Origin of the sequence: Halomonas sp. DP5N14-9 (genome assembly GCF_019802175.1) — a bacterium.
GTDB lineage: Bacteria > Pseudomonadota > Gammaproteobacteria > Pseudomonadales > Halomonadaceae > Halomonas > Halomonas litopenaei.
In genome coordinates this window covers 57,672-115,342 of sequence record NZ_JAHVHR010000031.1, presented here as the reverse complement: position 1 = coordinate 115,342, position 57,671 = coordinate 57,672, and the positions used below count along the sequence as shown (strand labels likewise).

The window sequence follows — 57,671 nt, the reverse complement described above, 5'->3', positions numbered from 1 at the left end:
CTTCATCTCTACCGCATGCTGATACCGCTGACGCTGAAGCACCCCGAAGGCGAACACGCCATCCACGGCGTCGATCCCCGTGTACCGGCACTGCTGGAACTTGACGACAAGGTCGCTACCGAAGGCCTTCAGGCCGACCTGTCACAGGACCTCGCCCGCGCCCTCCATCGCCTGCTGCATAGCCAGTACCACCGCATCGTGGAACTGCTGCCGCAGGACGCCTCCCTGCCTGCCTCGCAACGGACATCATCGGGCCACGACTTTACTCCCGCCCAGCTTGGCAAGCTGCTGGATCGGGCCGAAGCCTATCTCGAGCGCCATGGCGTGGCGTCGACGTCCAATGACGACAGACAGCGGCTTCACAACAATGTTCGCGTCAGCCGCCGCCTGCTGGCCAGTTACCATCGGCTCGATGACGTCACCCCAAAGGCCCCGTCTGACGCCGTTGTCTGAGGTACGCAGACAGTCTCTCGTCCCGCCTCTCGTCTTTAGTCTCTCGCCCCGCCTCTCGTCTTTCGTCTCTCGCCTCTCGCCACCCGGTCCCCGCCCGAGAGGATGACCGATCAGGCTGTGCCGGTTCGCTCCATCCTGTTCGCCGACGTCGGCCCTCAAACTCGGCGTCCCTGGCCCTCGTCTACGCTGAGATGGCGGTACATCACCGCAGTGTCACATCCATCTTCGCGATCGGCGGGAGGCCCCATGGCAGAGTCACTTACACAACAACAGGACGTTGACAGCGACAGCGGCGGACGCTCGCCTCGGCTGATCTGGTCGTTGCGGGCCTTCGGGCTGGCCGGTGCGGCCATGGTCTGGGTGGCCCTTGGGGGTGCCGAGTCGATGTCGCCAGATGCCCGCTGGGTGGCCGCCATCGGCACCCTGATGGCGATCTGGTGGATGACCGAGGCGATTCCGCTGTCGGTCACCTCGCTGCTGCCCATCGTGTTGATTCCCATGCTGACCGAACGCTCGGTGTCCGAGGCCACCGCTCCCTACGCCAGCTCCATCGTGTTTCTGTTTCTCGGTGGCTTTCTGATCGCCATCGCCATGGAAAAGTGGCAACTGCACCGGCGTATCGCCCTGACCACCCTGCATCGCGTCGGGGTCGAACCTCGTCGTATCGTGCTCGGCATGATGCTGGCCACCGGTTTTCTGTCCATGTGGGTGTCCAACACCGCCACCACCCTGATGATGCTGCCGATTGCGCTGTCGGTGCTGACCCTGGTGGTGGAACGCTCGAGCTCACAGGACAGTGACGCGGTCGGAGAAGACCTGCACAAGGGCGGCCGCGTCTCGGACATCATCAAGGATGACAACATCCGCAGCTTCGGTGTCTGCCTGGTACTGGCCATCGCCTGGTCGGCGTCCATGGGCGGGCTCGGCACGCTGCTGGGTTCTCCCCCCAACGCCATCGTCGCCGGCTACGCCGCCGATGAACTGGGCCGGGACATCGGGTTCCTGCAGTGGATGATGGTCGGTCTGCCCCTGGCGCTGACCTTTATCCTGATCGGCTGGGTACTCATGACCCGGGTGCTCTATCGCTTCAAGCTCGATGAGATTCCCGGCGGCAAGGCGATGATCGAAGACCAGCTCGATCACCTGGGACCGATTGGCCAGGGCGAGCGCATGGTGATGTTCGTGTTCGCTGGCGCGGCCTTTCTGTGGGTGGTGCCGGGGCTGATCGCCAGCCTGCCGCTGATCGGCGACTGGTTTTCGTTCCTCGATGCCCTCAATGACACCGCCATCGCCATCACTGCCGGTATCGTGCTGTTTTTCCTGCCGGGCAACGCAAAGGGCGACATGGTGCTGGACTGGCAGGACGCCGAGGATGGCCTGCCCTGGGGCGTACTGCTGCTGTTCGGCGGCGGTCTGTCGCTGGCCAGCGCGGTGGCGGCGTCAGGGCTCGACGGCTGGTTCGGCGAACAGGTCAGCGCGCTGGGAGCGCTGCCGATGGTGGCGCTGGTGGTGGCGGTGACGACGATCGTGCTGTTTCTTACCGAGATCACCTCCAACACTGCCACCGCCGCGACCTTCATCCCGGTGCTGGGCGGGGTCGCCGTCGGCATTGGCGCCGACGCCATGACGCTGCTGATACCTGCCGCCTTCGCCGCGACCTGCGCCTTCATGCTGCCGGTCGGCACGCCGCCCAACGCCATCGTGTTCGGCTCCGGCGCCGTCACCATCTCGCAGATGGCCCGTGGCGGGATCGTGCTCAACGTGATCGGCGTCGCCCTGATCACCCTGTTCTGCTACGTACTCGGGGGGCTGGCCCTGGGTCTGCAATTCTAGAGCGTCCGCGCTATTGGCTGATCGCTCCCAGGAGCCTCACCTGCCGGTGGGGCTCTCCCCCTGTTGTCGGCGCTGTCGAAGACGGGCCTCGGCCTGCTCAAGCACCTCCCAGGCCAAGCGACGAAGGCCGACCTCCCCCTCGGTCATGGCCTCGAGCAGGGCTCGCTTTTCCTTCAGATAGAGGCGTGCAAATCCCGGGTCATGCTCGACGATAGAGCCGGTGTTGTGGATCAGGTCGGCGTACTTGATGGTCTGAGCGCGGGCACCGGCTTGTGCCAGACGCTCCAGCGCCAAGCGCTTGCGCACGGCGCGGTTGCCCACCTCAGGCCCTTCGAGATCGCTTAGCGCCAACACCAGCGCGGCCACCTCTTCCCCGAAGTTGTCGCCCAGTGTCTGGGCCGTCACCTGGGTGTCCTCCAGTACATCGTGCAACCAGGCGGCGGCAACCATGGCGGGGTCGCCGGGGCAGTGGCGGCTGACCAGCGCGGCCACAGCGGCGGGATGCTCGATGTAGGGGGTGTCCAGGTACTTGCGCCGCTGACCGATGGCGCCGTGAGCCGCCGTGGCGAAGAGCCGCGCCGCCTCAACGGTGTCGATGCCCGAGATCTCGCTTGCGTCGCTGGAGGGTGTGTCCACGCTGTCGCTCCCGTGTCGTTTCTTTATCGTGCGCCCCGGTCAGGCCCATTGCCGGTCCAGCACCTTTTGCTGATTGAGACCTCGGCCGCCGCGGCTTAGGCTGTCAGACCCGACCCCAAGACGCCACCAGGCGCTCCCCTGGCCGACCAGGAACCGCCATCAAAGGAACTGCCATGAAACGCGAAACCCTCGCCCTGCACCACGGCTACGCCCCTGACGACCAGCACTCTGTCGCGGTCCCGATCCACCAGACCACCTCGTTTTCCTTCGATGATGCCCAGCATGCCGCCGACTTGTTCGATCTCAAGGTCGAGGGCAACATCTATTCGCGCATCATGAACCCCACCTGCGCGGTGCTGGAAAATCGCGTGGCCGCCCTGGAAGGTGGTATCGCCGGCCTGGCGGTGGCCTCCGGCATGGCCGCCATTACCTATACCATCCAGACGCTTGCCGAAAGCGGCGACAATATCGTCTCGATCAGCGAACTCTACGGCGGTACCTACAACCTCTTTGCCCACACCCTGCCGCGCCAGGGCATCGAGGTCCGCTTCGCCGACAAGGACGACCTCGCCGGCATCGCCGAGCGCATCGATGAGCGTACCAAGGCGGTGTTCTGCGAAAGTATCGGCAACCCTTCGGGCAGTGTGGTGGACATCGCCGCACTCGCCCAGGTGGCCCACGACAACGGTGTCCCGCTGATCGTCGACAACACCGTGGCCACGCCCTTCCTGTGGCGACCGATCGAACACGGCGCCGATATCGTGGTGCACTCCGCGACCAAGTATATCGGTGGCCACGGCACCACCGTGGGTGGCGTGATCGTCGATTCCGGTCGCTTCCCCTGGGCCAGCCATGCCGAACGCTTTGCGCTGCTCAACGAGCCCGACCCCTCCTATCACGGCATCAGCTATACCCGAGACGTCGGCGACGCGGCCTTTATCGCCCGCGCCCGGGTCGTGCCACTGCGCAACATGGGGGCGGCCCTCAGCGCCCAGGCCGCCTGGAATCTGCTGCAGGGTCTCGAGACACTGGCGCTGCGTATCGAGCGCATCTGTGCCAACACCCAGACTATCGCCGAGTACCTCGAGGGCCACGAGGCGGTGTCCTGGGTCAAGTACGCTGGCCTTTCACATCACAAGGACCACGAGCTGGCCAAGCGCTACATGAACGGCCAGGCCTCCGGCATCTTGAGCTTCGGCATCAAGGGCGGACGAGACGCCGGGGTGCGCTTCTACGACGCGCTCGGGCTGATCCTTCGACTGGTCAATATCGGTGACGCCAAGACCTGCTCGGCGATTCCGGCGGTGACCACCCATCGCCAGCTCAATGACGAGGAACTGGCCGCCGCCGGGGTCACCGCGGACATGGTGCGCCTGTCTGTCGGCATCGAGCATGTCGACGATCTGATGGCGGACCTGGACCAGGCGCTCAAGGCGTCTCAGGGCTAGCCCGGGCGGTAGAAGCGCAGCAGGTGTAGGTGACAGCGTCCATCCACAGGGATGGACGTTCCTCTTTTTGTATCCAGCCCGAGCTTTATATCTAGCCGGAGCCCGGCACTGGTAGCCCCACCGGGGTCGGCGACGGTGGCAGCCAATCGCCCTTGATCAGGGCTTCGGCCGGGCGGTAGAAGCGTAAGGTATACGTCCATCCCGGGGCGATCGCCAGGTGGTTGGGTGCCTGGGGGTCGCCGCCAAAGTGGAGGGTTACCGAACCATCCTCGTTGGCGTCGGCCTCGACACTGGTCAGGGAGTGCGCCCCTTCGGCGCCCTCGATCAGACGCCCTCTGGCGTCATAGACGGTCACCGACCAGAACCCGGTGACCGGCACGTCCACCGGCAGAATCAGCACCTGAGGCGTCTCGCCATCATTGTGAAGCGGGCTGACGGTGACGTAGTAGGCGTCCTCGATGGGCTGGCCCAACCAACCCGCGGCCGTCCCCCACAGATGCCGCACCGGGTCGACGCTGTCTTCGGCGCCAAACATGCCGTGGCTGCCGGAGATAAAGGGCGACAGACCAAGCACCGCCTCTCTTACCTCGCTCAGTCGCTCCATATCCCACTCGGGCAATGACAGCTCTCCCGCGTCATCCTGGGACCACTCGATGGCATCCTGCAGCGCGTTGGCTTCGGCGATGTCCGCGCTCGAGTCGGCGTCCACCTGGGTACGGAACATGACCAGGGCATAGCGCGAACCGACGCTCTCTTCATCCAGCACGATCTCGCGTCCGCCGTAGGACATCATCGGGGTGTAGTGGTCCTGGTTGACCACCTGCATGGACTGCAGTCGGGTGGCGCTGGCCGGGGCGGTGAAGGTCACCGGTGAGGCCAGATCAAAGACGCCGACGCTGTGCAGGATATCCCGATTGACCCGAACCACCTCGGCGTCCACCGCCAACGGCGCGCGGTCATGGCGCAGGCTGCCAAAATAGCCATCATCGGCATAGTTCTGGAAGTGGGTGTCGGTCTGCGCCCGCACATAGGTATCCAGATTGACCGCACCGTCCGAGCTGGATGGCTCGGTGGCCTCTGCGGTCGCTGCCACTGCGTTCGAGACCAGGCCGCTTGCCATTGCCAGCAGCAGCCAGGAAAACCGCTTCATTGTCATCCCCGCACCCCGATTGTCGGTCGCGAGCCCTGGCGGCCAGAGCCCTGCCTCTGGCTCAGCATAGCGTCTTCGCGGCACGAAGGACTCAACGGCATGAAAACGGCGGCCCCGAGGGCCGCCGCAGGTCTCACTACTCAGTAAGCAGTGAATTGACGTTTTCAGAGACTGTCAGCTACCGGCGATGGTCATCTCGTCGATCAACCAGCTACCGCTGTGGATGCTGCCACGGGTATCGATATCATCCCCCAGTCCCACCAGACCCTGGAACATGCCTGCCAGGTTGCCGGCGATGGTGAACTCCTCGACGGGATGCTGAATCTGGCCGTTCTCGACCCAGAAACCGGCCGCACCGCGGGAATAGTCACCGGTGACGCCATTGACGCCCTGCCCCATCAGCTCCGTGACCAGTACGCCCCGATCCATCTTCGAGAGCAGCGCCTCGCGGCTTTCCAGCGGCGCCTCGAGGCGCAGGTTGCGTGCCCCGCCGGCGTTGGCGGTGGTCTGCATGCCGAGCCGACGCGCGCTGTAGGCCGACAGCATGTAGCTGGCCAGACGCCCCTGCTCGATAAAGCGATTGTTGCGGGTCTGGACGCCGTCGCCGTCGAACGGACTGCTGGCCATGCCACCCACCAGCATCGGCTGCTCGGCGAGGCTGAACCACTCGGGAAAAAGAGTCTCACCCAGGCGGCCACACAGGAAGGAGGCGTCGCGGTAGATGGCGCCGCCGGCCAGGGCCGACATCAGGTGGCCGATCAGGCCGCTTGCCAGGGTCGGGTCGAACATCACAGGAAAACGCCCGGTCTGGGGGCGCTGCCCCCCGAGGCGCTGTAGCGTACGCTCGGCGGCGCTGCGGCCGACCTCCGCCGGGTCACGCAGCGCCCGTGGATCCCGGGCGCTGGTGTAGTCGTAGTCCCGCTGCATGCCGGATGCGTCCTCGGCGATCAGCAGGCAGGAAAGCGAGTGACGGCTGCCGCGCTGGCTGCCGAGAAAACCATGGCTGTTGGCGTAGACGCGAACGCCCTCGCCGCTCGACAGGCTGGCGCCGTCGGAGCTGCGGATACCCGGCTCGGCCAGGCCCGCCGCCTCGCAGGCAAGCGCCAGCTCTATCGCCTTGTCCGTGTCCAGCGCCCAGGGGTGATGGACGTCGAGATCCGGCAACTCGGTCGCCATCAGCTCGGCGTCGGCAAGCCCGGAGGCAGGATCCTCGCCGGTGTAGCGGGCGATGGCGATGGCCTTCTCGACCACGCTCTTGATCGAGGCGTCGCTGGCATCGGTGGACGAGGCGCTGCCCTTGCGCTTGCCCAGATAGACGGTGACGGCGATGCCCTGATCGCGGGACAGCTCCACCGACTCCACATCGCCCTCGCGCACGCTTACACCGGTGCCCTGATCGACGCTGGCGCCGACCTCGCAGGCATCCGCACCCAGTCGCCGAGCAAGCTCGAGCGCGGTCTCGGCACGACTTTCCAGCACCGCCTGCTGGGCTCTGGCATCAAACGCCTGTGTCATCTTGTTACTCCTTGTCCGACCATAGGGGTCGGCTGAGACTGTCATCCTGCGGCGCCTCGGGCGTCACAGGCTGGTATACTTTCGCGGACGTCGCGCCCGGCGCGACCACCGCCTTTTCGATTTTCCCCGATGCCTTCACCAGGGACCCGGTATGACCCAGGATGACCTTTCCCCCGACGACCGCCCCAGCAAGTCCCAGCTCAAGCGGGAGATGCACGAGCTGCAGGCGCTGGGCGAGCGCTTCATCGCGATGAAGCCCGAGGAGCGCGCCCGCTTCCCGCTGTCGGACGATCTGCTTCGCGCCATCGACGAGACCGACCGCATTCGTGCCCGCGAGGCCAGACGCCGCCATATGCAGTACGTCGGCAAGCTGATGCGCAAGGAAGACCTGGAGGCCATCCAGGCGGTCTTCGACGACATCGAGAAGGCTCAGGTCCAGCGCGACCATGCCTTCCTGCGCCTGGAAAAGTGGCGTGATCGCCTGATCGAAGAAGGTGATGACGCCGTCGAACCCTTCCTCGAAGACTATCCCCAGGCCGATCGCCAGGCGCTGCGTCAGCTGATCCGCAACGCCCGCAAGGAGCGCGAGCAGAACAAGCCCCCCACCAACGCCAAGCGGCTTTACAAGCTATTGCGTGATACCGCAGGGATCTAACCGCCGGGCTCGAGGGCCAGTCTGACGAGTGACTGCGCTCGACGGCGTTACCGCCACCGCCCTAGGGCTTGTCTGAAAAGTGCCTAGGTCCTGCATGCTCCGCCTTGGCGCCGACACCTCCGTCGGCGCCGCCTTGTCGCTCAGCCAGCTTGCCTCGGCTGTATCAGGATTGGGTGCCACCCACGGTCAACTCGTCGAGCTTGAGGGTCGGCTGACCGACGCCCACCGGCACCCCCTGTCCTTCCTTGCCGCACACCCCGATACCGGTGTCCAGTTCCATGTCGTGGCCGATCATCGAGACCTGGCCCATCGCTTCGGGGCCATTGCCGATCAGCGTCGCCCCCTTGACCGGCGCGGTGATCCGACCGTCCTCGATCAGGTAGGCTTCGCTGGCCGAGAACACGAACTTGCCCGAGGTGATGTCCACCTGACCGCCGCCGAAGCTGACCGCGTAAAGCCCGCGCGAGACGCTCTTGATGATGTCCTGGGGGTCGTCCATGCCGGCGCGCATGTAGGTATTGGTCATGCGCGGCATCGGCATATGGGCGAAGGATTCGCGACGGGCGTTACCGGTGGGCGCCATGCCCATCAGGCGGGCGTTCAGCTTGTCCTGCATGTAGCCGGTAAGGATGCCGTCCTCGATCAGGGTGGTGCATTGGCTGGGGGTGCCCTCGTCGTCCACCGACATCGAACCACGGCGATCCATCAGGGTGCCGTCGTCGACCACGGTAACGCCGGGCGACGCCACTCGCTCGCCGATACGGCCGGCGAAGGCCGAGCTGCCCTTGCGATTGAAGTCACCCTCGAGGCCATGGCCCACCGCCTCGTGCAGCAGGATGCCGGGCCAGCCGGCCCCCAGCACCACCGGCATCTGTCCGGCGGGGGCATCGGTCGCCTCCAGGTTGACCAGCGCCTGACGCACCGCTTCCTTGGCGTAGGTCTCGGCGACGCCTTCGTCGCGCAGCCTCGCCATGGGGTAGCGGCCGCCACCACCGGCACTGCCGCGTTCACGCCGACCGTTCTTGACCGCAATGACACTGACATTGAGCCTCACCAGCGGGCGCACGTCGGCGGCGACGGTGCCGTCACTGGCGCTGACCAGTACCACTTCGTAGACGCCGGACAGCGAGGCGCTGACCTGGGACACGCTGGGATCGGCAGCCCGGGCCACCCGGTCGGCCAGCTTGAGCATGGCGACCTTGTCTTCGGCCGACAGCCCTGACAGCGGGTCGATGCCCGCGTAGCGCGGCTCGGCACTGACCTGGATGCGTGGCGCCTGGGTCAGGGTGGCGCCGCTGCGCACGATGCCCGAAGCGGTGCGGCCCGTCTCGGCCAGGGCATCGGCGTTGATCTGGTTGGAGTAGGCGAAGCCGGTCTTCTCGCCGGCCATGGCGCGCACCCCGACGCCACCGTCGATGTTGTAGCTGGCTTCCTTGACCTCGCCGTCCTCCAGCACCCAGCCCTCTTGCCAGGTCCGCTGAAAGTACAGATCGGCGTAGTCGATGCCAGGGCCCAGAGCGTGCCGGAGACCCGTGTCGAGACCGCCGAGATCGAGGCCTCCCGGGGTCAACAGGGTGGCCACGGCCTCATCGAAGGATGCAGCTTGAGATGTCATTGAGCACTTTCCAGAGTGATCCGGGGCGAGGTCCAGGGACCCTGCACCAGATAGTGAATTCGCGTCACCCGGTCGATGACGTCGCCGAACAGCTTGTCGGCCACAAACAGGGCACCGCCCACGACGGGCGCCCCTACGGCCACGGCTGCCAGCGGCAGGTTGTTGCTGACCGGCACGGTCACGCCGAGCATCAGGTCGAGCTGACGTCGCGCCAGGTCGGCGGAGCCGTCCAGGGTAAAGTCGGTGGCGGGGCCATCGATACGAATCGGCCCTTCGGTTTCCAACACTCCACCATACAGGGTCGCGGCACCACTGACACGGTCGAAGGCGGTACCCTCACCGGTGACGTCCGAGAAATCCAGACGCAGGCGCCGCAGCAGGTTGTCGACGTTGAGCAGTCCCACCACCTTGGCCGAGGGCGAGCTGATATTGGCAAAGGTCCCGTCGACCATATCGACGTTCAGGCTACCGCGTGATCGGGCCAGCGCAAACTGCCAGGGGGCCCCCGGCCAGGCCAGCTGACTGTCCACATCGAGTCTTTCGGCGCGTACCGCCACGTCCTGCCCGAGCGCCGCCAGCGCGGTCCCGGGATCGCCCCCGGTGAGCGCCAGTCGCGAGCGCGTCAGGCTGGCCTGACTACCGGAGGCCTCCCATACCAGCGACCCCTCTGCCGTGACCTCGCCCAGGGTGAGGGATACCGGCTCGACCGACAGCCGATCACTGCTGGAACGCCATGCGCCGTTGAAGGGCCCGACCCGATTGCCCTGGTACACGATATCGTCGATGGTGAGACGCCCGTCGGGCAGCTCGCGCACTCGCTGCGGGAAGGCCGCAGGCGCGCTGGCGACCTCAAGCTCACCGAACAGCGAGCCGGACTCGGCACCCTGAACCGCCGTTTGCCCGCTCTCGGGAATCAAGTTGTCCAGCACCAATCGATCGAGATCGAGCACCAATGGCTGGGTAGTACCCGGGCGGTAGGTCACCTGGCCGTCGACCAGGCTTCCGCCGAGCGCCGCCTGCCACTGCCTGGCGCCTCGGCTGAAGCGGGGACTGGCGTCGATGGTCAGCGTGCCGAGACAACGATCGCCGTCGCTCAGGCAGTCGGTTCGGGCCTCCAGGCGTGACAGTCCCGCCCCGCCGCCGCCACTGGAGCCGCCCTCCGGCATGGCGCCGGCCAGTGGTTTCAGGGCGTCGGCCCAGGCGCCCAGATCGAGTCGCTGCAGATAGGCCAGCACCGACCAGCCCGGCTCACCGGGCCAAGCGCCAGGTGCCGCCCGACCGACCCACAGCTGACCCTGGCTGCCGCCGGGCCCGGCGGCGCGCCAACGGGCGCCGACATCGCGCCCGTACTGGCCGCTCAACACCGGAGAATCGCCGAGGCTCAGGTCCAGCTTGAGCGGTACCGTCTGGGTGGCACGCTTGCCCAGCGGTGCCGGTAGTTCGATCGACAGCCCCTCCAGGGTGCTTTCCAGCGACAGACGCTGGGCATCGAGCTCAAGCCGGCCTTGCCAGGGGAAGGAGCCCGACAGCAGTACCCCAGGCTCGAGCCCCGCCCAGTCCAGCAGCGCCGGCGCATCGGCGCGTCCGGACAGCGCCACGCTATCGTTGCGGCCCTGAAGGTCGGCCGCCACGCTACCACCGAGCACCTGGCCCTCAAGACGACCGGACAATCCACCTTCTTCGCCCTGCTGGGACCAGGTCAGGGGGCCGCTGACGTTCTCGAACTCGAGCTCGGTGCCCTGATGCACGACCCTCGACGCCCGGGCGTCGGCCTCGACCTTCAGGTCCAGGGCATCCGGGTCGGCCATCGGCAGCGACAGCGACAACTGGCCAGTCACACTACCCTCGCCGCGCCAGTTACTGGCGGCCTCGGCGCCCTCCACCGGCATCTCTTCAAGAAATGCCAGCAACTGCGTCAGCGACGCCGACAGCGGCCCTTCGACGCTGAGGACCTCGTCGGCCAGTTTGACGCTGGCGCCTTCGGTCTTCACGCCCTGGCTCTCGGCATGGTCGACGCGCGCCTCCAGACTGTCATCCTCGACGGACAGGTGGCCGCTGACGTTGGTAAGCGCCGGCCAGCCTTCGGCGTAGGGCACCCGCCCCTCGACGATATCCAGATCCAGGCTGAGACTGCTGTCGAGCTTCTCGCTGTCGAGGTCGTCCTGCTCACGCAGCGGCACGTGCAGGCGCAGCTGCCCCTGGGGCACCCGCCCGGCCAGACCACTGGCCAGCCAGTCCGCGAGTTCGGCGTCCACATCGTTGCGCAACAGCGGCATCGGCAACCACTCGCTCAAGGCGATATCCCGGGCGTTGACGTCGCGCATGTCCAGCTCAAGACCGAAGCCGCCGCGACGATCGGCGGCGATGGCCAGACCAAAGCCCCCTTCCACCTCGGCGTCGCGCCAGCCGACCTTGAGGTCGCGTCCACTGACGAAGCTGCGCGGCCCGTCGTAGGACCAGATCACCTCGCCGGTGGCGTAGTCGAGCTGCATGGGGGCGGCAAACAGCTCAGGGAAATGCATCGATGCCTGGCCAGCGTCGACGAAGTCCACTCGACCACGGGTGCCGTCGGCTTCCACCCAGACATCCAGCGGGCCGCCGCCGGGCGCACTCTCCCAGGGATCGACCTCGACCCCCAGCGCGCTGACCCGGGCACGCCATTCGTCATCGAGCCTGCCAAAGCCCAGCCCGGTCACCTGACCGCGGGGCTTCAAGGCGTCCACCGCCCGGGCCAGGCCCTCAGGCAGGCGCAGACGCTCGCGCCACTGCGCCAGTGCACCCAGCTCGAAGCCGCTGGCGTTGGCCCACCAGCCGTTTTCACGACTTTCCACGTGCCAGTACTGGGGCAAGGCGCCACCTTCCGGCGCGGTTTCGCCGTCGTCGCCGGTCCAGCTCACGTCTTCGGCGTCACCCTCGAACCAGGCCTCCCAGTCATCGACGTCGCGTCTCAGCCACTGACCGCGCAATTCGGCCCCGTTGAGCACGATGCCACCAGGCGAGCCCTCGCCCATCTCCTGGGCGACCGCTGTCGCCATCTCGTCGCGCTGATTGAGCGCCAGGCGCGGTGCCAGTACATCGAGGCGCACATCCGCCAGGCGTCCGTTATCCCAGCGCGCCCAGACGGTGGCGTCCCCGCTGGCCTCGTCGAAACGCAGCACGTCCTCGATGCCGATCAGTCGTGACAAGCCGGTCAGGCTGTCGAGCTGCATGGTGCCCTGCAGGGCGGCGCTGAAATTGCTCGCCTCGCGACTGCCCGGCGTCAAGGCCATGACGATCTCCATGGCCTCGGCGTCGCGATCCTCGATGAATACCTCACCCTCGATATGGGTGCGCATCTCATCGCCGGTCATCAACAGCCGCGGCGCATGCAGGGTGGTCACCTCGCGGCGCCCGTGCAGCACCACGCGCAGGTCATCGACCCAGGCACGTTGGCGCAGCATGACGCCGACCCAGAAGTCCAGACGCTCGAGGTCAAACTGCCCTTCGGGCATCAGTTCGGGGGGGATACGCGCCGGCTGTGGCCACAGCCAACGACGTTCGCGGTCCTGATAAAGATGGAGGGTGACGCCCTGGAAGTGGGCCTTGTCGACCACCGGCAGCCCCTCGTCGAGGCTCGCCAGGGTGTCCAGGCGCACTTCACCGCGCTCGACCTGCAACAACGGATAGCTGCCCGTGGCGTCTTCGGCCTCGAGTCGCAGCCCGTCAAGGGTCAAGCCGGGGTCGAGGCCATGCAGACTGCCTTCGAGACTCACCAGATGGGTCTCCGCCTCGAAGCGTGACGCTATCATCTCGACCAGTCGACCCTCGAGGCGATCGACCTGGCCCAGCGACACGCGCAGCACCAGCGACAGCAGCGCGGCCATCGCCAGCACTACCGCCACCAGCGTCAACAACCAGCGAGTCAGCAGGCGGATCGGCCTCATCGGATCACATCAGCACGATGTCGTACTGCTCCTGGGAATAGTGGGTCTCGACCTGAAAACGAATGGTCTTGCCGATAAATTCCTCGAGATCGGCGACCGCGGCCGACTCCTCGTCGAGCAGTCGGTCCACCACCGCCTGGGAGGCCAGCACCGCGTAGGTTTCGGCATTGTAGGCGCGCTCTTCACGCAGGATCTCGCGAAAGATCTCGTAGCACACCGATTCCGGCGTCTTGAGGGTGCCCCTGCCCTGGCAGGAGGGACACGGCTCGCACAGGGTCTGCTCGAGGCTTTCACGGGTGCGCTTGCGGGTCAGCTGTACCAGCCCGAGCTCAGTGACGCCGGTGCATTTGGTCTTGGCGTGATCCCGTTCCAGCGACTTCTCGAGCATCCTCAGCACCTGGCGCTGGTGCTCGGTGTCCACCATATCGATGAAGTCGATGATGATGATGCCGCCGAGATTGCGCAGACGCAGTTGACGGGCGATGGCGGTGGCCGCTTCGAGGTTGGTCTTGAAGATGGTTTCTTCGAGGTTGCGGTGACCAACGTAGGCGCCGGTGTTGACGTCGATGGTGGTCATCGCCTCGGTGGGGTCGATCACCAGATAGCCGCCGGACTTGAGCTGGACCTTGCGCGCCAGCGCCTTCTGGATCTCGTCCTCGACGCTGTACAGATCGAAGATCGGTCGCTCGCCGGCGTAATGTTCGATGCGTCCCACCGCCGAGGGCATGAACTCCTCGGCGAACTCGACCAGCTTGACGTGGTTTTCGCGGGAGTCGATGCGCACCTTCTCGATATCGTCGCGCATGACGTCGCGCAGGGTGCGCATGAACAACGGCAGATCGTCGTAGATGACGCTGGGCGCCGGCGCGGTCAGCCGGCGTTCGCTGACCTTGCGCCACAGCCGCAGCAGGAAGTGCATGTCGGCGACCATCTCCTCGAGCGTCACGCCCTCGGCGGCGGTGCGCACGATAAAGCCACCGGAGACCTCGATCTGCTGCTCGGCCGCGGCTTCCTCGACCAGACCGCGCAGGCGCTCGCGCTCGGTCTCGTCCTCGATGCGTTGGGACACGCCGTTATGAGGCGAGTCCGGCATGTACACCAGGTAGCGCGACGGTACCGACAAGTGGGTGGTCAGGCGAGCGCCCTTGGAGCCGATGGGGTCCTTGGTGACCTGAACCACCAGCGACTGGCCTTCATGCAAGAGCTGCGAGATGGACGGCTGGTCATCACCGTTGGCGCTGTGCTCACCGACATCGTGGGCGTGAATGAAGGCTGCACGAGACAGGCCAATATCGACAAAGGCCGCCTGCATGCCGGGCAGTACCCTCACCACCTTGCCCTGGTAGATATTGCCGACGATGCCACGACGCCTGGCCCTCTCTATGAAGGCCTCCTGCAGCACGCCGTTCTCCACCACGGCCACGCGGGTTTCCATGGGCGTCAGGTTGATGAGTACTTCACCACTCATTCGGCAGTCCTTGTCCTTTGATGTCTCGCGCCATTATGACATAGCCGCTGGCGGTTGCGATGGCGCTGGCGCCGGACCTCCCGTCCGGCTCGACTGAAGCAGCACACGCCTGCCGGTGGCCCAGCGGGTGGCTCGCCGTCTCGTCGAGCGGCGGCGCCACTACACCTTCACGCCACCCTCACGACACCGTCAAAATAAAGCGCCGTTCCACACAGGCACGCGCTGTCGGCGCAGCAGGCTCGCCGTCTCGTAGAGCGGCAGCCCCACCACCGCGGAATAGCTGCCTTCGACGCGCTCGACGAAGATCGAGGCGAGCCCCTGGATGGCGTAACCGCCTGCCTTGTCGGCAGGCTCACCGGTGCGCCAGTAGGCGCGAATCTCGTCGTCCTGGAGCTCACGCATCAGCACATCGCTGACGACCGTTGCCTCGAGCACCCCGGCGGGTCCGCTGACCGCCACCGAGGTCATCACCTGATGCCAGCGCCCGGACAGCGAGCGCAGCATGACAAAGGCGTCCTCGGCGTCGACAGGCTTGCCGAGAATCTCGCCGTCGCGCACTACCGACGTGTCGGAGCCCAGCACCGGCAAGTCGAGGCCCGTCTCACGCCTGGACCTGGACTCAGACCCAGTCTCGGCTTCTGCCCCAGCCACGGCCTTGGCCCGGGCCAGGCGGGCGACGTAATCCCGGGCCGCTTCACCAGGATGCGGCGTCTCGTCGATATCCACCGGCGCGATCTCCACCGCCACACCGATGCTCGCCAGCAGCTCACGCCGCCGGGGCGAGGCAGAGGCCAGGCGCAGCACCGGGGAATTCACATCAGCATCGAGGGGCTCACTCATCGCTTGCGTCTCCAACGCTTTCGTGGGGGCTCAGGTCATGAGGGATTCAGGTCTTGGCGGAACGCCGGCCGATGGCCTTGAACAGGGTCGCCAGCCAGGGCCACAGCGCCGCCCCGATCAACGATGGCATCAGAAACGACAGGTGCATGGAAAACGGGCCGAACAGGGTACGCAGCCACTGTTCCACCAACTGCACCAGTCCCAGCAGGACGAAGATCAGCACCGCCTGCTGGAGCAGCGAGTAGGCCCTGAAGCGGGGATATACCAGCGCCGAGAGGAAGGCCAGCAACGACAGCGTCAGCGCGCTCTGCCCGAGCGGCGCCCCTTCGATGAGGTCCAGCAGCAGGCCCAGCACGAAACCATGAAAGACGCCCACCCGGTCGGGCTGTGCCATACACCAGTACAACAGCATCAGGCCCAGCCAGTCGGGCCGCCAGACCTGCCAGCCGTCGGCCATGGGCATGACCTGCAGACACAGCGCCAGAGACAGGGTCAACCATACCCACACCAGGCTGACGCGAGGGGTAGCGGCCATCAGTCGTCCTCCTCGTCTTGCTCGGGGGGCGTCAACAGCTCACCCAGGCGGCGGGCTGCCTCGACGGCCTCGGGGTCCAGTTCCGGGTGCCAGCGTCCTCGCGAGACGTCGAGCGCAGGCTCCGGCGGAAACAGCAGAAGGAAGTGACGCGAGCGCTGCAACTGGGCGACGGGAGCGGCGCTGACCGTGGCGAAGGGCTCGCCAGGATCGTGACTGACGTCGCTGACCCTGGCCACCGGATAACCCGCAGGAAAGCGTCCGGCCAGGCCGGAGCTCATCAGCAGGTCACCGACGCGAATGTCGGCGGTATCCGGCACGTGCAGCACCTTCAGCGCGTCGTAGCTGCCGGTACCCTGGATGATGAAGCGAAGCCCGTTGCGATTGACCTGGATCGGCAAGGCGTGACTGGCATCGGTAAGCATCAGCACGCGGCTCGAGTAGGCCGAAAGCTCACTGACCTGACCGGCGATACCGGAGGAGTCCATCACCGGCTGGCCGACATAGACGCCATCGCGGCGGCCACGATCGATCACCATCTGGTGGGTGAAGGGGTCGGGATCCAGCGACAGCAGTTCGGCGGTGAGGTAAGGCACCTCGTGATCCCGGGCGGCGTCGAGCAGCTCGCGCAGGCGCACGTTCTCGGCGGTCAGGCTGGCCATGCGCTGTACCCGATGGGACAGGGTCAGCAGCTGCTCGCGCAGTCGCGCGTTCTCTTCCACCAGCGAGCGTTGCTCGGACAGCGCCAGGGCGCCCCAGTTGAGCACGTCACTGGGCAGACTGACGGCCCACTGGATCGGCGCCACCAGCGTCGACAACTGGGCACGCACCGATTCCATTCGGGTGAAGTGGGTATCGACAAACATCAGCCCGCCCGCGAGCACCGCACACAACAGCATGCGGTACCCGGGCACGGAGCCATGCGAGAACAGCGGTTTGATAGGCCGACTCCCTGGAGGTCCTGGGCCAGACGTCGTCAGTCGCTGGAGAGCAGCTCGAAGGTGTGCTGATCGATCATCTCCAGCGCCTTGCCGCCACCACGTGCCACGCAAGTGAGCGGGTCATCGGCGACCACCACCGGCAGGCCGGTCTCCTCGGCGATCAGCTTGTCCAGATCACGCAGCAGCGCGCCACCACCGGTCAGCACCAGGCCGCGCTCGGCGATGTCTGATGCAAGCTCGGGCGGTGACTGTTCCAGGGCGCTCTTGACCGCCGACACGATGGAGCCCAGCGGCTCCTGCAGGGCGTCGAGGATCTCGTGGGAATTGAGGGTGAAGCTGCGCGGAATGCCTTCGGCCAGGTTGCGACCGCGCACGTCGATTTCGCGCAGCTCGCCGCCCGGATAGGCACAGCCGATCTCTTCCTTGATGCGCTCGGCGGTGGCTTCGCCGATCAGGCTGCCATAGTGGCGCCGTACATAGGAACTGATGGCCTCGTCGAAACGATCGCCGCCGATGCGGATGGACTCGGAATAGACCACGCCATTGAGCGAGATGATGGCGATCTCGGAGGTACCACCACCGATGTCGACAACCATCGAACCCTGCGCCTCTTCCACCGGCAGCCCGGCCCCGATGGCCGCGGCCATGGGTTCCTCGATCAGGAAGACTTCACGGGCACCGGCGCCCTCGGCGGACTCCTTGATGGCGCGACGCTCGACCTGCGTGGACATGCAGGGAACGCACACCAGGACTCGGGGGCTCGGCGTCAGGAAGGTGCTCTGATGCACCTTGCGGATAAAGTACTGGAGCATCTGCTCGGTCACGGTGAAGTCGGCGATGACGCCGTCCTTCATCGGACGAATGGCGGTGATGTTTCCGGGGGTGCGGCCCAGCATGCGCTTGGCATCGGCGCCGACCGCAGCAACGCTGCGCATGTTGCCGGACTGCCGAATCGCGACCACGGAGGGTTCATCCAGGACGATCCCGCGATGACGCACATAGATGAGCGTATTGGCCGTCCCCAGGTCGATCGACAGATCGCTGGAAAACACACCTCGTAAACGTTTGAACATGGATAAAGATACCTAGTGCAGACCGGAAACCCTGTGCGGACGCAAACGGTATCACTGACCCCCCCTAGCGGCAAGCGTGATGCGCGTCTCCCTTGACCGGCAAGACCTGCCCGACGACGCGCGAATGTGGTACCTTCTGCGGTCATTTCATGGACCCCTTCCGTCGAGGAATTGATCATGGCGCTTGAACACGCCGAGGTCCTCCGTGCCGCTCACCTGGCCCGGATCGACCTTTCTGAGAATGACGCAGCCCACTATCACGACGATCTCGGCCGAATCCTGGAGATGGTCGATCAGCTCCAGGCGCTCGACACCGAAGGCGTCGCCCCGCTGGCTCACCCCCTCGATGCCACCCAGCGCCTGCGCGCCGACGAGGTCACCGAGAACGACCAGCGCGAGCACTTCCAGCGCTGCGCTCCCCAGGTCGAGAATGGCCTGTACCTGGTGCCGCGGGTCGTCGAGTGACCCCGCGCCCCACCCTTCTCGACATTGGATTCACGCATACAGGGAGCCAGGCCCATGCATGACAGGACACTGACCGAGATCAGCCAGGCGCTCGACGCCGGCGAGATCTCCAGTCGCGAGCTGACCCAGGATCTGCTCGGACGCATCGACCGCCTCGACGGCACGCTCAACAGCTTCGTCAGCGTCACCGCCGACCAGGCGCTCGAGACCGCAGAGGCCGCCGACCAGGCCCGCGCCCGCGGCGAAGCCGGCCGCCTGACCGGCGTGCCGCTGGCACTCAAGGACATCTTCTGTACCCAGGGGGTCAAGACCAGCTGCGGCTCGAAGATGCTCGACAACTTCGTCGCCCCCTACGACGCCACCGTGGTGGAAAAGCTCAAGGCCGCCGGCACGGTCAGCCTGGGCAAGACCAACATGGACGAATTCGCCATGGGCTCCTCCAACGAGTCGAGCTTCTATGGCCCGGTCAAGAACCCCTGGGATCTTGACGCCGTCCCCGGCGGCTCCTCCGGCGGCAGCGCCGCCGCCGTCGCCGCGGGCCTGGTGCCGGCGGCGCTGGGTACCGATACCGGCGGCTCGATCCGCCAGCCGGCCGCCTTCTGCGGCATCACCGGGCTCAAGCCGACCTATGGCCGGGTCTCGCGCTACGGCATGATCGCCTACGCCTCTAGCCTCGATCAGGGCGGCCCCATGGCCCGCAGCGCCGAAGACTGCGCCCACCTGCTCAACGTCATCGCCGGCCATGACGTGCGCGACTCCACCAGCGTGGCCCGCGGTGTTCCCGACTACACCGAGGAGCTCAGCGCGCCGCTGTCCGGCCTCAAGATCGGCCTGCCCAAGGAATACTTCGGCGACGGCCTCGATGCCGGCGTCAACCAGGCCATCGGCGAAGCGATCAAGGTCTACGAATCGCTCGGCGCCAGCGTGCGCGAGGTCAGCCTGCCCCACACCGCCTACGCCATCCCGGCCTACTACGTGATCGCGCCGGCGGAGGCCTCCTCCAACCTGTCGCGCTACGACGGCGTGCGCTTCGGCCATCGCTGCGACAACCCCGAGGACCTCATCGATCTGTACAAGCGCTCCCGCGCGGAGGGCTTCGGCGAGGAGGTCAAGCGACGCATCCTGATCGGCACCCACACCCTGTCCGAAGGCTTCTTCGACGCCTACTACAAGAAGGCCCAGCAGGTTCGCCGACTGATTCGACAGGACTTCCTCGACGCCTTCGAAGAGGTCGATGTGCTGATGGGCCCCGCCGCGCCGACCCCGGCCTTCGACCTGGGCGCCCAGAAGGACCCGGTCTCGATGTACCTGCAGGACATCTACACCATCGCCGTCAACCTGGCGGGCATCCCCGGCATCAGCGTTCCGGCGGGCTTCGCCGGCAAGCGCCCGGTGGGCCTGCAGATTCTCGGCACCCACTTCGCCGAGACCCGTCTGCTCAACGTGGCACACCAGTTCCAGCAGGCCACCGACTGGCATTTGAAGCGTCCCGAGATGACCGAGGAGAACTCCTGATGCAGTGGGAAACCGTCATTGGTCTCGAGGTGCACGTCCAGCTCGCGACCCGCTCCAAGATCTTTTCCGGCTCCTCCACCGCCTTCGGTGCCGAGCCCAACACCCAGGCCAACGCCGTTGACCTGGGCCTGCCCGGCGTGCTGCCCGTGCTCAACGAGCAGGCGGTGGCGATGGCGTTGAAATTCGGCCTCGGCATCCACGCCGAGATCCCCGAGGTATCGGTGTTCGATCGCAAGAACTACTTCTACGCCGACCTGCCCAAGGGCTACCAGACCAGCCAGATGTACCATCCCATCGTCGGCGCCGGCGAAGTGGAGATCTGCCTGGAGGACGGCGAGAACAAAGTCATCCGGGTGCACCACGCCCACCTCGAGGAAGACGCCGGCAAGTCGCTGCACGAGGACTTCCACGGCATGACCGGCATCGACCTGAACCGGGCCGGCACGCCGCTGCTGGAGATCGTCTCCGAACCGGACATGCGCTCGGCCAAGGAGGCGGCGGCCTACCTCAAGGCGATCCACTCCATCGTCACCTATCTCGGCATCTCCGACGGCAACATGGCCGAAGGCTCGATGCGCTGTGACGTCAACGTCTCGGTCAGACCCAAGGGTCAGCAGGAATTCGGCACCCGTGCCGAGATCAAGAACGTCAACTCCTTCCGCTTCGTCGAGCGCGCCATCGCCTACGAGGTCGAGCGCCAGATCGAGCTGATCGAGGACGGCGGCAAGGTGGTGCAGGAAACCCGCCTTTACGACCCCGAGGCCGACGAGACCCGCAGCATGCGGACCAAGGAAGAAGCCAACGACTACCGCTACTTCCCCTGCCCCGACCTGCTGCCGGTGGTGCTCGACTGCGCCTACGTCGACCACCTGCGCGAGAGCCTGCCCGAGCTGCCCGCCGAGAAGCGCGCGCGCTTCCAGAGCGAGCTGGGACTGTCCGCCTACGACGCTGGCGTGCTGTCAGCCAGCCGCGAGATGGCCGAGTACTTCGAGCAGGTCAAGGACATCTGTGGCGACGCCAAGCAGGCCGCCAACTGGGTCCAGGGCGAGCTGTCCGGCGCGCTCAACCGTGACGGACTGGACATCTCCGACAGCCCGGTCAGCGCCGAGCAGCTCGGCGGCCTGGTCAAGCGAGTGATCGACTCGACCATCAACGGCAAGGCCGCCAAGCAGGTGTTCCAGGCGCTGTGGAACGGTGAAGGCGACAGCGCCGACGCCATCATCGAGGCCAAGGGCCTGAAGCAGGTCACCGACACCGGCGCCATCGAAGCCATGGTCGACCAGGTGATCAGCGACAGCCCCGCCCAGGTGGCCCAGTACCGTGACGCCGAGCCCGACAAGCGCGGCAAGATGATCGGCTACTTCGTCGGCCAGGTGATGAAGGCCTCACGCGGCACCGCCAACCCCCAGCAGGTCAACGCCCTGCTCAAGGAAAAGCTCGACGCCCTGTGCTGATGGGCGCTACGGCGACCACCGGCGATGGCAGCGCCATCGCCGGCTTCCACTGGCTTTACCCAAGGAACCCGCGATGTCGGACGATGTCGGTACCCGCCTGAGGGCCCTGCGAAACCTGCGCAATATCTCCCAGCGCGAGCTGGCCAAGCGCTGCGGGGTGACCCATTCCAGCCTGTCGCTGATCGAACAGGGCAAGGTCAGCCCCTCGGTCAGCTCGCTGAAAAAGATCCTCGACGCCATCCCGATGAGCGTCGGCGACTTCTTCACCATGGATCTGGAGAGCAAGAACCAGGTGTTCTACAGCGCCGACGAACTGACCGACATGGGCAGCGGCGACGTGGTGTTCAAGCTGGTGGGCGCCAACCGCGAGTCACGCGCCCTGTCGTTTCTGATCGAGACCTACCCCCCGGGTACCGATACCGGCCGCGAGATGATCACCCACCAGGGCGAGGAAGCCGGGGTGGTGCTCGAGGGCGAGATCGAGATCACCATCGGTGCCGAGACCCGGGTACTTGGCGCCGGCGAGGCGTACTACTTCGACACCAACGTGCCCCACCGCTTTCGCAACCCTAGCGAGACCCTCTGTCGGCTAGTCAGCTGCACCACCCCGGCGCGAGCCTTCTAGCGAGCGGCGAATACCGTGGCGTCGGCTTAGCGGCGCCCGCCCAGTTCCTGCCATCTGGTCAGCTGCACCACCCCAGCCCGTGCCTTCTAGCAACGCTCGGACACTGACAGCCCCCTACCCTTCGGCACTGCCCGCCCTGCAAACCACAAAAAAGGCCACGCAAGGCGTGGCCAATCAGGGAGTCATCTCCCATCAGTGCGCGTTAATGACATCGGACCGGGAGTCTAGTTCAAGGCGATCCAGACGCTCTTGAGTTCGGTGTATTCGGCCAGCGAGTGGTGCGACTTGTCGCGGCCATTGCCGGACTGCTTGACCCCGCCGAAGGGCACGCTCTGGTCCCCGCCTGCCCAGTTGTTGACGAACACCTGGCCCGACTGCAGACGACGACTGACCCGCATGATGCGATCGACGTCCTGACTCCACACCCCGGCGGCCAGCCCATAGACCGAGTCGTTGGCCAGGGCGATGGCCTGCTCTTCGCTGTCGAAGCCGAACACCGACAGCACCGGGCCAAAGATCTCTTCACGCCCGATCGTCATGTCCTCGGTGACACCGTCGAACACCGTCGGCTGGATGAACAGCCCCGGCCCGTCGAGCGCCTCGCCGCCGGCACGCAGCCGTCCGCCTTCTTCCTGCCCCTGGCGAATGAAGTCGAGGATGCGACGGTGCTGGGTCGCATCGACAATCGCCCCCATGAAGCTCGACGGGTCCAGCGGATCCCCCGGCTGCATCGACTCGGCCGCCGCCAGCAGGTGCTCGATAAAGGCCTCGCGCACACTGTTCTCGACCAGCAGCCGCGAACCGGCGATACACACCTCCCCCTGGTTGTGGAAGATCGCCTCGGCGGCGTGGTGCGCCACCTGGGCGAGATTCCTGCAGTCGGCAAACACCAGATTGGGGCTCTTGCCACCGCACTCCAGATAGACCCGCTTGAGGTTCGACTGACCGGCGTACTGCATCAGCTGCTTACCGACCGCGGTGGAGCCGGTGAAGGCCAGACAGTCGACGTCCATCGACAGCGCCAGCGCCTTGCCCACGGTGTGACCAAAGCCCGGCAACACCTGCAGCACGCCGCGTGGCAGGCCGGCCTCCTGGGCCAGGGCAGCCAGACGCAGCGCCGACAGTGGCGACTTCTCCGATGGCTTGAGGATGACGCTGTTGCCGGCGGCCAGGGCCGGTGCGATCTTCCAGGCGGTCATCATCATCGGGAAGTTCCAGGGCACGATGGACGCCACCACCCCGATCGGCTCGCGCAGCACCAGCGCGAGCGCCTCTTCGCCGGTGGGCGCGACCTCGCCATAGAGCTTGTCGATGGATTCGGCCTGGTGACGCATCGCGCCGATGGCGCCGGCCATGTCACCCAGCGCGCTGGTGATCGGCTTGCCCATGTCCAGAGTGTCGAGCAGCGCCAGTTCGTCGCGGTGGGCCTCCATCAGCTCGGCCAGCCGCAGCAGCACCCGCTTGCGCCGGGTCGGCGCCAGGCGCGACCATTCACCACCATCGAAGGCGCGCCGGGCGTGGGCAACCGCCAGCTCGGCATCGGCCTGATCACAGCTTGCGACCCGCGCCAGTACTTCCCCCGTGGCGGGGTTGATGGTCTCGAAGGTCTCGCCGCCGGCGGCGTCGACGAAGCGGTCATCGATATAGGCGCGGGTTTCCAGCCGCGCCGTCAGGGTGTCGGCCATGGCCTGCCAGCCAGCCTTGTCGAGGGGACGACTCATGCATCAGCCTCCTCGGCGGCGGTGATCTCGACGCCCTGGGCGGTCAACCGGCGCAGCGTCTCGTCCAGCGCCTCCCGGGCAAGACGCACCAGTTCGTCGATTTCATCGTGGCTGATCACCAGGGGCGGTGAAATGACCATGGTGTCTCCCACCGAGCGCATCACCAGGCCTGTCTCGAAGCAGATATCGCGACACAGGTTGCCCACCGCCAGCGACTTGTCGAAGCGCTTGCCGCTGTCCTTGTCGGCGACGATCTCCAGGGCGCCGATCAGACCCAGCGAGCGCGCCTCGCCGATCAGCGGGTGGGACTCCAGGGACTTCCAGTGCGTCGCCAGGTAAGGCCCCAGATCATCACGCACCCGCTCGACCACGCCCTCGGCCTGCATCAACTCAAGGTTCTTGAGCGCTACCGCGGCGCACACCGGATGCCCCGAGTAGGTGAAGCCGTGGTAGAACTCGCCACCCTCGTCGATCAGCGTGTCGGCGACACGATCACCGACCAGCACCCCACCGATCGGCAGGTAGCCGGAGGACAGCCCCTTGGCGATCGGCATCAGGTCGGGCTTGAGGTCGTAGTGGACGCTGCCGAACCACTCGCCCAGACGGCCGAAACCACAGATCACCTCGTCGACCACCAGCAGGATCTGGTGGCGCTCGAGCACCTCCTTGATCGCCGGCCAGTAGCTGTCCGGGGGAATGATGGCGCCGCCGGCACCCTGTACCGGCTCGGCGATAAAGGCCGCGACCTTGTCGGACCCCAGCTCCTGGATACGCGCCTCGAGCGCCTCGGCGCAGGCACGGCCGAAGGCCTCCGGGGTCTGATCACGCCCTTCGCCGAACCAGTAAGGCTGACGGATGTGGGTGATACCCGGCACACAGGGGCCACCCTGTTCATGCATCGGCGCCATGCCGCCCAGGCTCATGCCGGCCACGGTGGAGCCGTGATAGCCGTTTTCGCGACCGATGATCCACTGCTTGTCTGGCTGGCCCTTGAGCGCCCAGTAGCGACGCACCATCCGCAGCACGGTGTCGTTGGCCTCGGAGCCGGAACCGGTGAAGAACACCCGGTTCATGTGCGCCGGTGCCAGTCGACACAGGGTCTCGGCAAGCTCCACCGCCGGTGGATGGGTGGTCTTGAAGAAATTGTTGTAGTACGGCAGCTGGGTGAGCTGCTCGCTGGCGGCGTCCACCAGCTCCTGCCGCCCATAGCCGAGGTTGACGCACCACAGTCCCGCCATGCCATCGAGGATGCGATGCCCATCCGCGTCCTGGATGTAGACCCCCTCGGCGTCAACGATGATACGACTGCCTTCCTCCCCGAGCGCCTTGAAGTCGGTGAAGGGGTGCAGATGGTGTTCGCGATCGAGCTCTTTGAGCCGTGCGGCGCCTGGCGAGGTCATGGCCAAGTCTCCCGATATTGGTGAGTTGCTTTGTTATGGTTTACTCAACATAACCACCCTTCTCGTGAAAGCCAAGCCCGGCGCAGCATTTCCTCATAAAAAAACCATAAACTACTGATTTACCGTCTACTACCATCGTACAATGTCGATATTTTTTATTTTTAGCCACAAAAAAAATTGACAACTAACGGCCAAACGACCAACTTTCATTGACGCCAAACGGCACTCTCCACACCTTCCAACAACAACCGGGGCCACCATGAAACCACCATATCCTTCGCCGACAGGCCGGCGAAAAACCCGATGCGTGCCTTTGCTTCTGCTGTCGCTCTTGCTGCTGTGGGCGAGCCTTTCCACCGTCCAGGCAGCACCCCAGCTGACCGGCCCGGACATCCTGCTCGAAGGGGTCGCCACCGACGTCCAGGCCAGCGGGCTTGATCCCGACCGCCCCTGGCTCATCGACGACGGCACTCGTCGCCATCCGCTCGAGGTCGACGCCGACGGGGTCGCGACGCTGAACCTGACCGTCACCGACGGCCCACGCACCCTGTCGCTTTACGACGCCTCCAACACCCCCGCCGCCACCCTCGAACTCGACCCTGTTCCCGCCTGGCTCTCGCTGCTGCCTGCCCTGACCGCCATCACCCTGGCGCTGGCCTTCCGCCAGGTCATCCTGGCGCTGTTTGCCGGGCTGTTGCTCGGCGGCTGGGTGCTCCACGGCATGAACGCCGGCGCCCTGCTCGGCGCCTTCGGTGACTCGGTCAACGTCCACGTGCTGTCCGCCGCCAGCGACAGCGACCATATGTCGATCGTGCTGTTTTGCCTGCTGATCGGCGGCATGGTCGGCATCATCTCGCGCAACGGCGGCACCCGCGGCATCGCCGAGCGCATCGCGCGAGTGATCCGTGGACGACGCCAGGCGCAGAATTCCACCGCACTTTTGGGTCTGGCCATCTTCTTCGACGACTACGCCAATGCCCTGATCGTCGGCAACACCATGCGCCATATCACCGACCGCGTGAGGATCTCGCGAGCCAAGCTGGCCTACCTGGTGGACAGTACCGCCGCACCGGTGTCCGCGATCATGCTGGTGACCACCTGGATCGGCTTTCAGGTCGGGCTGATCAGCGAGGCGATGGATGCCATTGACGACTGGAACGAGTCCGCCTACTCGGTGTTCGTCAACGCCATTCCCTACAACGCCTATCCGATCCTGGCGCTCGCCTTCGTCTTCCTGGTGGCCTGGAGCGGTCGTGACTTCGGCCCCATGCTCACCGCCGAGCGCAAGGCACTGTCCGAGCCCGGCGCCCGCCAGGCAATGAGCAGCCGGGAAGCCATCGTCGAGGAAGCCGACATCCCCACCAAGGAAGGCATTCCGACCCGGGCGCTGAACGCGGTGATACCGATGATCGTGCTGGTGGCGATCACCCTGGGCGGGATCTACGCCACCGGCCTCGATGCCCTCGGCGGCGGTGACCATCAGCTGCGCGACATCTTCGGCGAGGGCGACTCGTTCAGCGCCATGATGTGGGGTTCGCTGGCGGCCTGCGTGACGGCGGTGATCATGACCCAGGCGCAGCGACTGATGAGCATGACCGAAACCGCCCACTACTGGTTCGAGGGCGTCAAGTCGATGCTGCTGCCGATCACCATCCTGATGATGGCCTGGGCCCTGGCCAGCGTGAACGAGGACCTGCACACCAGTGACTTTCTTGTCACGGTGCTGGGCGATAGCCTGTCACCGCAGTGGATGCCGGCGGTGATCTTCGGCCTGGCCGGCTTCACCGCCTTCGCCACCGGTTCGTCATGGGGTGTCATGGGCATCATGATGCCGCTGGTGGTACCGCTGGCCTGGGCCGTACTCGAGCACAATGGCATGGCCGGCACCGCCGAAGGCATGCCGCTGCTGTACGCCTCGGTGGCGGGAGTACTGGCCGGCGCGGTGTGGGGCGATCATTGCTCGCCGCTGGCCGAGACCACCCTGCTTGCGGCCATGGCCAGCGGCTGTGATCTGATCGACCACGTCAGGACGCAGCTACCCTACGCCATGCTGGTCGGCATCGTGGCGCTGCTGTTCGGCGCACTCGGCACCGGTTTCGGCCTGCCTTGGTGGCTGGGCCTGGCGGGAGGCGTCGCCACCCTGACCGCGGTGCTGTTCACCCTGGGCCAGCGCGCGACCGCGGCAACGAAGGTAGCGACGGCCAGCGACGCCAGCGCCTGAGCGCCTCCGGGCGCTGGCTCGCCAGCGCCCGCTCCGTCCAGCGTGACGACTTACTACCATCACAACGACAGCGCCGCCCTCCTGGGGCGGCGCTTTCGTTGGGACGACTTCAAGTGTTGTGACGACGTTGCGAAAGGGTGCCAGCACGACGTGGTGGCCCTGTGACTACGGCACCGCTGCCATCTGCTAAGTGATGGGTCGCCAGGAGGCCTGGGGCGATGACCCCGTCGCAGGCTTACTCCTGCTCTTTCATCATCTCCTGACGTTTTTCGGTGGCGGCCGCACTGCCTTCGAGCAGTTCGGCGTTGTAGCCATCCATCTTACCCTCGGCATTGCCCGGGTCCGAAGTGCCCTCGAGCATTTCCTGACGCTTCTCGGTAGCCGCGGCGGACCCTTCCAGCAAGGTCTCGTTGGTCTGATCCATCATGCCTTCACCGGGCTGAGAAGTGGCCGCCTGCTCTTCCATTTCCTGGCGATGCTCATCCTGGGCACTAGACTCCGCCAGGGCCGTCGCCGCGCTCAGAGACAGCAGCGAACCCGCAAGCACCAGCATCAAAGACGAACGCTTGATCACCATGGTCTTCTCCTTCGATTCCTTGAGAGGGGGCATCCAACTGCGAGCATCAGGGGCGATCCTCACCGTTTGAGCATAGAAGGATCTCTATGCCTGTCGAGGCAGCGGACAGCTTTTCCCCACCGACAGTGGTAAGTCGGCACAGTATTCATCGAAGCAGGCAGAACACAGCGTCAAACACACCGCCTGGCTGACGTCATTGCCCAACTCGGCACGACGCCGACGCCCAGGACATTAGGCGCTGTCCGAAAAGTCGACGAGCGAAGGTTAGACAAGGCAAAAATCGGTGAGAAAGCGCAGTTTACGGGGTGTAAATGAGCATTTTGATCCGATTTTTAACGCCGTATTACCGAGTGCAGGCACTTTTCAGACAAGCCCTAGTGCGTCGCACAGGCAGCAGCAAAGCCCTTGAAGATGGCGTCATACAGCGGATGGGACTGGGGCTCCCACTCCGGATGCCACTGTACCGCCAGGGTGAACCCCGGCGCGTCAGCCACCGAGATGGCTTCCACCAGCCCGTCCGGCGCCAGCGCCTCGACGCGCAGCCCCTCACCAAGTCGATCGACACCCTGCTGATGCAGCGAGTTGACCCGCGCGCTGGCCTCGGGGTAAAGCGCGGCCAGACGGCCACCTGGCTGAATCTCGAGGCCGTGTACCGGCGCATACTGCTCGGCCTTTTCACCCTCCGGCTCGCGGTGATCCAGCCGCCCCGGCACCCGCTGCACCGCCTGGTGCAGACTACCGCCGAAGGCCACGTTGAGCTCCTGAAATCCTCGACAGATGCCCAAGAGCGGCAATTGCTGCTCCAGCGCCAGCGGCACCCAGCTCATGGCGGCGGCGTCGCGATCCACGTCGTCCCGGGTATTCTCCGGTTCGCGTTCAGCACCGTAGCGCTCGGGCAGTACGTTGGTGTAGCTGCCGGTCAGCACCAGTCCATCGAGGCGCGCCAGCAGCGCCCGGGCATCTTCCTGGCCCTGCCCTTGCCACACCGGCAGCATGATCGGTTCAAGACCGTAGTCACGCAGGGCGCGCAGATACTTGTCGGTCACCATGTGGGCCGGGTGCCCCTCGACCTCTCGACGGCAGGCGATGACGCCAACCAGCGGACGAATGTTCATCGAACTCCTCGCAGCTCTATCCGTTGTTATGGTTTCCTCAACATACCTTGGTCGGATTTTCTTGCCAAGCCCGGCGCCGAAAATCTTGACAGAAAGACTATCAACTATATGTTTCTACTGACTTAAATAAAACAAAGGACCTCTCAACACCTCGACAAACCCCTCACCTCTACGCGTAAATAATTTGACACCATGGCCCGGTCAGCGAAACACTAGCCACATCACAACGAACCAACAAAAGGTGACAGCATGGGCACCCCCAGCGTCGACGAAGCTCGCGACTTTCTGGCCCGACATCCCGAGGTCGACAGCGTAGACCTGCTGATCAGCGACATGAACGGAGTGCTGCGCGGCAAGCGCATCCCCCGTGACAACCTCGAAAAGGCCTACGTAAGCGGCATCCAGCTCCCCGGCTCGGTGTTCGCCCTCGACATCACCGGCAATACCGTCGAGGAAACCGGGCTGGGGCTCGACATCGGCGATCGCGATCAGGTCTGCCGCCCCATTCCCGGCACCCTGATGGTCACGCCCTGGCAGCGCAAGGGACGCCAGGCGCAACTGCTGATGAACATGCGCGATGACCAGGACGGCCCCTTCTTCGCCGATCCCCGCAACGTGCTGGCGCGCCAGGTCGAGCGACTGGCCGAGCGCGGCCTCAAGGCGGTGGTCGCGCTGGAGCTCGAATTCTATCTGGTCGATCGCCAACGCGACGAGATGGGTATGGCCCAGCCCTGCCGTTCCCCGGCCAGCGGCGAGCGGGCGAGCGATAGCCAGCTATATTCGATCAACGAACTCGACGAGTACGCCGACTTCCTCGAGGAGGTGCACGCCGCCGCCCAGCTACAGCAACTGCCACTGGACACCGCGCTCAAGGAGTGCGCCCCGGGGCAGTTCGAGATCAACCTGATCCACGGCGATGACGTGATGAAGGCCTGCGACAGCGCGGTGCTGCTCAAGCGCCTGATCAAGGGCGTGGCACTGCGCCACGGCTTCGAGGCCACCTTCATGGCCAAGCTCTACGGCGGCGAGGCCGGCAACGGCATGCACGTCCACATGAGCCTGATCGACGAAAGCGGCGACAATGTCTTCGCCGACAGCGATGGTGACCCGCTGGGGACCCCTGCCTTGCGTCATGCCATCGGTGGCCTGATGGAGCTGATGCCTGCTTCGATGGCGCTGTTTGCGCCCAATCTGAACTCCTTCCGACGTTTCCAGCCCGGCCTCTATGTGCCGATGACGCCGACCTGGGGCTACGATAACCGCTCGGTGGCACTGAGAATCCCCTCTGGAGCCAACGCCGCCCGCCGGGTAGAACATCGAGTAGCCGGAGCCGATGCCAATCCCTATCTGCTGCTGGCCACCCTGCTGGCCTCGGTCTGTCACGGTCTGGAAACCGCTGTCTCGCCGGGGGAGTCCGTCACTGGTAACGCCTACCGCCAGTACGAGCCCACCCTGACCAACAGCTGGTCAAAGGCCCTCGACCTGCTGGAGCACAGCGAACCCCTCGGGGAAGCCTTCGGCCAGGCGTTTCTCAAGGTGTTTCTGGCCAACCGTCGCGCCGAGCGCGAACTGGCCATGCAAAGCGTCAGTCGCCTGGAGTACGACTGGTACCTGCGCCACGTCTGAGCGCGGGAAGTCACGACGCTATCGCCCCGGACTCACGTACCGGGCAGGGACGCCCTGTGCGCTCGCCCGGCACGAACGCAAGACCTCAACAACCCGATATAACTCACAGCAATCACGGGTACCTCCCTCATGACAACCACAACGCCCCTTGTCATCGATCCAGGCCTCGCACTGGAGGTGACGCCATGACCCAGACCAACGCACCGTCCACCCATCCCTTCGCCCCCGGCAAGCCCAGCCAGAAGGGCAAGGGTCGCACCTTTGCCATGGTCGCAGGACTCATTGCCCTGGTGGCCGGCCTGACCTTCCACCACGAAGCCGGCACCCCCTTCGGCTGGATCAGCCTGGTGCCTTCGCTGATCGTGCTGGTGGTGGCGATTGCCACCCACAGGACCCTGGAGGCCCTGGCCATCGGCGCGCTGTCCGGGCTTATCCTGATCGAGCCGAGCGACTATATCGGTGCCCTGGCCGACGTCTCGCTGTCGGTCATGATGAACGAGACCATCGCCTGGCTGATCCTGGTATGCGGCCTGATGGGTGGTTTTATCGCCATGCTCGAGAAGTCCGGCTGCACCCTGAGCTTCAGCCACTTCATGAGTCGCCTGGTCAAGACCCGCCGTCAGTCACTGCTGTGCACTGCGGTACTGGGACTGTTGATCTTCATCGACGACTACCTCAATGCGCTGGCAACCTCGGCGGCGATGAAGCGGTTGACCGACCGTTTCGGCGTATCGCGGGAAAAGCTTGCCTATATCGTCGACTCCACCGCCGCCCCGATCTGCGTACTGGTGCCGATCTCGACCTGGGCGGTGTACTTTGCCGAGCTGCTGGAAACCAACGGCGCCACCGATGGCCCTGGCATGTGGCTGTACATCCAGTCGATTCCCTACATGCTGTATGGCTGGGTCGCCATGGGCCTGGTCTTTCTGGTGGCCATGAGCATCGTGCCGGATCTTGGCCCGATGAAGACCGCCGAGGCCCGCGCCCGCGCCGGCCAGACGATTCCCGACGGCGCCCCGGATGAGCCGCTTGGCGACGACACCCCGCGTGGCAACCCCTGGCTTGGCCTGTTCAACTTCGTCGCCCCGATGGCGGTGCTGATCGGCGCCAGCGCCTACTTCGAGATCGACCTGCTCAAGGGCGTCATCGCCGCCACCCTGTTCACCATCGTGCTGTTCCTGGTGCAGCGCCTGTCCACCTTCTCGAGCCTGATGGACTCGATCATGGACGGCTTTCGCACCATGATGCTGCCGTTGGCCATCGTCGCCGTTGGCTTCGTGCTCAAGGAGGTCAACGACCAGCTCGGCATGACCCAGTTCATGATCGACGCCCTGGCGCCCTACATCACCCCGGCGCTGCTGCCGGCCATCGTCTTCATCTCCATGGCGGTGGTGGTGTTCGCCACCGGATCGTCCTGGGGCGTGTTCGTGATCTCGATCCCCATCGTGATCCCGATGGCCGCCCATATGGAGGTGTCGATGCCACTGGTAGTGGGCGCCCTGCTGTCGGCCTCGAGCTTCGGTAGCCACGCCTGCTTCTTCTCGGACTCCTCGGTACTGTCATCTCAGGGCAGCGGCGTCCTGCCGATGCAGCACGCCCTGACCCAGCTGCCCTACACCCTGATCGGGGCAACCGTCACCAGCCTCGGCTTCGTGGCGCTGGGCTACGCACTGGTGTAACGAAACCGGGAGCGCAATGCGCTCCCGGTTTTCGTATCGCGACACACGCCTAGATCGAAGAAAGACCGTACTTGTCGAGTAGCTCCACCAGCATCCTGCCGCTATTTACCCGGTGCTCCCGGTGATGGTCCCTGGCGGCGATGACGTCACCATTCTGAATGGCCTGGACAACGGCCCGATGGTCGTTGTTCGATGACGTCGGCCGTGGCCGTAGTCCCAGGGTCAACATGCGCACACGGTGGGACTGATCCCAATAGGTGTTGACGATGGTGGCGATGCGGCGATTGCCGCACAACTCCACCAGCAGCAGATGGAATCGCTCGTCCGCCGCTGCCCAGCGGGTCAGGTCGTCATCGGCCAGGGCATCGTCCATTTCATCCACCGCATCCATCAACTGGCCGAGCTCCTGGTCGGATAATCCACGTCGTGCCAGCAACTCGACCGCCTGGGTCTCGAGCGCCGTCAACACATCGTATATCTCGACCATATCCTCGGCCGATACCGGCAACACGCGCATACCGTGGCGCGGCCTGATTTCCACCAGCCCTTCATTGGCCAGCCGAATCATTGCCTCTCGAACGGGCGTCCGGCTCATGTCGAGCAGTTCCGCCAACTCCTTCTCGAGGCGAAAGGATCCCGAGGAAAACTCGTTGTCGAGTATCCGACGCTTTATCTCGTAGTACGCCTTTTCCGGCAGCGACAGCTTATCCCCCGGAGGCCCCTCGCCCCTGCTCGCCGGCACGGGTCGAGAAGACGTGTCTCTTGAGTTCATCGCTGCAAATCCTCAGCTTCCACAGACGTCACTGGACACACGAAGCCGCCTGCCTTCTCTGGCAGAGGTGTAGACAGCCTCTTCGATGTTCATGTTGGCGAGATAGCCAGACGCGGTATTTGCCAACCTCGACCGCCCCATCAGGCCGTCCACCACATGGCGGCTGAACCGATAGACGCAGTCCCCGCCAAAACCGTGATCCACCCACTCATAGTCGATATCCTGCCACAGATTCTCCCCGTGCCTTCTGTAACCCAGGGTGCCATCGCCTCTCAGCACCAGCACACCCTCGCTTCCTTCGATGGTCATTTCGCCCATGGTCAGCCGCCGGTTATCGGCGCAATGATCGGACAGGCGGTTGCCATCCAGAACGGCGCGAACGCCACCGGCACACTCCATAATGACATGCCCCGCATCCTCACCGGCGATAGCCGGGTTGAGGCGCCTCAGTTCGGCATAGACAGCGGACACCTCGCCGAAGAGATAGCGAAAGGTGTCGATCCAATGTATCCCGGTCTCGTGGATCAGAAACCGCTCCATCTTCTGAAAGTACGGCTGCCTCTCCAGATAGGCCTGCGGCCCCTGTCCATCTCCCGGGCGCAGCCGGAACGTCGCCTGATAGATCTGCCCCAGCCTGCCCGCGGCGATCTGCCGCTGGATCTCTTCGTACCAGGGCTGAAACCGGACGTTTTCATGAACGATCAGTTCAATCCCGGCTTGCTCGGCCAGGGCGGCGGCTTGGCGCGCCTCCTCCAGGCTTTTGCAAAACGGCTTCTGGCAGATCACGTTCACCCCGCGTTCCGCCGCAAGGCGGATCAAGGCCAGGTGTGAAGAGGGCGGCGTGATGATATCCAGCACGTCGGCGCGCGCTTCCTCCAGCATCGCCAGGACATCCGAGTAGACCTCCCAGCCCCCATGACGCTTGGCCACCTCCCGAGCACGTGAGGTGGCCAAGCGTCATATTGAAACTGGCTGAAGTATCCGGCGCCAACCGCTGCGACCCTTAGCTTTTCCATCAACAACCTACCTCCTGCGACCTGCCATTGTGAGCGGCGCACCACCCAACCATCAAAAGCTACTGGATCGGGAGCTCGACCAGCTCGGCCATGACCGCCTCGAACACCGCGGTCGTACCGGCATCCCCGCCCAGCTCGCAGGTCACCAGGGTGCCAGTGGCAAAGGCAGCGTCCACGGCCTCTCGCAGCAACTTGCCTGCCTTCAGCGCCGGCTCACAGTCGTGCTTCTCTCCCAGCCACTCCAGCATCATCACACCGGACAGCACCATGGCCGTTGGATTGGCGAGGCCCTTGCCAGCGATATCCGGCGCACTGCCATGGCATGGTTGAAAGACCGCGTGATCATCGCCGATGTCCGCAGAAGGCGCGTAACCCATGCCACCGATCAGACCGGCGCCCAGGTCGGACAGTATGTCGCCGAACATATTCTCGGTGACCATCACGTCGAGATCCCAGGGCCTGGTGACCATGTTGAGCGCCGCCGCGTCCACGTACATGTGGTCGCAGTCGAGCTGCGGATGCGCCTCGGCCCGCTCGTCGAAGATCTTGCGGAAGAAGGCAAAGGACTTGAACACATTGGCCTTGTCGACACAGGTCACCCTGCCCTTCCCCCCCTGGGCCTGGCGGCTTTGGCCCAGCGCCAGGGTGAAGTCGAACAGTCGCTGACTCACATCCCGGGTGATGACCAGGGTATCGCGCGCTTCCTCGTCGCCCTTGATCTCGCCCCTGCCGTGAGACGCAAACAGGCCCTCGGTGGACTCGCGCACGATCACGAAGTCGAGTTCGTGGGCGCTGGGGTTATTGAGCATCGGCTGAAGCCCGGCGATGGTGCGCACCGGCCTGACCCCGGCGTACAGGCCGAAACGGAAGCGGAAGTCGATCTGTGGCGAGATCTCGGTGCCATCCGGATAGCGAACGTCCGGCAGTCCCATGGCACCCAGCAGGATCGCATCGGCCTCGTCGGCACGCTTCAACGAGGCCTCGGGAAGCGACTCCCCTGTATCCCTGAAGTGGGCAGCACCGGCAGGCAGCTCCTCGAAGCTCGCCGATACGCCACCGACCCGCGCCATGGCTGCCTCCAGCAGCGTGACGCACGGCTTCATGATTTCCTGGCCAATGCCGTCACCGGGAAAGACAGCGATGGAAAAGTGGGTCTTGTTGGTCATTTGACAGCCTCTCGCTATTGTTGGTTGTTACTTGAAGAAGTCAGGCATCGGCGCCGGCGAGTGCCGAACGCAATCGGGTCAAGGGAGCACGCCAATGGATCGGCGCCACGCCACGCACTGGCGCCTGAAACGAGGCAAGGCGGTCTCCCAGCAGGCAGCCAAGGTAAGCCCGATCGAGGTCGCGGCCGCCAAATGCCAGGCTCGATACGTGACCGAGTCGACGACTGACGACGCCATCCAGGTGAGGGCGCCCCATCCGACCGGCGTCAAACGCCTCCTCCACTTGCTTGAGATAGGCCTCGTCGCTGTCTTCCAGCACGACACTCTGCTCCCCGGTCGGCGAGACCCGGATGACCCGGTTGCTGACGATACTGGTGATCCAGGCCCCGCCTTCGACATCGAAGGTCACCCCATCGGGAAAGGTGCCAGGGCCGAACTCACAGACGGTCTGGCGCTCGCCGAGTCGTCCCTTTTCCTCCACGGAAAAACGGCTCAGCCGGCGGGCAAAGGTTTCATTGACGTAAAGCCACTGCCCATCGGGGTGCAGGGCGCACTCGTTGGTGTAACCCAGGCCATCGGCGACGATTCTGGCGTCACTGCCATCGGCGTTGGCCAGAGCAATAAAACCGTCGGCCACCGCCGCGCTGTACCCCTTGGCGCGGGGCTGCTGACGGGTACTGACGGTGATCCAGAGGCGACCGGCGCCGTCTCGATGAACGAAGTTGGTGGGAGGCAGGGCGACACCGTCGATCTCGGTCACCAATGGCTCCAGGGCGCCATCGACGTGCAGCCGAAAGACGCCCCCCTGGTCTTCGCCCAGATGGGTCGCGATCACACCGCCGTCGTCTTCCAGAGCAATACCGTTGGGACGAAGCTGGAAGCCCTGCTGGTTCGACAGGATGCGAAGGGCCGGCGCGCGATCCGCATGGCGGAAGATCGCCACGCCACCGCTGTCGGTCCAGTCTGCGGTCATCAGCAGGCCACTCGAATGTGTCAGCACGCATTCGGGCCGACTCAAGTCGCCACCGCTATAGTCCAGCGCTTCGAGTTCGATCATGTTGTTCCTGGGTCTCGTTGTTCTGTTCTTGCGTTGGTCAGTCTTCTTGTTGTTCCGGGATTTCGATGTTCCGAGGGACCGTTTCCGTGGCCCTTTCACCAGCGTTTGACGACCAACTCGTTAACGCATACATTAACACATGCACAAAGCCGGTCAAGACCAGACCGCGTCAGCCACCCGGGCGACCGGCACAACAACAAGCGACGAGGAAGCCAAATGAAACGTCATGTCACGCCAGCAATCGCCCTGCTCATGGGTCTCTCCTTTCACGCAGCCGCCGCGGACTACCCCGAACGCGACATCACCAATGTGGTCGTGTGGTCGGCCGGCGGCGGCACCGATGTCGCAAACCGGGTCGTCAGTGCAGAAATGAATGCCTTCCTTCCAAGGCGCATCAACGTGGTCAACAAACCGGGCGGTGTCGCCGGCTCCATCGGCATGAGCCATGTCAGCAACCAGCCCGCCGACGGCTACACGTTGGCAGGTCTGTCCGAATCGAATGTCGCCGCGGCGGTCCAGGGCGGCTGGGAAAATACCTTCGACAGCTGGTACCCCTTCATCATCGGGGGATCGCCGGACCTGATCTCCGTAGGCAGCAATTCGTCCTATACCACCCTGGAAGAACTGGTGGAGGCGGCCTCCAGCGGCGACGTCACCATCAAGGCAGCCGCGGGGGGCTCGGGCTCCGTTCATCACCTCAATCTGCTCGCCTTCGAGAAAGGCACGGGGGCAGATCTCAACTTCATTCCCTACCCGGGTTCCGCGCCGGGCCAGAACGCCGCCATCACGGGTGAAGTCAGCGTGGTCATCACCTCTCTTGCCGAGCAGCAGCAACTGATTGCGGCCAATCGACTTCGGCCCCTGGCAGTGTTGACCGATAGCCCGGTCGACATCGAGGGAACCGGTGAAATCCCCTCTGCCTTCGACAGCTATCCGCAGTTGAAGGAATATCTGCCTATTCGACAGACCATCGGTTTTGCCGTCCGCGACGATGCCCCGGAGGAGGTCAAGGAGACCCTTGAACAGGCGTTCGAGCAGGCACTGGAAACCGACGCGGTAAAACAGTGGGCAGAGGACAACTACTTCCAGTTGTCCGGCAAGACGGGAGAAGAAGCTTCGGAGGAATTCTCTCGGCTCGAGTCCCTCTTCTCATGGACGCTGTATGACCTGGAGTCTGCTTCCATCAATCCGGAGGAATTGAATATTCCAAGGCCCTGATCGCGACTTCTTCGTTCCCGATAACCGAAGGCCCGGAGGCAATCGTTGCCTCCGGGCATTTTCCGGGCCACGTCAATACCTCGTAGAACATCAGGTTCACTGGACACATCATGGTTGACAGCAAACAGCTCCCTGAACCCGAGAATCAGGCAGGCGCCGCTTTCTCGGGGAACGACGAACTCATCCAGCGGCGACGCCGCGATTTCTTCACGAGCCTGGCACTGCTGCTGCTGGCATTCGCCATGCTCGCAAAATCCCTCACCTTCCCCATGACCGACAGCTACGGCGGTGTCACCAACGCCTGGTACGTTTCCCCCGCGCTGTTCCCTCTGTCGATCGCCGTTACCCTGGGGTTGGTGTCGCTGCTGTTGCTGCGACGCGCCATCCTCGATGGCGGCGCCAGACGTAGAGAGAGCGCCTCGAAGGGCCGATCGAAGGCGTCGTTTCCAGCTTCTGCATCCTGTCGTGTGGCCGTGATCATGGCCTTTATCGGTCTGTACGTTTACTCGTTCGTCCCCAGCGTCGATTTTGCACTGGCCAGCGCCCTCTTCCTCTTTCTCTTCATCACACCTTTCTATATCGAAAAGGTGGCTCTCATTCCCCTGACACTGGTCGGCGCCGTCATCGCTTGCGTGCTCATCACACTACTGAGCCATCGGCCCACATCTCAGCAGTACGCCCTGGATCTGGTAGCTATCGCCACGCTTCTGACAGTCGCCACCATCGCCTGGTGGTTGCTGCGCCATTCGCCTAGCGAATGCAGGAAACTGCGCACCGTCGTGCTGGTCAGCATTGCCGTTCCCCTGGTGCTGGTACCGATCTTCCGTTTCTTCCTGCTGGTGCCACTCCCGGTGGAAGGTCTGGTGATAGACACCATGCAAGCCCTCGTCAGCCGCCTGACGGCCCAAGGTTAAGGAGACACTCGCATGGACTTTATCGCGCAGCTTTCGGTATTCGCGCATGCCATCTGGCAGATCCTTACCAACCCCGCCATGGTGGCGCTACTGCTGGGGTCGAGCTTCCTGGGTATCATCTTCGGGGCGCTTCCCGGCCTGACCGCGACGCTCGGGGTCGCCCTGCTGACCACGCTGACCTATTCGATGGACCTTCAGACCGCACTGATCTCGCTGATCGCCATGTACGTGGGGGCGGTGTACGGTGGGTCCTACCCGGCCATTCTCATCAATATCCCCGGCACCGCGGCGGGCGCCGCCACCGCCATGGACGGCTACCCCATGGCCCAACGGGGGGAAGGCGGCAAGGCGCTCGGCATGACCACCACCGCGTCCTTTATCGGCACCCTGATCGGCATGGTCGCGCTGGTCGCCCTGGCACCGCTGATCTCCGAGGCTGCACTGCAGTTCACGTCCTATGAATTCTTTCTTCTGGCGCTCTTCGGCATCATCATCAGCGGCACCCTGACGAGCAAGGACCTGGTCTACAAGGGATGGATCGCCGGACTGCTGGGCCTTGCGCTATCGACGATCGGTCGCGACCAGCTTCAGTTCTTCCCCAGGTTCACCTTCGGCCTGCCGGAGCTGGACGGTGGCATCGAGGTCGTTCCGGTGTTGATCGGCGCCTTTGCGATCCCGCAGATCATTCGCACCTTGCGCGACAGGGTAGCCCTCGGCAGTCCCCAGCCCGTCAAGCGCGTGCTGCCCGAATTCCGTGCAGTCTTCCGCAATCTGCGCCACGTCATCCGCTCGGCGTTCATCGGCGTGGGTATCGGTGCCGTCCCCGGCGTCGGCGAGGATATCGCCGGCTGGGTGTCCTACGGTACCGCCCAGAACTCCTCTGCCCACCCTGAACGCTTCGGCAAGGGCGAACCTGCCGGCCTGGTCTCGTCGGAAACGGCCAACAATGCCTGTATTGGTGGTGCGCTCATTCCTCTGACGACACTCGGCATTCCAGGTAGCCCACCGGCGGTAATGCTGCTGGGCGCGTTGATGCTGCACGGCCTGAACCCGGGTCCGATGATCGCCATCACCCAGCCCAACTTCCTGGTCGAGCTCACCGCCATCATCGCCCTCGCCTCCCTGGCCATGTGGATCAACGGCATGTTTCTGGCCAAGCACGTCATCAAGGTGCTGCGGGTACCCTCGTCAATCTTTCTGCCGATTGTCGCGGTGCTGTCGGTTATCGGGTCCTACGCGCTGGGCCTCAGCCTGCTGAATCTCTACCTGATGGTGCCGATCGGCATCGCCGCCTACGTCCTGGGAGAGATGGACTATCCGATTTCGCCTCTGGTCATCGGCGTCATTCTGGGCCCGATGGCGGACGAAAACCTGCGCCGCGCCCTGATGGTGTCCGAGGGCAGCCTGATGGGATTCTTCGAACGACCGGTGTCGCTACTGCTGATCGCCGTGATCGTGCTGACCATCGCGTCTCAGATCCCGGCCTGGAAGCGCTATCGCAGCCGCCTATGGAAAAAATTCAGAGGGCGTGCGCTAGCTGGCAAGCCAGCGCATGGCGCCGACGACCCTCAGTAGCGTCACATCGACAAGGGGACGGGTGTCGGCACCGAGCTGCCGACACCAACGCTCATCCACCCCGCTCTCATCAGTCACCGCTCTCATCCACCCCAGACAGGAGACATTCACCGTGCACGCCGTCATCGTCAGTTTTACCCCGCAGCAAGGGTGTGCCGATCGCCTCGAGGCACTACTGCTCCGCCAAGCCTCGGATAGCCTGGAAAAGGAACGTCACTGCCAGCGCTTCGATGTGGTTCGACTACGGAACGAGAACACCTTCGTCCTCTACGAGCTCTACCGGGACCAAGACGCCTTCAGATGGCATCTGGACACCGACCACTTTCATGCCTTCGATCAGAAGAGCGCACCGCTGGTGGCGGAGAAGAAGGTCCTTCAAGGAGACCTGCGCCAGGCTTGACGCAGCCTGGATCTACGAGCAAACCAACGCTACAGCCACCCCATGGCCTGCATCGCCTGATTGGCAGGCACCAGCACGTAGCGTACGCACACAAACCCCACCAGGCTGAGTGCGAGGGTATAGGGTGCGGCCATCCACACCATGCGGCCGTAGGAAAGGCGAATCAGCGGTGCCACCGCCGAGGTCAGCAGAAACAGAAAGGCTGCCTGGCCATTGGGCATCGCCACCGACGGCAGGTTGGTGCCGCAGGCCACCGCCACGGCCAGCAGGTCGAACTGCTCGGCGCCGATGCGCGCAGCGCTTAAGGCCGAGTGGATTTCGCTGATGTAGACGGTGCCGACGAAGACGTTGTCCGAGACCATCGACAGCAGACCATTGGTCACGTACACCAGGCCCAGCTGCTCACTGCCTTGGCGTGACAGCACCAGCTCGATCACCGGTGCAAACAGATCCTGCTCGATGATCACCGCCACCACCGCGAAGAACACCACCAGCAGGGCGGTGAAGGGCAAGGCTTCCTCGAAGGCCTTGCCAAGGGCGTGCTCCTCGGTGACACCGAGAAAGGCGCTTGCCAACACAATGACGGCAAGCCCGATCAGCCCCACCGACGCCTCGTGGCGAGCCAGCGCCACCACCAGCCAGACCAGCACCGCCGCTTGCACCCATAACCTGGCCACCTCGATCAGCGACTGGCCTGCCCGCTCCTGGCGGTCGTGCTCGACCAGGATGGCGCGTACCTTGGCCGGTAGACGCTGGCCGTAACCAAAACAGCGCAGGCTTTCCACCAGCAGGCAGGTGGCAAGGCCTGCCACCAGCACCGGCAGAGTGACAGGCGCCATACGCAGCACAAATTCGCCAAAGCCCCAGCCAGCCTGCTCGGCGATGATCAGGTTCTGGGGCTCACCGACCATGGTCGTGACACCGCCGAGGGCGGTCCCCATGGCGGCGTGGAGCAGCAGCGAGCGCAGAAAGCGACGATAGTCGATCAGGTCCTGGTGGCTGACCTCGGGGAGCCCGCTATCATCGCTGTAGTCATGATCGTCGTGCTGCCCCTTCATCGACGCCACCCGATGATAGATGGCGTAGAAACCCACCGTCACGCTGATCACCACCGCGATCACCGTCAAGGCATCCAGAAAGGCGGAGAGCGCTGCCGTCGTCACGCAGAAACACAGCGACAGCAGACGCTTGGACGTGACACCGATCAGCAGGCGTGTGAACGCCTTGAGCAACAGCTGCTTCATGAAAGTGATGCCCGCCACCATGAACACCAGCAACAGCAGGACGTCCAGGTTGAGCGCCACCTCGTGCATCACACTGTCGGGGCCGGTCATGCCGATGGCCACGGCTTCCAGTGCCAGCAGCCCACCAGGCTGCAACGGATAGCACTTCAGCGCCATGGTCAAGGTGAAGATGAATTCGACCAGCAACAGCCATCCCGCGACGAATCCCCCAGACCAGGCGTAGACCAGCGGATTGATCACAAGGCAGACCAGGATGGCGGTCTTGTACCAGTCCGGCGAGGGACCGATAAAGTTGCGAAAGAAGGCCTGGGGCAGCGTCGTCACCATCGACCGGCTCCTTGTCGATACGGCGGCGTTTCAGTATGCCGGTGAAAAGCGGCGCAATCCGCGTGACTGCGTCAACAAACCGCCCTGAACCAACGGAGTATCGGCTTGTCACGCCTACCACGCCGGGCTAGCGTGAAAGACGCCACCACACCCACCGATGAGGAATCGCCTGTGAAATGGGCTCGCACCAGCCGCGACAAGATGCACCATCACGCCGATACCATCGGCAACCTGCTCGTGGAAGGCTTTCACTACCTGGGACTCTTCGTCATCGGCGGGATGATCGCCTGGGCCTCGGTGGTCGCCTTCCTCGACATGCTGACCAGTGGCCACGCCAGCGTCGACGACATCCTGCTGCTGTTCATCTATCTTGAGCTGGGCGCCATGGTGGGCATCTACTTCAAGACCAATCACCTGCCGATTCGCTTCCTGTTGTATGTCGCCATCACCGCCCTGACCCGCTACCTGATCGGTGACATTTCCCACCACCCCAAGCCCGACGCCGGTCTCTTGTACCTGTGCGGCGGCATCTTCCTGCTGGCCCTGTCCGTGCTGGCGGTGCGCTTCGCCTCCTACAAGTACCCCTCCAGCAAGCCCATCGACGCCCTCGGCAAGGTGGTCAACAAGACCAACAGCGATCTGTAGGGCGCCCGGGGCCAGCGCCCCTGCCCTCGCCCACGTTCACGTTCAGGTTCACAACTACAGCGACGACAACAGCCCCCGCCAGCCAGCATCGAAAGATACCGGTTGGCGGGGGCTGGGTGTTTACGCGAAGGCTGAAGACCGGAACCAGGTTCCCGTCAGGACTTGTCGGGGGCACCCCGGACCACGTCCCACTGGGGCTGACCCTGCTCGATCAGCACACGCTCGCCGTCGGGCGCCTGCTCCAGACGCGCCACCTGACGCACGCCGTCATACTCCCAGGCCACGTCGTAGCCCAGGGTCTTTTCACGAGTGTCGTTGACGGTGTGGCACCGCTGTTCGGTGGTGGTATAGGTCTGGCCAGCCTCGACCCGACGCTGCACTTCGCGTCCGGCGAAGCCACCGCCGATGGCACCGGCCACGGTGGCGATCTTGCGGCCGCTGCCACCGCCGATCTGGTTGCCCACCAGGCCACCGACCACCGCACCGGCAGCGCTGCCCAGAATGCTGTGCGGATCCCGGGTCGGCGCCTGGCGTGTCACCTGAACGTTCTCGCAGACCTCTCGCGGCGTGGAGACGGTCTCGGTGACCGGCGTGACGGCGGTAATATCGGCGAACTGCGGCCCCTGGGGCGCCTGCTGCACCTGCCAGGCGCCAAATGCCAGGCCACCAAGGCCAAAGACCGCGAGGGTGGAACCGACGATGATCGACTTGCTCATGCTGTTCTCCTTGCTCCGCCAGGGCGCTCACTTAGCGTGCGAGAGGCGCCACGGCAGATGTCTTGGCGATGTGATGACACTATCCTAGCCGTTATCGAACAGCGTTCGAAGAACCATGGAGCCACTTGCAAGTTGTTTGTGAGGCTGTCGCAACTCACCGACAAAGGTGCCCCCAATCGGCGACGATGGGCGCTGCTGCCCTCGCCTCTTATGCCATTGGCACACCCCTGCCCACTCATCACAACGCCTCGCTGCCGGAGGCAGCGAGGCGTTGGGCGAGACGCGACAATGGGGCTCAAAAGCCGGGAGCGCGGGCCACGAAGCATCCCGCGGCCATTGGCTTGCCCGCACTTGTCTGTGACACCGACCAGCGGCTAGATACCCAGCTTGTCCCGGGTCTGGTAGTACCAGGCACCGATGGCGGACAGCGGCACCCTGAGCATGCGGCCGCCAGGGAACGGCAGGTGCGGAAGGCCGGCGAAGGCATCGAAGCGCTCGTCACGGCCGGTCATCACCTCGCTGATCAGGCGACCGGCCAGGTGGGTGCAGGTCACGCCGTGGCCGGAGTAGCCCTGGGCGTAGTAGACGTTGTCATTGATCACCCCGAACTGGGGCAGTCGGTTGAGGGTCATCAGGAAGGTCCCGCTCCAGGCGTAGTCCACCTTGACCGTCTTGAGCATCGGGAAGGTCTTTTCCATCTTGGGACGAATGACCGCCTCGATGTCCTGGGGGTCCTCGCCGCCGTAGTTGACTCCCCCGCCGTAGATCAGGCGGTTGTCGCGGGTCAGGCGGAAATAGTCGAGCAGATAGTTGCAGTCTTCCACCGCCATGTTGTTGGGCAGAAGCTCCCGGGCCAGGTCCTCGCCGAGCGGCTCGGTGGTGATGATCTGGGTGCCGCAGGGCATCGACTTGGCCTCGAGCTCCGGCATCACGCCGCTCATGTAGGCGTTGCCCGCCATCACCACACGCTCGGCGCGAACGCTGCCGTTGCGGCTCTTCAGTACCACCGGCTGGCCGTGCACCAGCGACTCCACCGGGCTCTGCTCGAAGATCACACCGCCCAGGGATTCCAGCGCCGCCGCCTGGCCCAGTACCAGGTTGAGCGGATGCAGGTGACCGCCGGAGTGGTCCACCAGGGCGCCGGTGTAGCGATCGCTGCCCACCTCGCGGCGACAGGCGTCGCCTTCCAACAGCTCCAGCCCGTCGTGGCCGTAGCGCTGCCACAGCGCCTGATGCTCGCGCAGCCCCTTGAGCTGGCGCTCGTTGCAGGCGGCGAACAGGTTGCCTTCACGCAGGTCGCACTGGATGTCGTAGCGGGCGATGCGCTCACGGATGATGCGATTGCCCTCGAAGGCCATGTCGCCGAGGGCACGCGCGGTGTCGGCACCGTACTTGTCCTCGATCACGTCCATGTCGCGGCTGTAGCTGTTGACGATCTGACCGCCGTTGCGGCCCGAGGCGCCGTAACCGACCCTGGCCGCCTCCAGTACCACCACCTTGAGCCCCTGCTCCGCCAGATGGAGCGCGGCGGAGATGCCGGTGAAGCCGGCCCCGACCACGCAGACATCACAGCTTACCTCTCCCTCGAGGGCCGGGCGCTGGGGTGAGGCATTGGCCGAGGCGGCATACCAGGACGCGGCATGCTGGACCTCGGCGGCCCCTCCACGGGGATCGGTAGCGGTGGAACGGCTGGACATGACGGACTCCCAAAGTGGTTATTTTATTCAACACTAGATCGCATTCTACGCGGCGAAAGGAGATATCTTCAAGATAAAGACATGGAATAATCACCACCACGCACCGACGCCATAGCCCCACAACGCAGCGAGCCAGGCACCTGGCCTGGCTCGCTGATGGTGCCTCATGCCACCGTCTCGGGCTTGCGCCACCTTCTCGGGATCGCGCCACCTTCTCAGGCCTACACCACTCTCTGAGCTTCGCGCCACCTTCTCAGGCTTGCGCCACCCCAGGGCGTCCTCCAAGGCCGCGGCTCACACCCGCAGCAGCAGGTGCTCACGCTCCCAGGACGAAATCACCTGAAAGTACTCACGGTGCTCGGCCCGCTTTACCGCCAGGTAGCTGTTGGTAAAGCGCTCGCCGAGGATACCTGCCAGGGCGTCACACTCGTGCAGCAGGTCCAGCGCCGGTCCGATATCGTCAGGCAGCTTGTTGCCGCCGGACCAGGCCGAGCCGACCATGGGCGGGCGGGGCTCCACCTGGCCGAGCATGCCGAGGTAACCACAGGCGAGTGACGCCGCCATGACCAGGTAGGGATTGGCGTCGGCACCGGCCAGTCGGTTCTCGACCCGGGTGGCCTCGGGCCCGGAGACCGGCACGCGCAGGCCCACGGTACGGTTGTCCATGCCCCACTCGACGTTGATCGGCGCCGAGCCCGAGGTCTCGGTACGCAGCAGCCGCCGGTAGGAGTTGACGTTGGGGGCCAGCAGCGGCATCGCCGAGGGCAGGTAGCGCTGCAGGCCGCCGATGAAGTGGTGGAACAGACGGCTGGGCTGGCCATCCTCGCCGGCAAACAGATTTCGTCCGCTGGCCGGGTCGATCAGGCTCTGGTGAATGTGCATCGAGCTGCCCGGCTCGTTGGCCATGGGTTTGGCCATGAAGGTGCCGTACATGCCGTGGCGCAACGCGGTCTCGCGCAGTACCCGCTTGAACAGCACCACCTGGTCGGCCAGCGCCAGCGGATCACCGTGCTGGAAGTTGACCTCCATCTGCCCGGCGCCCTCTTCGTGGATCAGGGTATCCAGATCCAGGTTCATCGCCTCGCAGTAGTCGTACATCTCCTCGAACAGCGGATCGAACTCGTTGACCGCATCGATGGAGAAACTCTGGCGACTGCTTTCCTGGCGACCGGTGCGCCCCACCGGCGGCTCCAGCGGGTAGTCGGAGTCGGTGTTGGTCTTGACCAGGAAGAACTCCACCTCCGGTGCCACCACCGGGACCCAGCCACGTGCCTGGTACAGCTCCAGCACACGCTTGAGCACATAGCGCGGCGCCAGCTCCACCGGCTCGCCGCTCAGATAGTGGCAGTCGTGGATGATCTGGGCGGTAGGATCGTCGGCCCAGGGCACCAGGAAGACGGCGTTGGGGTCAGGCACCAGCTCCATGTCCCGCTCGGCAGGATTCCAGAAGCGGATGTCGTCATCGTCGGGATAGCCCCCGGTGACGGTCTGGATAAAGATGGAGTCCGGCAGGCGCGGTCGTCCGCCGTTGAGGTACTTGCCCGCGGGCATGATCTTGCCCTTGAGGATGCCGGTAAGGTCGGTGACCAGGCACTCCACCTCGGTGATGCCGTACTGCTTGAACCAGTCGCTGAGCGCTGGGCTTTCCTGGCGGTTACTCATGAGAGTGTTCCGTTACGTGAGTGTCTCACTCGGTGGCCGAGCCCCGACGTCGCCGGGGCTCTTTCCTTGCAGGGCGGCCCCGGGCGCATCAACGCCCCTGGGCCAATCCCTTCACCGAGCCTTTACCTCTGACCACAGTTGCTGAAAGGTCTGCAGTTGCTGACCGGACAGGCTGGGGGTGAAGACAAGCCGCGCCATGTCCTCTTCGCTGGGCTGGGTCGGCGGCTGGGTCAGCACCTCGTCGAGATGCGGGCGCGCCGCCTCGTTGGGGCTGGCGTAGTAGTTGTAGTTCGACAGCTGGGCACCGATCTCGGCGTCCAGGATGAAGTCGATGAACTTGTGCGCGAGCTCCGGGTTGGGTGCCTCGGAGGGGATGACCATGGAGTCGACCCACATCTCGGCGCCTTCGTCGGGAATCACGAAGTCCAGATGTTCGAAGGTCTCCGGGTCCTCATCCTTGAAGTACAGGTAGTCGCCGTTGAAGGACATGCCCACGTGGGTGACGCCCCGGGCCAGCTGCTGCAGGGTCGGTGTGCCGTCGGTGAAGCCCGAGAAGTTGTCGCGATTCTTGGTCTCGATCAGCAGTCTGGCGGCATTCTTCAGGTCATCCAGACCACTGCAGTCGAAGCTCGCGCCCAGATAGGCGCAGGCGCTGCCGGTGGCGACCTGGCCGTCCTGGATCATCGAGAACGGATAGTCGCCGTTGACCTCGGGGTCGAACAGCAACGACCAGCTCTTGGGCGCATCGGGGAAGGTCTCGGTGTTGTAGACAAGGCCCGTGGTGCCCCACTGGTAGGCAGCGGAGTACTCGGCACCGGGATCAAAGCTCGGATCCTTGAACTGCGCCACCAGGTTGTCGAAGTTCGGAATCTGCGAGCGGTCGAGCTTCTGGATCAGGCCGGTCTCGATCATCCGCGGAATGTAGTAGTTCGACGGCACCACGATGTCGTACTGGGAAGTGCCACCGGCATTGAGCTTGGCGATCATCTCCGGGTTCGAGTTGAAGTAGTTGGTCACCACCTCGACGTCATACTTTTCCTCGAAGGCCTCGATGATCTCGGGGTCCATGTACTCGGTCCAGTTGAACAGGTACAGCTTGCCCTCTTCAGCCTGGGCGACGCCTGCGAGCATGGCGGCGGCCACGGCGAGGCCCAGGGCGCTGCGAGTCTTGTTGAGCATCGTTGCTTTCTCCTTGTATTGCTTGGTCTTGTCTGGGTACGTCAGGTGTTGATCGATCTGTTCCGAGATTGCCGCTGTGTCCGCCAATGGCACAGGCGTCATGCCTTGCGCCGATTGACGACGAGGCTTGCCAGGGCGGCCAGCGCCACCGCCGCGATCATCAGTGTGGCGATGGCGTTGATCTCCGGTGACACCCCCTTCTTGATCGCGCCCCAGATATAGATCGGCAGGGTCGCGCTCTCCGGGCCGGAGGTGAAGAAGCTGATGACGAAGTCATCCACCGACAGGGTAAAGGAGAGAAAGAAGGCCGATATCAACGCCGGCTTGATGGTCGGCAGCATGAAGTGCACCACTCGCTTAAAGGGCGAGGCATAGAGGTCCTTGGCCGCCTCGAACAGGGACGGATCCAGACCCACGAAGCGCGAGTAGACGATCAGCGCGACGAACGGAATCTGGAAGGTGACGTGGGCGATGATCATGGTGCCCAGCCCCGGCCCCAGGAGCCCGGTCAGCTCATTCACCTTGACGAAGAAGGCCATCTCCGAGATACCGAAAACGATATCCGGCAGCACGATGGGCAGATAGATCAGCACGATCAGCCAGCCCAGCTTGCGGTGACGGTGGCGATACATGCCATAACCGATCAAGCAGCCGATCACCAGGGCGATCAGCGAGGACGTCAGCGCCAGCACCAGGGTGTTGCCGAAGGCGCTCATGATCTGGTCATTGGCGAACAGCTGGTGGTACCAGCGCAGCGACAGTCCGGTCATGCTGGCCGCGCTGTTGGCGGCGTTGAAGGAGAACAGCACCACCACCGCCAGCGGCAGGTAAAGAAACACCAGGGTCAGCCACCAGAAGGCACTCAGACCTCGCTTGAGTGTGCGCTTTCTCATATCACCACCTCCTCACCGCCGCCGAGTCGCTTGCCGATCCGGCGCATGGCATAGAGTCCGGCGAAGGTCGCCAGCAGCATCAGGATGGCGCCGGCGGCGCCCAGCGGCCAGTTCGACCCACCGGAGAACTGGTTGGCCACCAGATTGCCGAGCATCAACGCCTTGCCGCCGCCCAGCAGTTCCGGAATCACGTACATGCCGAAGGCCGGAATCGCCACCAGCACGATCCCGGCGAGCAGCCCCGGCAAGGTCTGGGGAAAGACCGCGTGCCAGAACGCCTTCACCGGGGTGGCGTAGAGGTCCTGGGCGGCCTCCACCTGGGCGGTGTCGAGCTTCTCGAAGGCGGCGTACAGCGGCAGCACCATGAACGGCAGGAAGTTGTAGACCAGCCCCAGGGTCACCGCGAAGTTGGACGGATACAGCCCCATGTTGGGGGCGATCAGCCCCAGCGACTCGGCGACGCTGGAAAGCGGCGTCCCCGGCGCCAGCAGGTTCATCCAGCCGAAGGTACGGATGACCTGATTGGTCCAGGACGGCACCACCACCAGCAGCAGCATGATCGGCCGCCATTTCGCCCGGCAGGTGGTGATGTAGTAGGCGATCGGATAGGCCACGATAACGACCAGGCCGGTCGCCACCAGGGTCTGCCACAGCGACCTCAACAGGGTGTAGAGGTTGCCCGGGCTCCAGCCCAGAAAACCGAAGCCGGCAAGCTGCTTGAACGAATCGAGCGACAGCGGCATCTGCGGCAGGCCATAGGGCCCGTTGGTCATGAAGGCCACGCCCATCAGGTAGGCGCTGGGCAGCACCAGAAAGGCGATGATCCAGGCCGCGCCGGGTGTCACGGTAAAGAGAAGATGGCGCGCTTCTCTGACCATGCCCTGGCTGCGTCCGAGGACAGCGGTATCGGTCATGACATGCCCCCTCAGTTGGCCACGGTGACGAGGTCTTCCGGGGCGACCACCAGGGTCACCTCGTCGCCGACCTCGGGCAGTCGGCGCCCGCGATTGTTGATGGTGGCCTGCAGGGTGGTGTCACCGACCGCGAGACGGAACTCGGCGTGGCTACCACGATAGAGCCGTTCGGTGATCCGCCCGACCAGGTGGTTCACCCCTTGATGACGCCCCAGACGCACGTCCAGCGTCTCGGGGCGAATCAGCAACAGCTCGCCGCCTCCCTGCTGTGGCGTGTCGAGGTCGGGCTCGAGCTCCAGCTCGCCAAGCTCGGTGGTCACGCGCTGGCCCTGTCGGGCGCTGATCGGATAGAGGTTGGCATGGCCCATGAAACGGGCGACAAAGGCATTGACCGGGCGCTCGTAGACCTCCCGAGGTGGCCCCACCTGCTGGATGGTCCCGCCATTGAGCACGGCGATGCGATCGGACATCACCATGGCCTCGTCCTGATCATGGGTCACGAAGACGAAGGTCATGCCCAGGCGCTTCTGCACCCTCAGCAATTCAACCTGTAGCTGGCTGCGAAGGCCGGCGTCGAGCGCCGACAGCGGCTCGTCCAACAGCAGCACGTCGGGCTCGCAGACCAGCGCCCGGGCCAGGGCGATGCGCTGACGCTGTCCGCCGGAGAGCTGATCGATGCGCCGATCGATCAGATCGCCCAACTGGATGAACTCGGCGATGCGCTCGACCCGTGCCTCGCGCTCGGCACGATCGACACCGCGCATCTTGAGACCGAAGGCCAGATTGTCGCGCACCGACAGGTGGGGAAACAGCGCGTAGGACTGAAACACGGTATTGACGCTGCGATGGTGCGGCGCCACCTCGGTGACGTCGCGCTCACCGATGGTCAGGCGTCCCTGATCGGCGTCTTCCAGACCCGCCAGGATGCGCAGCAGCGTGGTCTTGCCACAGCCCGATGGGCCCAGCAGGGTAAAGAACTCGCCGGCCTCGATGGTCAGATCGACGCCATCGAGCGCCACCGTACTGGCGCCGAAGCGCTTGTGCAGGCCCTGCATATGGATCGCGGAGGCGGTCCGCTCGGAGCCGTCGGCATCGACGCCCGGGCGTACGCCATCATGGGGTTCATCCCGGCGCTGTGAGTGACGCTCGGCGGTGGAGGTCTCGGTCATAGGGGCATTCCTCGTCGTTGTCGGCAGCTCACAGCCGATCGCGAAGCTTGTAGAAGTGGGTGGCCAGCAGCAACAGCGGTGTTCTCAACAGGCGACCGCCGGGGAAGCGACGATGGGGCATGGCGGCAAAGACGTCGAAGCGCTCGCTCTGCCCGGCGATGGTCTCGGCCAGCAACTTGCCGGCCAGTCCCGCCATGGCCATGCCATGACCGGAGTAGCCTTGCGCATAGTAGAGGTTGGCGGCCAGTCTGCCGAAGTCCGGGGCGCGATTGAGCGTGATGGCCACGTCACCGCCCCAACGGTAGGCGATCTCGACATCATCGAGCACCTTGAACAGGCGCCGGATCTTGCCGTCGATGCGCGCCTCGAGCCCCTTGGGCGGGCGCCCGTCGTAGCTGACTTCACCGCCATAGATCAGGCGTCGATCCGCCGACAGCCGATAGTAGTCGAGCACAAAATTGGCATCGGCCAGGGCGTCATTCTTCGGCAGCACCTGGGCCGCCTGCTGCTCGCTCATCGGCTCGGTGGCGATCATGTAGTTGGCACAGCGCATGATGCGCCCGCGCATCTCCGGCAACAGGTCGATGCCGTAGGCGTTGGTCGCCACCACCACGCTATCGGCGGTGACCTCTCCGCCGGCGGTCTTCACCCGGGCAGGCTCGCCTTTGGTCACCGCGGTGACCGGGCTGTGCGAGTGGAAGATCGCCCCCGCCTGCTGGGCGGCCCTGGCCAGGCCGAGGGTATAGTTGAGCGGATGCAGATGCCCGCCCTCGGCCTCCCACAGGGCCGCCGGGTAGGCGTCGGTGACCACATGTTCGCGCAGCGACTGCCCTTCGCGCCATTCCAGCGCCTGGTAGTCGTACTTGTGCGCCATGGTCTCCTGGAAGGCGCGCAACTCGCGCACATGGCGCGGCTTGACCGCCGCATGCAGGTAGCCCCAGGCAAGGTCGCAGGGAATGGCGTGACGCTCGACCAGCTGTGCGGTCAGGCGCACCGCTTCGCGGCTCATTTCCCAGATATCGCGGGCCGCCGACAGGCCAAGCGCCTGTTCCACGGTGTCCATGTCGGTACCGAGCCCGGGCAGGATCTGGCCGCCGCTGCGACCGGAGGCGCCATGGCCGACGTCATGGGCTTCCAGCACCACCACCTTGTAGCCTTGCTCGGCCAGATGCAGCGCCGCCGAACAGCCCGTCACCCCGGCCCCGATCACACAGACGTCAGCGCGAACGTCGCCCTCGAGCCTGGATGTCGGCAACAGCTCGACCCGGACGGAATCGCGGTACCAGGAGGCGGCCTCGGACGTGGAGGAATCTGTCATAGAGAGTCCGTATTGGTTGCGCAATGCGCTTGTTGTTATTGAATCTCGCACCTTCGCATGAAGGTGACACCGACAGTGTGCCACTTTCTCGCCACCAGGCGTCAAGTATCCAATAACACTAAATTCCTGACTTCAACGTCAGCGATTCGATACGCATCGCCTTTAACAGCAAGGCAAGCTGAACGTGCCCCTCTTGCGCTCGACGCACAGGCGCGCCAAGCCGCCGCCCGGCACCGACCAGATCAGATCGGGTCAGAGGTGGGCCGGACAAGCTCCGGCAGGGACTGTCGAGTATATGCGAGACCGCTGGGGCAAGAAATGTCGGGCAGAAGCGGCGGACGCCCGTTCAAGGGCGCCCTCTCCCGCCACAAGGAAGGGATTTCAGGACAGTTGCCAGGCTCGGTCTAAGATACCGTCGAGCGCAGACATCTTTCAGGCAAGCCTAGGCGCTGTCCGAAAAGTCGACGAGCGAAGGTTAGACAAGGCAAAAATCGGTGAGAAAGCGCAGTTTACGGGGTGTAAATGAGCATTTTGATCCGATTTTTAACGCCGTATTACCGAGCGCAGGCACTTTTCAGACAAGCCCTAGAGTGAAGATCGCTCACTCCGGAGCCCACCCGTCATCTGACGCATCCGCGCCAGAACATCAACGCCAAGCTGCCGGTAGACATCCAGCAGGTCGACCAGCACCCAGTTCTCACGAATCAGGGCATCCTCGCAACGCCAGAAATCCAGACTCCGCAGACGCACCTGCTGACCGCCCGGAGCGATACCCAGCCAGCCATCGCCGCTGATGGTCGCCTCCAGCGCTGGCCAACCGCACAGCGCTACATAGTCCCCTTCACTGAACACCACATGATGGCCATCGTTGCGACGATCCGGCATTCCCGCCAGGAAGGGCCGCTGATGCCACTGGCGAAAGCCGGAGACCCGCCGGCCTGAACCGATGCCAGCCGGGCCATACCACATCATGCGCGGATGCCAGTAGCGCTCGAGTTCCATGGCCGCCACCCCCCCTTCGGCGTAGCGGCCGAGCCCCTCGAGCATGCGGTTGACCAGATCGAGACTGGCCGCCGCCCGGCGCACCTGGCCTTCGGGTTCGATGCCGAGTCCGGGATGAATACCATCCTGGGTCGCAGGCCCCGGCACCAGCATCTCGCATCCCAGGCTCGGCACCATGGGCCAGGCGCCAGCGCCCAGCATCACCTCGGGGATATCCCACAGCGCCCGCATCTCGACGATGCGACCGGCCTCGATGCGAAAGAACTCTGCGTAGCGCAGGGTCATGATATGGCCGGTGGCGGGAATATCCAGCCAGGGTGTCTCGAACACCCCGGTATAGAAGCCGGCGCAACCGACCCAGTGCGCTGTGCTCGGCGGGCCGCCGATGCTCTCGTACGCCGCGCCTGAAACCACGATATAGTCACGACGCTCGAGGTCCGGTACCGCCGCCAGCAGCGGGCGATAGATGCTCTCCAGCAGTTCCTGCGGCCCGACGCACTCGCCAAGGGGGTACGCCAGATGGCAGTGACATTCGTCATGCATCAGCTCGGCAAGCGCGCGCTCAAGCTCCCCGTCGTCGAAGCCATGCACCTTGTCGTACCACAGCGCGCGCCAGCGATCGATCACCTCTCGGCAACACATCATCGATCTCCCTCCTTGGCCAATGGCTGCTCTCCCTCATCACGCTCACCGGTCCGCAGCGCTCGCCGGTGGCTGTCGAATCGTTCCCAGCCATGTCCACCGAACGGGTCCACACCCAGCTGCTGCATTACGTAGGGAAAGTCGACCATCACCCAGTTGTCGACGATCTTGCCGTCCACCACCTTCCAGAAGTCCATGTAACGGATCTCCACCCGTTTACCGGTGGCGGGAATGCCCATGAACTCCCCGCTATGAACCGCCTCCTGGCGACCGAAGGCTGCACACCACTGTCCTTGCACGACGCGAGCCTCATCGATGCAGACCTTATCGGAAAAGGCATGCTGAAACGGCATCTGCCAATGCCGCTGGAACTGGTCGAGGCCCATCTTGACGCCGCATCCCGCATTGCCAAGCCAGCGAAATTCCTCGTCGAAAAAGCGCCCCATACCCTCGATATCGTGATCATTGAGACCATCGACCATGGCATCGATCGCAGCCTCGGTCTCGGCGGTTCTCGACAGATCGTTGTCTCGTGTCAACTGGCCCTGCTCGGGTCTCGCTCCGGCCATGTCTGTCTCCTCGCTACGATGTAGTCGGCTGTGCCCAGTCTCGGCAGCGAGCCAGCACGTCGACGCCCTGCTGGTCGAGCCAGTGGGGCAGATCGATCAGAACCCAGTTCTCGGCCAATCGCTCACCCTCACGCCGGTAGACATCGACCACCCGCATGTCGACCCTGCGTTCGCAGGCGGGCAAACCGAGAAAGCCGCCCACAGGCTGATGGGTAAGGTTGGGCCAGCCAAAGAAGGCGGCGTAGTCGCCTTCGGCAAAACGTGCCATATGGCCATTAAAGACCTTGTTCGTGAGGCCACGACGAAACGGCATCTGGTGCTGGGCATGATAGCGCTCAATGGTCAGCGTGGAACCAATGCCTGCGGGACCGTACCAGGCCATGTCGTGATGCCAGAAACGCGCCAGTCGCTGTGGCGGGCAGTCATCCGAGCCACTGGCGTTGAGACGCGAAAGATCGTCGACCATGGCCTCGACCAGCGCCAGGGTCTGCGCGCCCTGTTGTGGCGGGCGGTCCTCGAACAGCAGGCCATCATGGTAGCGAGGCCCGGGGACTAGCCCTGCCGCTCCCCGTTGATGGGGCAAGGGGTCGAAGCCCGCCTGTCGCATCACGTCGATCAGGTCGAAGAACAGTGACATGGCGGTAATTCGGCCAGCCTCAACACGGTAGAACTCGGCGTAACGCAGCGCACTCAACTTGCCGGTTGCCGGGATGCCGGGATGCCGAGCCAGGGTGCGTCACGCAGCCCGACCAGATGCCCCATGCTGACCACCCATTCTTGCCCATCGGCACCATGGCGGCCGCCAAAGAAGACGTCCTGGCGGCGCTGGACATGTCGCCAGGCGGTCTTGAAGGGTTGCCAGAATCGCCCAGCGACGTCCTCGATACCGGACAACTCACCGAAGGGGTGGACCCCGTACCAGCGCAGATTCGATGAACAGTACCGGGACAACACCTGGCCGACCGTGCTGGCATCGGCCGCATCCAGCGCTGCCTGGAAGGCCCGTACCGACTGTTTTGGGGAAGGATCATTGACCATGCTGCCTCCTTGCGTGACAAGGGAATCCAATAGCAAAGAAGGCCAGGAGGGCTGCCGCCCACGCCGGTGTCTTACCCTCGTTGCGAGGATGTCCACTGACGCGGACGACGGCCCCTGGCCTGTCATCCTCCTGGGTGTCGATCAGGCAGAAGCCTCCTGCAGCTTTTTCTTCTCCTTGCGTGAGCGCGTACGGTCGCCGAAGTAGACCTCCAGTACTTCGGTGCTCTGCCTGGGCGCCAGGCGACTGCCGAGAATGCAGGCCAGCGCCGACAACACGAACGACCAGACGAAGGGATGAATACCGAACAGGCTGGTGCTCCCCACGGTCACGTACTGCAGCACGAAGGACAGGAATCCCACCAGCATGCCGAGCAGACAGCCCATGCGGTTCATGCGTGGCCAGAAGATGGCGAAGATCGTCGGCCAGGCAAAGGTGGCCCCGAGGCCGGCCCCGGCGAAGACCACGATCAACTGCAGCAGCTTGGGGGGATTGAAGGCCAGGATTACCCCCACGATGGTGACGCTGAAGGTCATCAGATGGGTCAGCTTCTTGGCCTTCTCGCCGCTCATGTTAGGCTCGAAACTATGCTGATAGATATCGCGCACCAGGGCACCGGCGGTCACCAGCAGGAAGGAGCTAAGCGACGACATGATGGCCGACACTGGTGCTGCGATGATGAAGCCGGCGATCGCGGCCGGAAGTGCCATCATGACGGTCGCGGTCAGGGCATGGTCCGGCGACTCCAGTTCGGGAATCAGCACCCGTCCTGTTACCCCTACCAGCATGATCAACGGGTACATGATGGCGACGTAGAGTCCGGTCATCAGCGCCGCCCGCTTGAGCACGGCAGAGTCGTTGAAGGTCAGAAAACGGCTGACCAGTGCCGGCTGGCCCAGCTGCGACAGTGGCATCAGCACGAAGAACGACACGGCAGCAACGAGTGGCAGGAAGTCCTTGGGTCCCGGCCCGGACACCAGCTCCGGCGACTGTTCGATCAGTCCCGCCTGAATCGCCTCGAGTCCCCCTGCCATCTTGACCGCGAAGTACGCCGTCAGCATGACCCCGAACAGCATGACAATGGCCTGGAAGCTGTCGGTCCACGCCACCGCCCGAAAGCCGCCGTAGGCGGTATAGAGCGCGACGGATACCGCAAAACCGATCACGCCCCACTGGTAGGGAATGCCGACAACGGCTTCCAGCACTCGGGCACCTGCAGCGTACTGGGCCACCATGAAGGCCAGGTACAGAATCACGATCATGACTGCAGACAGCACGCCGATCATCGGGCTTTCAAACCGATCACGCAGCAGATCCGGGAAGGTCAGCGCGCCGGTCTTGCGCCCGATCTGACCAATTCGCTTGCCAAGAATGCCGAACCCTGTGGTGATGACTACCATGAAACCGGCGATCCACAGAAAGACGATCCAGCCATAGGTATGCAACAGGCCAGGCACGCCGATAAAGGTGCCTCCACTGGCCATGGTGGCGATCCAGGTCAGGCCCAGAACCCAGGGGCCGGTCTGCCGTCCACCGACAAAATACTCCTCCATGAATTCGCCCTTGCTGGTCTTGCGACCGCTGACGAAGGCAAAGATAAAGGTGACTGCCAGATACAAGGCGATCACCAGCGCAACACTCGTTGAATTTTCTGAATACATGGATCAGCGCCTCGAAGCCATCTTGTAGATTGTCATGTTCGGCTCTCGCTACTCGGGATCATCCTGGAGATAGAAGAAGGCATAGATACTGTTCGTCAGCGCGGCGGCGTAGAACGGCACAAGCACTCCCCAGAAGATCCAGGTGGGTATTCCCATGGTTGTCGAAAGGTCGTTGTTGCGGTATCCGAGGATGTAGGACACCCCCACGGTCCAGACCAGAAACACGACCCAGATAATGCCGGCGACCATGGCTTCCCGGCGCGTACGCATGTAGTAGGCACGGCCCATCTTGCTGTCGGATGATTCACTCATTGCACTCTCCTAGATTGTTTTTCTCAGATACAAGTGCCGTGAATTGAACGCAGGGAGAGCCCACTGCCGCTGTTCTCTCCCGTCGAT

49 protein-coding genes (1 of these 49 only partly in view) are annotated in these 57,671 nt (G+C 64.3%); 16 read left to right on the top strand and 33 right to left on the bottom strand.

Annotation, left to right across the window (positions count from 1 at the left end):
• Positions 1–453 carry the 3' portion of a hypothetical protein gene (locus KUW00_RS17905; protein ID WP_222569750.1) on the top strand. The gene continues 273 nt to the left of window position 1, outside the view, so only the last 453 of its 726 coding nucleotides appear in the window; the start codon falls outside the window, past its left edge; the stop codon is at positions 451–453.
• Positions 454–699: 246 nt separating this feature from the next.
• Positions 700–2,286: an SLC13 family permease gene (locus tag KUW00_RS17900; RefSeq protein ID WP_108132883.1), complete on the top strand. Its 1,587-nt coding sequence runs from the start codon at positions 700–702 to the stop codon at positions 2,284–2,286.
• Between the two features lie 36 nt (positions 2,287–2,322).
• On the opposite strand, the gene KUW00_RS17895 is transcribed toward KUW00_RS17900, so the two are convergent.
• Positions 2,323–2,922: an HD domain-containing protein gene (locus tag KUW00_RS17895; protein WP_315901184.1), complete on the bottom strand. Its 600-nt coding sequence runs from the start codon at positions 2,920–2,922 to the stop codon at positions 2,323–2,325.
• 173 nt (positions 2,923–3,095) lie between these two features.
• Between KUW00_RS17895 and KUW00_RS17890 the strand changes: the two genes are divergently transcribed.
• Complete coding sequence (locus tag KUW00_RS17890) at positions 3,096–4,370, top strand: O-acetylhomoserine aminocarboxypropyltransferase/cysteine synthase family protein (protein ID WP_222569749.1); 1,275 nt, start codon at positions 3,096–3,098, stop codon at positions 4,368–4,370.
• Between the two features lie 91 nt (positions 4,371–4,461).
• On the opposite strand, the gene KUW00_RS17885 is transcribed toward KUW00_RS17890, so the two are convergent.
• Both KUW00_RS17885 and pmbA read right to left on the bottom strand, forming a co-directional pair.
• A complete protein-coding gene (locus KUW00_RS17885) occupies positions 4,462–5,520 on the bottom strand; it encodes a DUF1214 domain-containing protein (protein WP_222569748.1) in 1,059 nt (352 codons plus the stop codon).
• Positions 5,521–5,694: 174 nt separating this feature from the next.
• On the bottom strand, positions 5,695–7,035 hold the full coding sequence (gene pmbA, locus KUW00_RS17880) for a metalloprotease PmbA (RefSeq protein ID WP_045993060.1): 1,341 nt from the start codon (positions 7,033–7,035) through the stop codon (positions 5,695–5,697).
• A 151-nt stretch (positions 7,036–7,186) separates the two neighbouring features.
• On the opposite strand from pmbA, the gene yjgA reads away from it, so the two are divergent.
• Complete coding sequence (yjgA, locus tag KUW00_RS17875) at positions 7,187–7,690, top strand: ribosome biogenesis factor YjgA (RefSeq protein WP_045993059.1); 504 nt, start codon at positions 7,187–7,189, stop codon at positions 7,688–7,690.
• A 163-nt stretch (positions 7,691–7,853) separates the two neighbouring features.
• Here yjgA and tldD read toward each other — a convergent pair whose 3' ends face one another.
• The 7 genes from tldD to KUW00_RS17840 form a co-directional block, all read right to left on the bottom strand.
• Entirely contained in the window at positions 7,854–9,305 is a 1,452-nt protein-coding gene (gene tldD, locus KUW00_RS17870) for a metalloprotease TldD (RefSeq protein ID WP_222569747.1), read from the bottom strand.
• Positions 9,302–13,228: a YhdP family protein gene (locus KUW00_RS17865; protein ID WP_222569746.1), complete on the bottom strand. Its 3,927-nt coding sequence runs from the start codon at positions 13,226–13,228 to the stop codon at positions 9,302–9,304. The genes tldD and KUW00_RS17865 overlap by 4 nt, the downstream gene beginning before the upstream one ends.
• Positions 13,229–13,232: 4 nt before the next feature.
• Positions 13,233–14,696 carry a ribonuclease G gene (rng, locus tag KUW00_RS17860; protein ID WP_045993056.1) on the bottom strand — a complete coding sequence of 488 codons (1,464 nt, stop codon included), beginning with the start codon at positions 14,694–14,696 and terminating at the stop codon, positions 13,233–13,235.
• Positions 14,697–14,885: 189 nt separating this feature from the next.
• The gene (locus tag KUW00_RS17855) at positions 14,886–15,536 is read right to left on the bottom strand and encodes a Maf family protein (RefSeq protein ID WP_222569745.1); all 651 of its coding nucleotides are present in this window, start codon (positions 15,534–15,536) and stop codon (positions 14,886–14,888) included.
• Between the two features lie 46 nt (positions 15,537–15,582).
• Complete coding sequence (gene mreD, locus KUW00_RS17850) at positions 15,583–16,071, bottom strand: rod shape-determining protein MreD (protein WP_222569744.1); 489 nt, start codon at positions 16,069–16,071, stop codon at positions 15,583–15,585.
• On the bottom strand, positions 16,071–16,967 hold the full coding sequence (gene mreC, locus KUW00_RS17845; RefSeq protein ID WP_045993053.1) for a rod shape-determining protein MreC: 897 nt from the start codon (positions 16,965–16,967) through the stop codon (positions 16,071–16,073). The genes mreD and mreC overlap by 1 nt, the downstream gene beginning before the upstream one ends.
• Before the next feature lie 77 nt (positions 16,968–17,044).
• The gene (locus KUW00_RS17840) at positions 17,045–18,082 is read right to left on the bottom strand and encodes a rod shape-determining protein (RefSeq protein ID WP_045993052.1); all 1,038 of its coding nucleotides are present in this window, start codon (positions 18,080–18,082) and stop codon (positions 17,045–17,047) included.
• 177 nt (positions 18,083–18,259) lie between these two features.
• Here KUW00_RS17840 and gatC point away from each other — a divergent pair, with 177 nt between their 5' ends.
• The 4 genes from gatC (at position 18,260) to KUW00_RS17820 (ending at position 22,141) form a co-directional block, all read left to right on the top strand.
• On the top strand, positions 18,260–18,547 hold the full coding sequence (gene gatC / locus KUW00_RS17835; RefSeq protein ID WP_045993051.1) for an Asp-tRNA(Asn)/Glu-tRNA(Gln) amidotransferase subunit GatC: 288 nt from the start codon (positions 18,260–18,262) through the stop codon (positions 18,545–18,547).
• Between the two features lie 54 nt (positions 18,548–18,601).
• Positions 18,602–20,062, top strand: coding sequence for an Asp-tRNA(Asn)/Glu-tRNA(Gln) amidotransferase subunit GatA (gene gatA, locus KUW00_RS17830; RefSeq protein ID WP_222569743.1), 1,461 nt, complete (start codon positions 18,602–18,604; stop codon positions 20,060–20,062).
• Positions 20,062–21,516, top strand: coding sequence for an Asp-tRNA(Asn)/Glu-tRNA(Gln) amidotransferase subunit GatB (gatB, locus tag KUW00_RS17825; RefSeq protein WP_222569742.1), 1,455 nt, complete (start codon positions 20,062–20,064; stop codon positions 21,514–21,516). Before gatA ends, gatB begins: the two co-directional genes overlap by 1 nt.
• A 73-nt stretch (positions 21,517–21,589) precedes the next feature.
• Entirely contained in the window at positions 21,590–22,141 is a 552-nt protein-coding gene (locus KUW00_RS17820) for a cupin domain-containing protein (protein WP_045993048.1), read from the top strand.
• 224 nt (positions 22,142–22,365) lie between these two features.
• On the opposite strand, the gene KUW00_RS17815 is transcribed toward KUW00_RS17820, so the two are convergent.
• Both KUW00_RS17815 and KUW00_RS17810 read right to left on the bottom strand, forming a co-directional pair.
• Positions 22,366–23,862, bottom strand: a complete 1,497-nt coding sequence (locus KUW00_RS17815; RefSeq protein ID WP_108132891.1) for an aldehyde dehydrogenase — start codon at positions 23,860–23,862, stop codon at positions 22,366–22,368.
• Positions 23,859–25,262 carry an aspartate aminotransferase family protein gene (locus KUW00_RS17810; RefSeq protein WP_222569741.1) on the bottom strand — a complete coding sequence of 468 codons (1,404 nt, stop codon included), beginning with the start codon at positions 25,260–25,262 and terminating at the stop codon, positions 23,859–23,861. Before KUW00_RS17810 ends, KUW00_RS17815 begins: the two co-directional genes overlap by 4 nt.
• Before the next feature lie 307 nt (positions 25,263–25,569).
• On the opposite strand from KUW00_RS17810, the gene KUW00_RS17805 reads away from it, so the two are divergent.
• Positions 25,570–27,483, top strand: a complete 1,914-nt coding sequence (locus tag KUW00_RS17805) for a Na+/H+ antiporter NhaC family protein (protein ID WP_222569740.1) — start codon at positions 25,570–25,572, stop codon at positions 27,481–27,483.
• A 235-nt stretch (positions 27,484–27,718) separates the two neighbouring features.
• On the opposite strand, the gene KUW00_RS17800 is transcribed toward KUW00_RS17805, so the two are convergent.
• Both KUW00_RS17800 and KUW00_RS17795 read right to left on the bottom strand, forming a co-directional pair.
• Positions 27,719–28,060, bottom strand: a complete 342-nt coding sequence (locus KUW00_RS17800) for a hypothetical protein (protein WP_146164667.1) — start codon at positions 28,058–28,060, stop codon at positions 27,719–27,721.
• Positions 28,061–28,434: 374 nt separating this feature from the next.
• Positions 28,435–29,175 carry a gamma-glutamyl-gamma-aminobutyrate hydrolase family protein gene (locus KUW00_RS17795; protein WP_222569739.1) on the bottom strand — a complete coding sequence of 247 codons (741 nt, stop codon included), beginning with the start codon at positions 29,173–29,175 and terminating at the stop codon, positions 28,435–28,437.
• Positions 29,176–29,424: 249 nt separating this feature from the next.
• Here KUW00_RS17795 and KUW00_RS17790 point away from each other — a divergent pair, with 249 nt between their 5' ends.
• A complete protein-coding gene (locus KUW00_RS17790) occupies positions 29,425–30,801 on the top strand; it encodes a glutamine synthetase family protein (protein ID WP_222569738.1) in 1,377 nt (458 codons plus the stop codon).
• Positions 30,802–30,986: 185 nt separating this feature from the next.
• Complete coding sequence (locus tag KUW00_RS17785; RefSeq protein ID WP_108132897.1) at positions 30,987–32,480, top strand: Na+/H+ antiporter NhaC family protein; 1,494 nt, start codon at positions 30,987–30,989, stop codon at positions 32,478–32,480.
• Between the two features lie 49 nt (positions 32,481–32,529).
• Here KUW00_RS17785 and KUW00_RS17780 read toward each other — a convergent pair whose 3' ends face one another.
• From KUW00_RS17780 to KUW00_RS17765, 4 genes are all read right to left on the bottom strand, one after another.
• A complete protein-coding gene (locus KUW00_RS17780) occupies positions 32,530–33,252 on the bottom strand; it encodes a GntR family transcriptional regulator (RefSeq protein ID WP_108132898.1) in 723 nt (240 codons plus the stop codon).
• A 12-nt stretch (positions 33,253–33,264) separates the two neighbouring features.
• Positions 33,265–34,206 (bottom strand): Gfo/Idh/MocA family protein, encoded by a 942-nt coding sequence (locus KUW00_RS17775; protein ID WP_261392254.1) that lies wholly within the window; start codon positions 34,204–34,206, stop codon positions 33,265–33,267.
• Positions 34,207–34,327: 121 nt separating this feature from the next.
• Positions 34,328–35,434, bottom strand: a complete 1,107-nt coding sequence (locus KUW00_RS17770) for an isocitrate/isopropylmalate dehydrogenase family protein (protein WP_222569736.1) — start codon at positions 35,432–35,434, stop codon at positions 34,328–34,330.
• A gap of 40 nt (positions 35,435–35,474) precedes the next feature.
• On the bottom strand, positions 35,475–36,491 hold the full coding sequence (locus tag KUW00_RS17765) for an SMP-30/gluconolactonase/LRE family protein (protein ID WP_222569735.1): 1,017 nt from the start codon (positions 36,489–36,491) through the stop codon (positions 35,475–35,477).
• A 216-nt stretch (positions 36,492–36,707) separates the two neighbouring features.
• Between KUW00_RS17765 and KUW00_RS17760 the strand changes: the two genes are divergently transcribed.
• The 4 genes from KUW00_RS17760 (at position 36,708) to KUW00_RS17745 (ending at position 40,598) form a co-directional block, all read left to right on the top strand.
• Entirely contained in the window at positions 36,708–37,709 is a 1,002-nt protein-coding gene (locus KUW00_RS17760; RefSeq protein WP_124803790.1) for a tripartite tricarboxylate transporter substrate binding protein, read from the top strand.
• A 110-nt stretch (positions 37,710–37,819) separates the two neighbouring features.
• Positions 37,820–38,623 (top strand): tripartite tricarboxylate transporter TctB family protein, encoded by an 804-nt coding sequence (locus tag KUW00_RS17755; protein ID WP_108132903.1) that lies wholly within the window; start codon positions 37,820–37,822, stop codon positions 38,621–38,623.
• A gap of 12 nt (positions 38,624–38,635) precedes the next feature.
• The gene (locus tag KUW00_RS17750) at positions 38,636–40,198 is read left to right on the top strand and encodes a tripartite tricarboxylate transporter permease (RefSeq protein ID WP_222569734.1); all 1,563 of its coding nucleotides are present in this window, start codon (positions 38,636–38,638) and stop codon (positions 40,196–40,198) included.
• A 112-nt stretch (positions 40,199–40,310) separates the two neighbouring features.
• Positions 40,311–40,598 carry a putative quinol monooxygenase gene (locus KUW00_RS17745; RefSeq protein WP_162816462.1) on the top strand — a complete coding sequence of 96 codons (288 nt, stop codon included), beginning with the start codon at positions 40,311–40,313 and terminating at the stop codon, positions 40,596–40,598.
• Positions 40,599–40,627: 29 nt separating this feature from the next.
• Here the strand turns inward: KUW00_RS17745 and nhaB are convergent, their stop codons facing one another.
• Positions 40,628–42,169, bottom strand: coding sequence for a sodium/proton antiporter NhaB (gene nhaB, locus KUW00_RS17740; protein WP_222569733.1), 1,542 nt, complete (start codon positions 42,167–42,169; stop codon positions 40,628–40,630).
• Positions 42,170–42,340: 171 nt separating this feature from the next.
• Here nhaB and KUW00_RS17735 point away from each other — a divergent pair, with 171 nt between their 5' ends.
• Positions 42,341–42,814, top strand: coding sequence for a phosphate-starvation-inducible protein PsiE (locus tag KUW00_RS17735; protein WP_197037120.1), 474 nt, complete (start codon positions 42,341–42,343; stop codon positions 42,812–42,814).
• Positions 42,815–42,969: 155 nt separating this feature from the next.
• Here the strand turns inward: KUW00_RS17735 and KUW00_RS17730 are convergent, their stop codons facing one another.
• From KUW00_RS17730 to KUW00_RS17665, 14 genes are all read right to left on the bottom strand, one after another.
• Entirely contained in the window at positions 42,970–43,530 is a 561-nt protein-coding gene (locus tag KUW00_RS17730) for a glycine zipper 2TM domain-containing protein (protein WP_045995242.1), read from the bottom strand.
• A gap of 374 nt (positions 43,531–43,904) precedes the next feature.
• Positions 43,905–45,227 carry an NAD(P)/FAD-dependent oxidoreductase gene (locus KUW00_RS17725; protein ID WP_045995152.1) on the bottom strand — a complete coding sequence of 441 codons (1,323 nt, stop codon included), beginning with the start codon at positions 45,225–45,227 and terminating at the stop codon, positions 43,905–43,907.
• A gap of 294 nt (positions 45,228–45,521) precedes the next feature.
• Positions 45,522–46,889 carry a glutamine synthetase family protein gene (locus KUW00_RS17720; RefSeq protein WP_045995153.1) on the bottom strand — a complete coding sequence of 456 codons (1,368 nt, stop codon included), beginning with the start codon at positions 46,887–46,889 and terminating at the stop codon, positions 45,522–45,524.
• A 111-nt stretch (positions 46,890–47,000) separates the two neighbouring features.
• Positions 47,001–48,068 (bottom strand): PotD/PotF family extracellular solute-binding protein, encoded by a 1,068-nt coding sequence (locus tag KUW00_RS17715; RefSeq protein WP_222569732.1) that lies wholly within the window; start codon positions 48,066–48,068, stop codon positions 47,001–47,003.
• A gap of 98 nt (positions 48,069–48,166) precedes the next feature.
• Positions 48,167–48,961 (bottom strand): ABC transporter permease, encoded by a 795-nt coding sequence (locus tag KUW00_RS17710; protein WP_108132908.1) that lies wholly within the window; start codon positions 48,959–48,961, stop codon positions 48,167–48,169.
• Positions 48,958–49,875 (bottom strand): ABC transporter permease, encoded by a 918-nt coding sequence (locus tag KUW00_RS17705; RefSeq protein WP_222569731.1) that lies wholly within the window; start codon positions 49,873–49,875, stop codon positions 48,958–48,960. Before KUW00_RS17705 ends, KUW00_RS17710 begins: the two co-directional genes overlap by 4 nt.
• Before the next feature lie 11 nt (positions 49,876–49,886).
• Entirely contained in the window at positions 49,887–51,044 is a 1,158-nt protein-coding gene (locus KUW00_RS17700; RefSeq protein ID WP_222569730.1) for an ABC transporter ATP-binding protein, read from the bottom strand.
• A gap of 28 nt (positions 51,045–51,072) precedes the next feature.
• A complete protein-coding gene (locus KUW00_RS17695) occupies positions 51,073–52,362 on the bottom strand; it encodes an NAD(P)/FAD-dependent oxidoreductase (RefSeq protein WP_222516621.1) in 1,290 nt (429 codons plus the stop codon).
• Between the two features lie 585 nt (positions 52,363–52,947).
• Positions 52,948–54,009 (bottom strand): ester cyclase, encoded by a 1,062-nt coding sequence (locus KUW00_RS17690; protein ID WP_261392252.1) that lies wholly within the window; start codon positions 54,007–54,009, stop codon positions 52,948–52,950.
• Positions 54,006–54,575 carry an ester cyclase gene (locus tag KUW00_RS17685; protein ID WP_222569729.1) on the bottom strand — a complete coding sequence of 190 codons (570 nt, stop codon included), beginning with the start codon at positions 54,573–54,575 and terminating at the stop codon, positions 54,006–54,008. The genes KUW00_RS17690 and KUW00_RS17685 overlap by 4 nt, the downstream gene beginning before the upstream one ends.
• Before the next feature lie 13 nt (positions 54,576–54,588).
• Positions 54,589–55,269 (bottom strand): ester cyclase, encoded by a 681-nt coding sequence (locus tag KUW00_RS17680; RefSeq protein WP_222569728.1) that lies wholly within the window; start codon positions 55,267–55,269, stop codon positions 54,589–54,591.
• Positions 55,266–55,613: a hypothetical protein gene (locus KUW00_RS17675; RefSeq protein WP_222569727.1), complete on the bottom strand. Its 348-nt coding sequence runs from the start codon at positions 55,611–55,613 to the stop codon at positions 55,266–55,268. Before KUW00_RS17675 ends, KUW00_RS17680 begins: the two co-directional genes overlap by 4 nt.
• 141 nt (positions 55,614–55,754) lie before the next feature.
• Positions 55,755–57,272: a sodium/pantothenate symporter gene (locus KUW00_RS17670; RefSeq protein WP_222569726.1), complete on the bottom strand. Its 1,518-nt coding sequence runs from the start codon at positions 57,270–57,272 to the stop codon at positions 55,755–55,757.
• Positions 57,273–57,320: 48 nt separating this feature from the next.
• The gene (locus KUW00_RS17665; protein ID WP_222516625.1) at positions 57,321–57,584 is read right to left on the bottom strand and encodes a DUF997 family protein; all 264 of its coding nucleotides are present in this window, start codon (positions 57,582–57,584) and stop codon (positions 57,321–57,323) included.
• Positions 57,585–57,671 lie beyond the last annotated feature (87 nt).

What these genes read in the sequence shown, in the direction of transcription:
- KUW00_RS17900 (WP_108132883.1), top strand. Translation starts at nt 700, where the DNA reads ATGGCAGAGTCACTTACACAACAACAGGACGTTGACAGCGACAGCGGC.
- KUW00_RS17890 (WP_222569749.1), top strand. Translation starts at nt 3,096, where the DNA reads ATGAAACGCGAAACCCTCGCCCTGCACCACGGCTACGCCCCTGACGAC.
- KUW00_RS17885 (WP_222569748.1), bottom strand. Translation starts at nt 5,520, where the DNA reads ATGAAGCGGTTTTCCTGGCTGCTGCTGGCAATGGCAAGCGGCCTGGTC.
- pmbA (WP_045993060.1), bottom strand. Translation starts at nt 7,035, where the DNA reads ATGACACAGGCGTTTGATGCCAGAGCCCAGCAGGCGGTGCTGGAAAGT.
- yjgA (WP_045993059.1), top strand. Translation starts at nt 7,187, where the DNA reads ATGACCCAGGATGACCTTTCCCCCGACGACCGCCCCAGCAAGTCCCAG.
- tldD (WP_222569747.1), bottom strand. Translation starts at nt 9,305, where the DNA reads ATGACATCTCAAGCTGCATCCTTCGATGAGGCCGTGGCCACCCTGTTG.
- KUW00_RS17865 (WP_222569746.1), bottom strand. Translation starts at nt 13,228, where the DNA reads ATGAGGCCGATCCGCCTGCTGACTCGCTGGTTGTTGACGCTGGTGGCG.
- rng (WP_045993056.1), bottom strand. Translation starts at nt 14,696, where the DNA reads ATGAGTGGTGAAGTACTCATCAACCTGACGCCCATGGAAACCCGCGTG.
- KUW00_RS17855 (WP_222569745.1), bottom strand. Translation starts at nt 15,536, where the DNA reads ATGAGTGAGCCCCTCGATGCTGATGTGAATTCCCCGGTGCTGCGCCTG.
- mreD (WP_222569744.1), bottom strand. Translation starts at nt 16,071, where the DNA reads ATGGCCGCTACCCCTCGCGTCAGCCTGGTGTGGGTATGGTTGACCCTG.
- mreC (WP_045993053.1), bottom strand. Translation starts at nt 16,967, where the DNA reads ATGCTGTTGTGTGCGGTGCTCGCGGGCGGGCTGATGTTTGTCGATACC.
- KUW00_RS17840 (WP_045993052.1), bottom strand. Translation starts at nt 18,082, where the DNA reads ATGTTCAAACGTTTACGAGGTGTGTTTTCCAGCGATCTGTCGATCGAC.
- gatC (WP_045993051.1), top strand. Translation starts at nt 18,260, where the DNA reads ATGGCGCTTGAACACGCCGAGGTCCTCCGTGCCGCTCACCTGGCCCGG.
- gatA (WP_222569743.1), top strand. Translation starts at nt 18,602, where the DNA reads ATGCATGACAGGACACTGACCGAGATCAGCCAGGCGCTCGACGCCGGC.
- gatB (WP_222569742.1), top strand. Translation starts at nt 20,062, where the DNA reads ATGCAGTGGGAAACCGTCATTGGTCTCGAGGTGCACGTCCAGCTCGCG.
- KUW00_RS17820 (WP_045993048.1), top strand. Translation starts at nt 21,590, where the DNA reads ATGTCGGACGATGTCGGTACCCGCCTGAGGGCCCTGCGAAACCTGCGC.
- KUW00_RS17815 (WP_108132891.1), bottom strand. Translation starts at nt 23,862, where the DNA reads ATGAGTCGTCCCCTCGACAAGGCTGGCTGGCAGGCCATGGCCGACACC.
- KUW00_RS17810 (WP_222569741.1), bottom strand. Translation starts at nt 25,262, where the DNA reads ATGACCTCGCCAGGCGCCGCACGGCTCAAAGAGCTCGATCGCGAACAC.
- KUW00_RS17800 (WP_146164667.1), bottom strand. Translation starts at nt 28,060, where the DNA reads ATGGTGATCAAGCGTTCGTCTTTGATGCTGGTGCTTGCGGGTTCGCTG.
- KUW00_RS17795 (WP_222569739.1), bottom strand. Translation starts at nt 29,175, where the DNA reads ATGAACATTCGTCCGCTGGTTGGCGTCATCGCCTGCCGTCGAGAGGTC.
- KUW00_RS17790 (WP_222569738.1), top strand. Translation starts at nt 29,425, where the DNA reads ATGGGCACCCCCAGCGTCGACGAAGCTCGCGACTTTCTGGCCCGACAT.
- KUW00_RS17785 (WP_108132897.1), top strand. Translation starts at nt 30,987, where the DNA reads ATGACCCAGACCAACGCACCGTCCACCCATCCCTTCGCCCCCGGCAAG.
- KUW00_RS17780 (WP_108132898.1), bottom strand. Translation starts at nt 33,252, where the DNA reads ATGAACTCAAGAGACACGTCTTCTCGACCCGTGCCGGCGAGCAGGGGC.
- KUW00_RS17770 (WP_222569736.1), bottom strand. Translation starts at nt 35,434, where the DNA reads ATGACCAACAAGACCCACTTTTCCATCGCTGTCTTTCCCGGTGACGGC.
- KUW00_RS17765 (WP_222569735.1), bottom strand. Translation starts at nt 36,491, where the DNA reads ATGATCGAACTCGAAGCGCTGGACTATAGCGGTGGCGACTTGAGTCGG.
- KUW00_RS17760 (WP_124803790.1), top strand. Translation starts at nt 36,708, where the DNA reads ATGAAACGTCATGTCACGCCAGCAATCGCCCTGCTCATGGGTCTCTCC.
- KUW00_RS17755 (WP_108132903.1), top strand. Translation starts at nt 37,820, where the DNA reads ATGGTTGACAGCAAACAGCTCCCTGAACCCGAGAATCAGGCAGGCGCC.
- KUW00_RS17750 (WP_222569734.1), top strand. Translation starts at nt 38,636, where the DNA reads ATGGACTTTATCGCGCAGCTTTCGGTATTCGCGCATGCCATCTGGCAG.
- nhaB (WP_222569733.1), bottom strand. Translation starts at nt 42,169, where the DNA reads ATGGTGACGACGCTGCCCCAGGCCTTCTTTCGCAACTTTATCGGTCCC.
- KUW00_RS17730 (WP_045995242.1), bottom strand. Translation starts at nt 43,530, where the DNA reads ATGAGCAAGTCGATCATCGTCGGTTCCACCCTCGCGGTCTTTGGCCTT.
- KUW00_RS17725 (WP_045995152.1), bottom strand. Translation starts at nt 45,227, where the DNA reads ATGTCCAGCCGTTCCACCGCTACCGATCCCCGTGGAGGGGCCGCCGAG.
- KUW00_RS17720 (WP_045995153.1), bottom strand. Translation starts at nt 46,889, where the DNA reads ATGAGTAACCGCCAGGAAAGCCCAGCGCTCAGCGACTGGTTCAAGCAG.
- KUW00_RS17715 (WP_222569732.1), bottom strand. Translation starts at nt 48,068, where the DNA reads ATGCTCAACAAGACTCGCAGCGCCCTGGGCCTCGCCGTGGCCGCCGCC.
- KUW00_RS17710 (WP_108132908.1), bottom strand. Translation starts at nt 48,961, where the DNA reads ATGAGAAAGCGCACACTCAAGCGAGGTCTGAGTGCCTTCTGGTGGCTG.
- KUW00_RS17705 (WP_222569731.1), bottom strand. Translation starts at nt 49,875, where the DNA reads ATGACCGATACCGCTGTCCTCGGACGCAGCCAGGGCATGGTCAGAGAA.
- KUW00_RS17700 (WP_222569730.1), bottom strand. Translation starts at nt 51,044, where the DNA reads ATGACCGAGACCTCCACCGCCGAGCGTCACTCACAGCGCCGGGATGAA.
- KUW00_RS17695 (WP_222516621.1), bottom strand. Translation starts at nt 52,362, where the DNA reads ATGACAGATTCCTCCACGTCCGAGGCCGCCTCCTGGTACCGCGATTCC.
- KUW00_RS17690 (WP_261392252.1), bottom strand. Translation starts at nt 54,009, where the DNA reads ATGATGTGTTGCCGAGAGGTGATCGATCGCTGGCGCGCGCTGTGGTAC.
- KUW00_RS17685 (WP_222569729.1), bottom strand. Translation starts at nt 54,575, where the DNA reads ATGGCCGGAGCGAGACCCGAGCAGGGCCAGTTGACACGAGACAACGAT.
- KUW00_RS17675 (WP_222569727.1), bottom strand. Translation starts at nt 55,613, where the DNA reads ATGGTCAATGATCCTTCCCCAAAACAGTCGGTACGGGCCTTCCAGGCA.
- KUW00_RS17670 (WP_222569726.1), bottom strand. Translation starts at nt 57,272, where the DNA reads ATGTATTCAGAAAATTCAACGAGTGTTGCGCTGGTGATCGCCTTGTAT.
- KUW00_RS17665 (WP_222516625.1), bottom strand. Translation starts at nt 57,584, where the DNA reads ATGAGTGAATCATCCGACAGCAAGATGGGCCGTGCCTACTACATGCGT.